The sequence below is a fragment of the Erythrobacter sp. MTPC3 genome, assembly GCF_042854385.1.
Lineage (GTDB): Bacteria > Pseudomonadota > Alphaproteobacteria > Sphingomonadales > Sphingomonadaceae > Erythrobacter.
This window is the reverse complement of record NZ_BTGP01000004.1, coordinates 169,282-225,917: the sequence shown is the minus strand read 5'-3', so window position 1 is coordinate 225,917 and position 56,636 is coordinate 169,282. Positions and strand designations below refer to the sequence as shown.

General features: G+C 59.8%; 51 protein-coding genes, 4 tRNA genes, 1 other RNA gene, 1 pseudogene and 1 CRISPR repeat array (2 of these 58 only partly in view). Of the genes and pseudogenes, 29 read left to right on the top strand and 28 right to left on the bottom strand.

All coding sequences use genetic code 11. From position 1 onward, the window contains the following. Positions 1-188: a CRISPR direct-repeat array (repeat unit 36 nt; unit sequence GTCCTACCATCGGCAAATCGGTAGGGAAACCACGGC); it reaches 640 nt to the left of the window's first position. A gap of 269 nt (positions 189-457) precedes the next feature. The 3 genes from ACGHU1_RS07725 (at position 458) to ACGHU1_RS07715 (ending at position 1,289) form a co-directional block, all read left to right on the top strand. Further along, positions 458-673, top strand: coding sequence for a helix-turn-helix transcriptional regulator (locus tag ACGHU1_RS07725; RefSeq protein WP_390585338.1), 216 nt, complete (start codon positions 458-460; stop codon positions 671-673). Continuing rightward, the gene (locus tag ACGHU1_RS07720) at positions 670-867 is read left to right on the top strand and encodes a helix-turn-helix domain-containing protein (RefSeq protein ID WP_390585336.1); all 198 of its coding nucleotides are present in this window, start codon (positions 670-672) and stop codon (positions 865-867) included. Before ACGHU1_RS07725 ends, ACGHU1_RS07720 begins: the two co-directional genes overlap by 4 nt. A 77-nt stretch (positions 868-944) precedes the next feature. Beyond that, positions 945-1,289, top strand: coding sequence for a DUF6118 family protein (locus ACGHU1_RS07715; RefSeq protein ID WP_390585334.1), 345 nt, complete (start codon positions 945-947; stop codon positions 1,287-1,289). A 362-nt stretch (positions 1,290-1,651) separates the two neighbouring features. On the opposite strand, the pseudogene ACGHU1_RS07710 reads toward ACGHU1_RS07715, so the two are convergent. From ACGHU1_RS07710 to ACGHU1_RS07695, 4 genes and pseudogenes are all read right to left on the bottom strand, one after another. After that, positions 1,652-2,433 (bottom strand): annotated as a pseudogene (locus ACGHU1_RS07710) (IS5 family transposase). A gap of 199 nt (positions 2,434-2,632) precedes the next feature. Continuing rightward, positions 2,633-3,295, bottom strand: coding sequence for a hypothetical protein (locus ACGHU1_RS07705; protein ID WP_390585332.1), 663 nt, complete (start codon positions 3,293-3,295; stop codon positions 2,633-2,635). Between the two features lie 169 nt (positions 3,296-3,464). Further along, positions 3,465-4,688, bottom strand: a complete 1,224-nt coding sequence (locus tag ACGHU1_RS07700) for a tyrosine-type recombinase/integrase (RefSeq protein WP_390585330.1) — start codon at positions 4,686-4,688, stop codon at positions 3,465-3,467. Positions 4,689-4,884: 196 nt separating this feature from the next. After that, positions 4,885-4,970, bottom strand: a tRNA-Tyr gene (locus ACGHU1_RS07695). A gap of 165 nt (positions 4,971-5,135) precedes the next feature. Here ACGHU1_RS07695 and ACGHU1_RS07690 point away from each other — a divergent pair. Continuing rightward, on the top strand, positions 5,136-5,924 hold the full coding sequence (locus tag ACGHU1_RS07690; protein WP_390585328.1) for a TrmH family RNA methyltransferase: 789 nt from the start codon (positions 5,136-5,138) through the stop codon (positions 5,922-5,924). Positions 5,925-5,952: 28 nt separating this feature from the next. Then, positions 5,953-6,840, top strand: coding sequence for a hypothetical protein (locus tag ACGHU1_RS07685; RefSeq protein WP_390585326.1), 888 nt, complete (start codon positions 5,953-5,955; stop codon positions 6,838-6,840). A 107-nt stretch (positions 6,841-6,947) separates the two neighbouring features. Here the strand turns inward: ACGHU1_RS07685 and ACGHU1_RS07680 are convergent, their stop codons facing one another. The 7 genes from ACGHU1_RS07680 to hrpB all read right to left on the bottom strand — a co-directional run bounded on the left by ACGHU1_RS07680 (position 6,948) and on the right by hrpB (position 15,198). After that, positions 6,948-7,250, bottom strand: a complete 303-nt coding sequence (locus ACGHU1_RS07680) for an HU family DNA-binding protein (RefSeq protein WP_390585323.1) — start codon at positions 7,248-7,250, stop codon at positions 6,948-6,950. Between the two features lie 248 nt (positions 7,251-7,498). Continuing rightward, a complete protein-coding gene (gene lon / locus ACGHU1_RS07675; RefSeq protein WP_390585321.1) occupies positions 7,499-9,901 on the bottom strand; it encodes an endopeptidase La in 2,403 nt (800 codons plus the stop codon). A 169-nt stretch (positions 9,902-10,070) separates the two neighbouring features. Next, the gene (locus ACGHU1_RS07670; protein ID WP_390585319.1) at positions 10,071-10,415 is read right to left on the bottom strand and encodes a YbaB/EbfC family nucleoid-associated protein; all 345 of its coding nucleotides are present in this window, start codon (positions 10,413-10,415) and stop codon (positions 10,071-10,073) included. A 12-nt stretch (positions 10,416-10,427) separates the two neighbouring features. After that, entirely contained in the window at positions 10,428-12,284 is a 1,857-nt protein-coding gene (locus ACGHU1_RS07665) for a DNA polymerase III subunit gamma/tau (RefSeq protein ID WP_390585316.1), read from the bottom strand. Between the two features lie 58 nt (positions 12,285-12,342). Then, positions 12,343-12,437, bottom strand: an RNA gene (ffs, locus tag ACGHU1_RS07660) — signal recognition particle sRNA small type. Between the two features lie 34 nt (positions 12,438-12,471). Beyond that, positions 12,472-12,750 (bottom strand): ETC complex I subunit, encoded by a 279-nt coding sequence (locus ACGHU1_RS07655; protein ID WP_390585314.1) that lies wholly within the window; start codon positions 12,748-12,750, stop codon positions 12,472-12,474. A 21-nt stretch (positions 12,751-12,771) separates the two neighbouring features. Continuing rightward, entirely contained in the window at positions 12,772-15,198 is a 2,427-nt protein-coding gene (hrpB, locus tag ACGHU1_RS07650; RefSeq protein WP_390585312.1) for an ATP-dependent helicase HrpB, read from the bottom strand. Positions 15,199-15,403: 205 nt separating this feature from the next. Here hrpB and ACGHU1_RS07645 point away from each other — a divergent pair, with 205 nt between their 5' ends. Further along, on the top strand, positions 15,404-16,213 hold the full coding sequence (locus tag ACGHU1_RS07645; protein WP_390585310.1) for a hypothetical protein: 810 nt from the start codon (positions 15,404-15,406) through the stop codon (positions 16,211-16,213). Positions 16,214-16,276: 63 nt separating this feature from the next. On the opposite strand, the gene ACGHU1_RS07640 is transcribed toward ACGHU1_RS07645, so the two are convergent. Continuing rightward, positions 16,277-17,287, bottom strand: coding sequence for a polyprenyl synthetase family protein (locus tag ACGHU1_RS07640; protein WP_390585308.1), 1,011 nt, complete (start codon positions 17,285-17,287; stop codon positions 16,277-16,279). Between the two features lie 65 nt (positions 17,288-17,352). On the opposite strand from ACGHU1_RS07640, the gene ACGHU1_RS07635 reads away from it, so the two are divergent. Further along, the gene (locus ACGHU1_RS07635; protein ID WP_390585565.1) at positions 17,353-17,661 is read left to right on the top strand and encodes a chorismate mutase; all 309 of its coding nucleotides are present in this window, start codon (positions 17,353-17,355) and stop codon (positions 17,659-17,661) included. 38 nt (positions 17,662-17,699) lie between these two features. Here ACGHU1_RS07635 and ACGHU1_RS07630 read toward each other — a convergent pair whose 3' ends face one another. From ACGHU1_RS07630 to ACGHU1_RS07615, 4 genes are all read right to left on the bottom strand, one after another. Further along, the gene (locus ACGHU1_RS07630) at positions 17,700-19,196 is read right to left on the bottom strand and encodes a sensor histidine kinase (protein ID WP_390585306.1); all 1,497 of its coding nucleotides are present in this window, start codon (positions 19,194-19,196) and stop codon (positions 17,700-17,702) included. Then, positions 19,147-19,824: a response regulator transcription factor gene (locus tag ACGHU1_RS07625; protein WP_390585304.1), complete on the bottom strand. Its 678-nt coding sequence runs from the start codon at positions 19,822-19,824 to the stop codon at positions 19,147-19,149. Before ACGHU1_RS07625 ends, ACGHU1_RS07630 begins: the two co-directional genes overlap by 50 nt. A 126-nt stretch (positions 19,825-19,950) precedes the next feature. Continuing rightward, positions 19,951-20,271 (bottom strand): hypothetical protein, encoded by a 321-nt coding sequence (locus ACGHU1_RS07620; RefSeq protein WP_390585302.1) that lies wholly within the window; start codon positions 20,269-20,271, stop codon positions 19,951-19,953. A 75-nt stretch (positions 20,272-20,346) separates the two neighbouring features. Next, positions 20,347-21,087 (bottom strand): SIMPL domain-containing protein, encoded by a 741-nt coding sequence (locus tag ACGHU1_RS07615; protein ID WP_390585299.1) that lies wholly within the window; start codon positions 21,085-21,087, stop codon positions 20,347-20,349. 116 nt (positions 21,088-21,203) lie between these two features. Here ACGHU1_RS07615 and ACGHU1_RS07610 point away from each other — a divergent pair, with 116 nt between their 5' ends. Further along, entirely contained in the window at positions 21,204-22,778 is a 1,575-nt protein-coding gene (locus tag ACGHU1_RS07610) for an amidohydrolase family protein (protein ID WP_390585296.1), read from the top strand. A gap of 48 nt (positions 22,779-22,826) precedes the next feature. After that, entirely contained in the window at positions 22,827-24,635 is a 1,809-nt protein-coding gene (locus ACGHU1_RS07605) for an ABC-F family ATP-binding cassette domain-containing protein (RefSeq protein ID WP_390585293.1), read from the top strand. Between the two features lie 123 nt (positions 24,636-24,758). Here ACGHU1_RS07605 and ACGHU1_RS07600 read toward each other — a convergent pair whose 3' ends face one another. Further along, complete coding sequence (locus ACGHU1_RS07600; protein WP_390585291.1) at positions 24,759-25,229, bottom strand: DUF6456 domain-containing protein; 471 nt, start codon at positions 25,227-25,229, stop codon at positions 24,759-24,761. A 105-nt stretch (positions 25,230-25,334) separates the two neighbouring features. Here ACGHU1_RS07600 and ACGHU1_RS07595 point away from each other — a divergent pair, with 105 nt between their 5' ends. After that, a complete protein-coding gene (locus ACGHU1_RS07595) occupies positions 25,335-25,916 on the top strand; it encodes a helix-turn-helix domain-containing protein (RefSeq protein WP_390585288.1) in 582 nt (193 codons plus the stop codon). Positions 25,917-25,997: 81 nt separating this feature from the next. Further along, complete coding sequence (locus ACGHU1_RS07590) at positions 25,998-27,188, top strand: glycosyltransferase (protein WP_390585286.1); 1,191 nt, start codon at positions 25,998-26,000, stop codon at positions 27,186-27,188. Positions 27,189-27,193: 5 nt separating this feature from the next. Here ACGHU1_RS07590 and secF read toward each other — a convergent pair whose 3' ends face one another. The 3 genes from secF to yajC are packed head-to-tail and all read right to left on the bottom strand — an operon-like array spanning position 27,194 to position 30,171. Then, positions 27,194-28,171, bottom strand: a complete 978-nt coding sequence (gene secF / locus ACGHU1_RS07585; protein ID WP_390585284.1) for a protein translocase subunit SecF — start codon at positions 28,169-28,171, stop codon at positions 27,194-27,196. Between the two features lie 14 nt (positions 28,172-28,185). Continuing rightward, positions 28,186-29,787, bottom strand: a complete 1,602-nt coding sequence (gene secD, locus ACGHU1_RS07580; protein ID WP_390585282.1) for a protein translocase subunit SecD — start codon at positions 29,785-29,787, stop codon at positions 28,186-28,188. A gap of 57 nt (positions 29,788-29,844) precedes the next feature. Beyond that, positions 29,845-30,171 carry a preprotein translocase subunit YajC gene (gene yajC / locus ACGHU1_RS07575; RefSeq protein ID WP_390585279.1) on the bottom strand — a complete coding sequence of 109 codons (327 nt, stop codon included), beginning with the start codon at positions 30,169-30,171 and terminating at the stop codon, positions 29,845-29,847. Positions 30,172-30,411: 240 nt separating this feature from the next. On the opposite strand from yajC, the gene ACGHU1_RS07570 reads away from it, so the two are divergent. The 7 genes from ACGHU1_RS07570 (at position 30,412) to accC (ending at position 36,602) form a co-directional block, all read left to right on the top strand. Continuing rightward, positions 30,412-30,488, top strand: a tRNA-Pro gene (locus ACGHU1_RS07570). Between the two features lie 67 nt (positions 30,489-30,555). Beyond that, positions 30,556-32,733 (top strand): TonB-dependent receptor plug domain-containing protein, encoded by a 2,178-nt coding sequence (locus ACGHU1_RS07565; protein WP_390585277.1) that lies wholly within the window; start codon positions 30,556-30,558, stop codon positions 32,731-32,733. A 53-nt stretch (positions 32,734-32,786) separates the two neighbouring features. Then, positions 32,787-33,680 (top strand): HpcH/HpaI aldolase/citrate lyase family protein, encoded by an 894-nt coding sequence (locus tag ACGHU1_RS07560; RefSeq protein WP_390585275.1) that lies wholly within the window; start codon positions 32,787-32,789, stop codon positions 33,678-33,680. A gap of 72 nt (positions 33,681-33,752) precedes the next feature. Further along, entirely contained in the window at positions 33,753-34,166 is a 414-nt protein-coding gene (locus ACGHU1_RS07555; protein ID WP_390585273.1) for a holin family protein, read from the top strand. Between the two features lie 49 nt (positions 34,167-34,215). Further along, on the top strand, positions 34,216-34,656 hold the full coding sequence (locus ACGHU1_RS07550; RefSeq protein ID WP_390585271.1) for a type II 3-dehydroquinate dehydratase: 441 nt from the start codon (positions 34,216-34,218) through the stop codon (positions 34,654-34,656). 133 nt (positions 34,657-34,789) lie between these two features. Continuing rightward, complete coding sequence (gene accB, locus ACGHU1_RS07545) at positions 34,790-35,242, top strand: acetyl-CoA carboxylase biotin carboxyl carrier protein (protein ID WP_390585269.1); 453 nt, start codon at positions 34,790-34,792, stop codon at positions 35,240-35,242. A gap of 10 nt (positions 35,243-35,252) precedes the next feature. Next, the gene (accC, locus tag ACGHU1_RS07540) at positions 35,253-36,602 is read left to right on the top strand and encodes an acetyl-CoA carboxylase biotin carboxylase subunit (RefSeq protein WP_390585267.1); all 1,350 of its coding nucleotides are present in this window, start codon (positions 35,253-35,255) and stop codon (positions 36,600-36,602) included. A gap of 8 nt (positions 36,603-36,610) precedes the next feature. Here accC and ACGHU1_RS07535 read toward each other — a convergent pair whose 3' ends face one another. Together ACGHU1_RS07535 and ACGHU1_RS07530 are read right to left on the bottom strand one after the other, a co-directional pair. Continuing rightward, the gene (locus tag ACGHU1_RS07535; RefSeq protein WP_390585264.1) at positions 36,611-37,345 is read right to left on the bottom strand and encodes a hypothetical protein; all 735 of its coding nucleotides are present in this window, start codon (positions 37,343-37,345) and stop codon (positions 36,611-36,613) included. Between the two features lie 116 nt (positions 37,346-37,461). Further along, positions 37,462-37,722, bottom strand: coding sequence for a hypothetical protein (locus tag ACGHU1_RS07530; RefSeq protein WP_390585262.1), 261 nt, complete (start codon positions 37,720-37,722; stop codon positions 37,462-37,464). 421 nt (positions 37,723-38,143) lie between these two features. On the opposite strand from ACGHU1_RS07530, the gene ACGHU1_RS07525 reads away from it, so the two are divergent. Then, positions 38,144-39,451 carry an NAD(P)/FAD-dependent oxidoreductase gene (locus ACGHU1_RS07525; protein ID WP_390585562.1) on the top strand — a complete coding sequence of 436 codons (1,308 nt, stop codon included), beginning with the start codon at positions 38,144-38,146 and terminating at the stop codon, positions 39,449-39,451. Between the two features lie 79 nt (positions 39,452-39,530). Here the strand turns inward: ACGHU1_RS07525 and ACGHU1_RS07520 are convergent, their stop codons facing one another. Next, positions 39,531-39,992, bottom strand: coding sequence for an Lrp/AsnC family transcriptional regulator (locus tag ACGHU1_RS07520; RefSeq protein WP_390585260.1), 462 nt, complete (start codon positions 39,990-39,992; stop codon positions 39,531-39,533). Between the two features lie 249 nt (positions 39,993-40,241). Here ACGHU1_RS07520 and ACGHU1_RS07515 point away from each other — a divergent pair, with 249 nt between their 5' ends. The 4 genes from ACGHU1_RS07515 to ACGHU1_RS07500 all read left to right on the top strand — a co-directional run bounded on the left by ACGHU1_RS07515 (position 40,242) and on the right by ACGHU1_RS07500 (position 43,411). Continuing rightward, positions 40,242-42,029 carry a sensor histidine kinase gene (locus ACGHU1_RS07515; protein ID WP_390585257.1) on the top strand — a complete coding sequence of 596 codons (1,788 nt, stop codon included), beginning with the start codon at positions 40,242-40,244 and terminating at the stop codon, positions 42,027-42,029. Positions 42,030-42,120: 91 nt separating this feature from the next. Beyond that, positions 42,121-43,134, top strand: coding sequence for a polysaccharide deacetylase family protein (locus tag ACGHU1_RS07510; RefSeq protein ID WP_390585254.1), 1,014 nt, complete (start codon positions 42,121-42,123; stop codon positions 43,132-43,134). An 85-nt stretch (positions 43,135-43,219) separates the two neighbouring features. Then, a tRNA-Ile gene (locus tag ACGHU1_RS07505) sits at positions 43,220-43,295 on the top strand. A gap of 39 nt (positions 43,296-43,334) precedes the next feature. Further along, positions 43,335-43,411: transfer RNA gene (locus ACGHU1_RS07500), tRNA-Pro, on the top strand. Positions 43,412-43,482: 71 nt separating this feature from the next. Here the strand turns inward: ACGHU1_RS07500 and ACGHU1_RS07495 are convergent. After that, positions 43,483-43,881, bottom strand: a complete 399-nt coding sequence (locus ACGHU1_RS07495; RefSeq protein WP_390585251.1) for a DUF421 domain-containing protein — start codon at positions 43,879-43,881, stop codon at positions 43,483-43,485. 168 nt (positions 43,882-44,049) lie between these two features. Next, on the bottom strand, positions 44,050-45,501 hold the full coding sequence (locus tag ACGHU1_RS07490) for a M28 family peptidase (RefSeq protein ID WP_390585248.1): 1,452 nt from the start codon (positions 45,499-45,501) through the stop codon (positions 44,050-44,052). Positions 45,502-45,617: 116 nt separating this feature from the next. On the opposite strand from ACGHU1_RS07490, the gene ettA reads away from it, so the two are divergent. After that, positions 45,618-47,297, top strand: a complete 1,680-nt coding sequence (gene ettA, locus ACGHU1_RS07485) for an energy-dependent translational throttle protein EttA (protein WP_390585246.1) — start codon at positions 45,618-45,620, stop codon at positions 47,295-47,297. A gap of 25 nt (positions 47,298-47,322) precedes the next feature. Here the strand turns inward: ettA and ACGHU1_RS07480 are convergent, their stop codons facing one another. Beyond that, a complete protein-coding gene (locus ACGHU1_RS07480) occupies positions 47,323-47,907 on the bottom strand; it encodes a pyridoxamine 5'-phosphate oxidase family protein (RefSeq protein ID WP_390585244.1) in 585 nt (194 codons plus the stop codon). A 187-nt stretch (positions 47,908-48,094) separates the two neighbouring features. On the opposite strand from ACGHU1_RS07480, the gene ACGHU1_RS07475 reads away from it, so the two are divergent. Both ACGHU1_RS07475 and ACGHU1_RS07470 read left to right on the top strand, forming a co-directional pair. Continuing rightward, complete coding sequence (locus tag ACGHU1_RS07475; protein ID WP_390585242.1) at positions 48,095-49,087, top strand: RcnB family protein; 993 nt, start codon at positions 48,095-48,097, stop codon at positions 49,085-49,087. Between the two features lie 169 nt (positions 49,088-49,256). Continuing rightward, positions 49,257-49,925, top strand: coding sequence for a prolyl hydroxylase family protein (locus tag ACGHU1_RS07470; protein WP_390585241.1), 669 nt, complete (start codon positions 49,257-49,259; stop codon positions 49,923-49,925). A 33-nt stretch (positions 49,926-49,958) separates the two neighbouring features. Here the strand turns inward: ACGHU1_RS07470 and ACGHU1_RS07465 are convergent, their stop codons facing one another. Beyond that, positions 49,959-51,578 (bottom strand): lysine--tRNA ligase, encoded by a 1,620-nt coding sequence (locus ACGHU1_RS07465; protein ID WP_390585560.1) that lies wholly within the window; start codon positions 51,576-51,578, stop codon positions 49,959-49,961. A 299-nt stretch (positions 51,579-51,877) separates the two neighbouring features. On the opposite strand from ACGHU1_RS07465, the gene ACGHU1_RS07460 reads away from it, so the two are divergent. Continuing rightward, entirely contained in the window at positions 51,878-52,246 is a 369-nt protein-coding gene (locus ACGHU1_RS07460; protein ID WP_390585239.1) for a hypothetical protein, read from the top strand. A gap of 29 nt (positions 52,247-52,275) precedes the next feature. After that, entirely contained in the window at positions 52,276-53,364 is a 1,089-nt protein-coding gene (locus ACGHU1_RS07455) for a transporter (protein ID WP_390585237.1), read from the top strand. A gap of 97 nt (positions 53,365-53,461) precedes the next feature. Here ACGHU1_RS07455 and ACGHU1_RS07450 read toward each other — a convergent pair whose 3' ends face one another. After that, the gene (locus ACGHU1_RS07450) at positions 53,462-53,881 is read right to left on the bottom strand and encodes a nuclear transport factor 2 family protein (RefSeq protein ID WP_390585235.1); all 420 of its coding nucleotides are present in this window, start codon (positions 53,879-53,881) and stop codon (positions 53,462-53,464) included. A gap of 134 nt (positions 53,882-54,015) precedes the next feature. Between ACGHU1_RS07450 and ACGHU1_RS07445 the strand changes: the two genes are divergently transcribed. Beyond that, positions 54,016-56,636, top strand: the 5' portion of a protein-coding gene (locus ACGHU1_RS07445; protein ID WP_390585557.1) for an ATP-dependent DNA helicase. Its footprint extends 145 nt past the window's final position; only the first 2,621 of its 2,766 coding nucleotides appear in the window; it begins with the start codon at positions 54,016-54,018; its stop codon lies beyond the right edge, outside the window.

The following is a 56,636-nucleotide window of genomic DNA, read 5'->3' as shown; positions in this document are numbered from 1 at the left end:
TTGGCAGCGGTGATATGGAAGTCCTACCATCGGCAAATCGGTAGGGAAACCACGGCCCATGCCGCCGCTTCGCTTATGTCACCGCCGTCCTACCATCGGCAAATCGGTAGGGAAACCACGGCGGCGACTTGCACAGCCAGTTCGTCCGTCGCGTCCTACCATCGGCAAATCGGTAGGGAAACCACGGCCAAAAGCACCCTACAAGAGGACATGAAATGCCCTCTTGTAGGGTGCTCGGCGCAGGGCGCCGATGCTTCCAAATGGGGGCCGTCCCCTGCCATGGCCCAATCACCGGAACGGACGATCAAGATCGAGGGATGAGCAAAGACTTTTTCGCCTTTTCGTACGTATCTGCACCCTACAGCACTACGATGCACCGTTCCCCCTTGCCGGTCGCCGATGGCATTCCGATGCTGCCCTCCATCGCATCACAATGTCTCGCACGACGGAGTTCCCCATGTCCGCTTCAGACCGCATTATCCGCATGAGGACCGTGCTCGACCGCACCGGCCTCAGCCGCTCCACCCTCTACCGCAAGATGGCGGAAGGCAGCTTTCCCCGCTCAGTCAAACTCGGGGAACATTCCGCCGGGTGGCATGAATCCGCAATCAACGAATGGATTGCCGATCCCGCTGCATGGCGAGAGGACCAAGCCTTAGGCAGAAAACCATGAATCACCACCAATATACCTCCGATACGATTTGCGTGAAGATCAATGATGCGGCGCAAATGATTGGTGTTGGTCGGACCAAGCTCTATGAGCTGATCGCGGCTGGCGAAGTCGAAACGGTAAAGTTTGGCAAATCCACTCGCGTTGTAACCGCCAGCTTGCATGATCTCATCCGGCGGCAACGCTCTCCGAAATAGCCTAGGACCGGATATTGGCTTACGCCTTTCCCTGCTTGGCGGGCGTTTTCCCGAGATAGTCGGCTCGCCGCAATTGAATGGCATATCCGCACCGAGGCCGAGCAGAAGCGCCAACGCTGGCGTTTTGCAGGCTTAGGGCTGCTGCCGGTATCCTGCTCTGGTCGATCCTGCCCGGCACCATCGCCCGCACTATGCCCGAATCTTGGCATTGGCCCGAACGGATGGCTCGCAAGGTGGTAGGTGAACCGACCATTTTGGAAGCGGGCATACGGTTGATCCGGTCGCGGAACCCCAAAGCTTGGGAAGAACTTGCAGCAGCGCAAGGTATTCTGAGCGAGAACCGCGAAGCCTTGGCGCGCTGTAACGACAGGGCGAGGAAAGCTGAAAAGTCAGTTAACTGTGCAATCGACATTAAGCCCTGACGCTCTTACGTCGCCGTTGCCCATACAAAGCCTGACAACCAAGTTGATCCACATGCTAGGGCCGTAGAAGAAACTACCTGCTGCGAACCTTCAATTGCGAGACTTCGTTGGCACAAAAGCGAAATCGGCGCTCAGTGACCCCTCGTACTCCCAACCTATCGGCACAGCAAATGACATACTCTTTCCCTCAGAGTGAAGGCCGTGCCCCTTGCGAGGCCCCTCGAACAGCCAACAAGCCCCAACTTTCTCGCCGCTCTCCCCGAACGGTATTCTGCCGAACTCAAGCCAATCACAGGGTACGGAAATGCCCCGCTGTTGATCAATCACTGCCACATCGGTGGCTCGCCCCTCATCGAGAAAAACTAGGCCGTGTTGACAAAAGACTTCAGCCATAGGCGAGTGGCGGCGAGGTTTAGGAAGCTCTCGAAGGACAGGACGGTCTTGTCGTAGCGGGTGGCGATACGGCGCTGTTGCTTGAGCTTACCGAACATGCGCTCGACGCGGTTGCGGTCCCGGTAGCGACGATAGTCGGGATGCTCGGGCACCTTGCGGTTCGAGCGGGGCGGGATGATCGGCAGTATGCCCCGGATCAGCAGGCTCTCGCGGAAGCGGTCGCCATCATATCCCTTGTCTGCCAGCAGCGCCTTGGGTGCGGCGACCGGGATCTCCATCAGCGGCTCAGCAGCGGTGTAATCGGAGGCCTCACCACCAGTCAGGATGAAGCCGAGAGGCAGTCCCTGATTGTCGCAGCGGGCATGGATTTTGCTCGTAAAGCCGCCGCGTGATCGACCAAGAGCGTTCGCACAAGCCCCCCTTTTCCGCCCACTGCCGAGACGTGGCCGCGAACGCTGGTGCTGTCGATCATGTGCTGCCAGTCGTCGGTCAGCCCCAGCTCGACCAGCGTTTGAAGCAGGGCATCCCACACGCCTTGTTCGGCCCAGCGCCGGAACCGGACATAGACCGAGTTCCACTTGCCGTAGCGCTCGTGCATGTCGCGCCAGGGGCAGCCTACCCTCAATACGTGGAGCATGCCGTTGAGGAAGCGTCGGTTATCGCCCGCCGGTCGCGCCCAGCGTCCCCGCTCAGGCGGCAGCAGCGGCCCGATCAGTTCCCACTCCGCATCCGACAAGTCTCCGCGACCCATGACTGCTCCTCAAAAAGCAGTCTTGAATCAGAAGTCGGAGTGATTGGGAATCCCTTTTGTCAACACGGCCTAGGATACTTTTCCGCTACCCTATCGAGACGCACAATGACTGAGATGCCTTCGACCAATACTGCCACTTGCTACCTCTTACATCGATCAGGGCGCAGACCTTCGCGAGCAACCCATAAAATGCGAGCTTTTACTTGAGATTTAGCCAGACATCGTGCCACTCGTACCTCGGTCGCTCTGAAAGCCAGTTTATCCATTCGCTCGGACCGCGAAGAAAGTTTTTCCGCCGTTCAAGAGGGAGGATCAACAAGGGTAGGCTGGCGATCAGGACTGCTGCAAACAAAAGGGCTTGCAAACACGGGCGGATGATCCTCCACGCACCTCGACGTATTTTTTCGAAGAGCGGCTGAATAGCGGAATTCAAATACATAGCATTCTGAATTTCTTCGAGGATTTCCATCCTCTCGTTCGATGACCTTTTGAAGGCTTCCATTAACGCCAACTGCTTTGCCATTGTCTTTTTGTCTGTCTCCGAAACCTCGTTGCCCTCAAAAAGGGGCATCGAAAGAAGCCCACTAACTTCCGCTTGCGAAAAGCTCGGCGTCCCGACACCAGGCTGAAAATTCGCTAATAGAAGCGCTCCTGCTGCAAAAACCTCAACCTCGCGCTTGCTCGGATTTGTGGCAATTTCGATGAGATAAGCGTGCAAGATGACATCTTTGTCATACAAGAGCTCAGAGACATCGAAGACTCCGGGGCCGTGTTCCTCTAGGTGATCAGAGACCGAGAAAATCACCTTTCTTCGGAAATTGAAGTTTTTTCGGACGAGATCGATGTCTGTGTCAGGCATCATTGTAGAACCCTCCCTAAAAAATGCCGTACTCAACAGACCTCGGAATCCATTGTTATGGCTCGGGCGTCCTTCGTTGGGTGCTGCGTCCATCGCATGTTAGATCAACGGCCTTACTGAAATGAAAATTTCGAAATTTCATGGCATCAATTGCTCACGATATGCCCGAATATCATCCGTCGCCAACACCTTCCGGCTCACCTGAGCTGCCAGAAGCGTTCACACCAGCACAATACCTCCCCCACGCCTCCATCAGCTTTACCCGCGCGCCCGGATTATCCGGCGTGCCCAAATATGTCGTACGGCGATAGGCGGCCTGCACAGCATCCGGCGTCTTGTGCGCCAGCGCCGCTTCGACGACCGCATTGGGGAAGCCTTCGTTTGCCGCCCAGTCGGTAAAGCTGGAGCGGAAACCGTGGACGTGGAAAGGCTCCTGCATGTCGCGCATGACCTTCAGCAGCGTCATGTTGGACATGGCTTTGCCTGTCATGCCGGGAAAGACCACTTCGGCCCCCTCAAGCCGCATTGCATCGGCCTTCACGAGCACTGCCAAAGCGGCCTCTGACAGCGGCACGATGTGCGCCCTGCTGCGTTTCATGTGTTCAGCTGGGATTGTCCAAAGGCGCTGGTCCAGATCGAATTCGTCCCATTTCGCGAGCCGTACTTCCTGCGAGCGAACGCCAGTCAGAATGAGAAGGTCGAGCGCGAGACGCGAATAGGATGGCTTGCGCCGCAGGGCGGTCAGGAATGAAGGGACCGCCACATATGGCATCGCTTTGCGGTTTGCCGGTTTCTTAATCTGTCGCGGCAACCCTCGCCCCGCTTTCAGGCTGCTATTGCCCGATGGAGCCTCCGTGGAGCGCCATCCCTTTGCATGGGAGTAATCGAGCACAGCGCAAATCCGGTTGCGGACCTGGCGGGCTGTTTCAGGGATTTCTTGCCAGATCGGCGTGAGCACCCCAATGATATCGGCAGCGGTGATTCCGCCGGTCGTCATGTCGCCCAGCTTTGGGAAAGCATAGTTCTCCAGACTGGCAAGCCACTGGCGACCGTAGACATCGCTCTTCCAGCCTGCCTCGTTCTCCGAATGATACTGGGTGGCGGCTTCGCGGAAGGTGACCTTGGCGGCTTCCTCGTCCTTGCGCTCGGTCAGCACGTCGCGCTTCTCGACCTTTACCGCCTTGCGGAGATCGGCAGCTTTCGCCCGCGCCTCGGCCAGCGTCACCAGCTTCGGACTACCCAGTCCGATATCCTGACGCTTCCCGTCGCGCTGGATTCTCAGGAGCCAATAAGCTCCTCCTCTTTTGTCGACTCTGAGGACCAATCCGTCGCCATCCTGATAGGTGCCCGGATTCGCCAAAGCGGCCTTGACCGCAATCGCCGTGAGTTTGCCCATAGGTTACTCCCACATCTTTGCCGCCTTTGTGGGAGAACCCAAGTGTGGGAGAAAGCCACTTTACTCCCACATCTCTCCCACACTACGCCCCGGCTGCAAGCAAACGGAAGCGGTCGAGTACGGACGATGTAGAGCAGAATACCCTTGATTTTCTGCGATTTCTAGGGCTTTTCGGGGATGTTCTGAGAAAGGGCGGTGGTGGACAGGGCTGGATTCGAACCAGCGTACGCTTGCGCGGGCAGATTTACAGTCTGCTGCCTTTAACCACTCGGCCACCTGTCCACACCATGCCATGCAGGGATAAATCGCTGCTTTGCAGTGAATCGCGCACCAGCCGAAATCGGCAAGTGCGCTGCCGAGAGGCGCCCCTTTGGCGAAGCGGCGCTTGCCTGTCAATGGGGCGGCTGGCAGGGGGGCAGGCGAAAGCACGAATATACGGGAGCATACATGGCCAAGGGTGATCGAAAACGCGCATTAAGAGGCCGCGCGGGACGTATGAAAGGCGGACGCGGTTCGGGCCGCGGCTCTGCTGGCGCTGTCCGGTTGTGGGGCCGCCACCCGGTCGAAGCTGCGCTGAAAAACCCGAATCGCCAGCACCGCAAGCTGTGGGCAACCCGCGAAGGCATCGAAACGCTGGACGGAGAGCTGCCCGCGGATTTCCCGGTCGAATATGCCGAAGCCATCGACCTTGGCCGGTTGGTCGCAAAGGACGCTCCGCATCAAGGTCTGGTGCTGGAGTGTGAACCGCTGGACACCGTGTTTCTCGACGATTTTGCAAAAGGTGATCCCTCGCAGCCGGTCGTCGTGCTCGATCAGGTGACCGATCCGCACAATGTCGGCGCAATCCTGCGCTCGGCGGCGGCATTCGGAGCGGCGTGTATCGTCACACAGGATCGCCATGCCCCTCCCGAAGGGGGCGTGCTGGGCAAAGCAGCATCCGGTGCGCTGGAGACCGTGCCGTGGGTTCGGGTCGTCAATCTGGCCCGCGCGCTCGATGAACTCGCCGATGCGGGTTATTGGCGGATCGGCATGGCTGGCGAAGCTGAAACGATCCTCTCCGATGCCTTGCCAGAGGGGCCGGTCGCCATCGTACTTGGAGCCGAAGGCGAAGGTATGCGGCACAACATTGCGCAGCATTGCGATGCGCTGGCGAAGCTGCCAATCTCTTCAGTGATCGAAAGCCTCAATGTTTCTAATGCCGCGGCAATATCGCTTTACGCTGCGGCGACCCGATAATCCGGCATCACGGGGGGAGCCTGCCGCTATGAACAAACCGATTTCCATCCGCCTATCCGCCGCGGGCCTTTTGGCGGGGCTTTTCCTACTGTTATCCGGCTGTTTCATCACACCAGGGAAATTCACATCCGAACTCGTCCTGAGCGATGATGAAACCTTCGCGTTCTCTTACGAAGGCGAGATATTCTTCCTCGGCCTCTCCAGCCTCGCCCAGATGCAGGCCAATGCCGAGGAATTTTCGCCAGAGGAATGTTACGACGAAGAAACCTTCGAAACCCGCGATTGCACAGAAGCGGAGCTGGAACAGCAACGCGCCGATTGGGACGCAGGCGCAGATGCGCGCGCTGCGGAAGCCAAACAGCAGGCCGAACAGATGGCCGCGATGACCGGGGGGATCGATCCAAACGATCCCGAAGCGACCGCCGAATTGACCAGAATGCTATTGCGTCAGAACGGCTGGAACCGGGTCGAGGCAAAGGGTGACGGCGTGTTTGACGTTAGCTTCTCGGTCACCGGCAAGATTACCCATGATTTCATGTTTCCTGTGATCGAGGAAATTCCAACTACAAGCCCGTTTGTCCAGATGTTTATCCGAAACGATAACGTCGTGCGCATCAACGCTCCCGGCTTTGCAGCACAGGGCGGTGACAACTCGGCTGCGGGAATGATGGGCGGGATGCTGGGCGGAATGGCAGGAATTGCCGCGATGGGCGGGGAGGACGCTAGCGAAAATCCGATGGCCAATCTTCCGCAGGTCGAGGGGACTTTCACCGTTCGGTCCGAAGGGCAGATGCGCATCCTTGCCAACAACACAGATGAGGGGCCGATGAGCGCCGCGACCGGAGAGGTGCTGAGCTGGGACATTTCGCCGCGCACGGCGGCCGCCCCGACGGCTTTGATCGCAGTCGGGCGCTAAGTTCGCAGCCGAAAAGGTCCTCATATAAAAACCCCGCCGGGCGGATTGCCGGGCGGGGTTTTTAAAACAGCGGTCATGGCCGCTGCCACAACTCAAAAAAACGCGTCTTAGTTTACCGCGTCTTTCAGACCTTTGCCGGCCTTGAATTTCGGCTGGTTCGAAGCCTTGATCGTCATAGGTTCGCCGGTCCGGGGGTTGCGACCGGTAGAAGCCTTGCGACGAGCGACTGAGAACGTGCCAAAACCGACCAAGCGCACTTCATCGCCGCTCGACAGGGACTTTGTAATAGCATCGAACACGCCTTCGACGGCGCCTGCTGCATCACTTTTTGAAAGACCACTGGTTTCGGCAACTGCGCTAATCAGATCGTTTTTGTTCATTTCTGTAACCCCCTCGTATTTTGCGAACACCTTGCGAATTTTGTTTCGATGAATCGCTTCCTCGAAAGCGCGTAGGTTGAGCGATTTTTCGAAGCTGTGTCAAAGGCAAATAGCGCGGAAAAGCGGGCTTTTTCAGGCTTGGGGCACCCATTTGCGACAAAGCGAAGGTCTTGGCCGCCCGTCGCCGGGCGGCCGAGCCTTCTCAATGCGATCAAATTTTGGTGTTCACAGCATCCGATTCGCGGCGGCTCCTGCTGCTTACCTGAGCTGACTTGAGATCAGTGCGCCGTTGTCCCCGCAGTGCCGCTGCCCGCTGGCGAAGCTGCACTCGGCTGAGAGGCCAGATCGTCGGCTTCCGTCCATTCGATGGGCGCTGGCATATCCGTTAGAGCATGTTCCAGCACGACATCGACGTGATCGACAGGAATGATCTCTAGCCCTTCCTTCACGTTCTGCGGAATCTCGGCGAGATCCTTCACATTCTCTTCGGGAATGAGGACGGTCTTGATCCCTCCTCGCAGCGCCGCGAGCAGTTTTTCCTTCAGCCCGCCAATTGCCAGCACCCGGCCACGCAAAGTGACCTCGCCGGTCATCGCGATATCGGGCCGGACTGGAACGCCGGTCAACGTCGAGACGATCGACGTGACCATGCCAACGCCTGCGCTAGGTCCGTCTTTCGGAACCGCACCTTCGGGCAGGTGAATGTGGACATTCTTACGCTGGAACAGCGATGGCTTGATCCCGTAGGCAGGCGCACGCGCCTTCACGAAACTGAATGCCGCCGCGATGCTTTCATTCATCACTTCGCCAAGCTTACCGGTCGTCTTCACCTCGCCCTTGCCCGGCGTCGTGACGCTTTCGATGGTAAGCAATTCGCCGCCCACCGAAGTCCACGCCAAACCGGTCACAGCGCCGACCTGCGCCTCGTCTTCGCCCATGCCGTGCTTGAATTTGCGAACACCGGCAAAATCGCCAAGGTTTTCCGGCGTGATCCGCACGCTTTCGGTTTCCTTTTCGAGGATTTTGCGCAGGCTCTTGCGCGCAAGCCGGGCGATTTCGCGTTCCAGCGTCCGAACGCCGGATTCGCGCGTGTAATACCGGATCAGGTCGCGCAGACCCTCTTCGGTCAGTTCAAATTCGCCTTCTTTCAGGCCGTGCTGTTCGATTTGTTTGTCGATCAAGTGACCTTTGGCGATTTCGACCTTCTCGTCTTCGGTGTATCCTTCGAGACGGATGATCTCCATCCGGTCCAGCAATGGCTGAGGCAAATCTAGACTGTTCGCTGTCGTGACGAACATGATGTCCGACAGGTTCAGATCGAGTTCGAGGTAGTGATCCTGAAACTTGTCGTTCTGCTCAGGGTCCAGCACTTCTAGCAGCGCCGATGCGGGATCGCCCCGGAAATCCTGACCCAGCTTGTCAATCTCGTCGAGCAGGAAGAGCGGGTTGCTGGTCCCGGCTTTTTTAAGATTGCTAACAATCTTGCCCGGCATCGATCCGATATAGGTGCGCCGGTGGCCGCGAATTTCAGCCTCGTCCCGCACACCGCCAAGTGACTGGCGCACAAATTCGCGGCCCGTCGCCTTTGCAATGGATTTGCCGAGCGAGGTTTTACCCACACCGGGAGGCCCGACAAGGCAAAGGATCGGACCTTTAAGCTTGTTCGTCCGCGCCTGCACTGCGAGGTATTCGATGATGCGGTCCTTGACCTTTTCCAGACCGTAGTGGTCGGCATCCAGAATTTCCTGCGCCGCCTTGATGTCTTTCTTGACCCGCGATTTCTTGCCCCATGGCAGGCCGAGCAAAATATCGAGGTAATTGCGCACGACCGTCGCCTCGGCGCTCATCGGCTGCATGCCTTTCAGCTTTTTCAGCTCGGCATTGGCTTTGGCCTTGGCTTCCTTGGGAAGCTTGGTCTGCTCGATTTTTTCGGTGAGTTCGGCAATTTCATCGCCTTCCTCGCCATCGGCCCCGCCAAGCTCGCTCTGGATCGCTTTAAGCTGTTCGTTGAGATAATATTCGCGCTGGGTTTTCTCCATCTGGCGCTTCACGCGCCCGCGAATTTTGCGTTCAACCTGAAGGACCGAAAGCTCGCCTTCCATAAACGACATTACGAGTTCGAGCCGTTTAAGTGGGTTGGTTTCCGTCAGTAGTGATTGCTTGTCCGAAACCTTGGCATTGATGGCTGCCGCGATCGTGTCGCCCAGCTGGCCTGCATCATCGACTTCGCCAAGTTCAACGGTGGATTCGTCGCCCAATTTTTTGTTCAGCTTCGCATATTCGCCGAATTGCTCTGTCACTTGCCGCATCAGCGCGGTGACTTCATTGCCAGCGACGGTTTCCGGTTCAACCAGATCAACCTCAGCGAGGACGTAACCGTCTTCACCGCGAAGCCCGGCGAGTTTCGCGCGGTGCGCGCCCTCCACCATGACGCGGACCGTGCCATCGGGCAGCTTCAGCATCTGAAGCACCTGCGCCACTACGCCGAAATCGTACAGATCATCGCCCTCTGGATCGTCGCATCCCGGATCAAGCTGGGCGAGCAGGAAGATATCCTTGCTGGCCTCCATCGCGGCTTCGAGAGCGGCGACCGATTTGTCGCGGCCAACGAAAAGCGGCACGACCATTCCGGGGAAAACCACAATATCGCGCAAGGGAAGGAGAGGAAATTGCTGTGTCATAGATTTTTGTCCAAGCGGCCATTGGGGCGCGCCTTTGCAAAGGAATATGGGTAGCACGCGTCCCGCCCGCAACTCCCGAGTTCCGGAAGCTGTGGACGCCCATCGCGCGCATCAGTTCTTTAGCGAAAGCCCATCCTTGAAAGAGGGGCGATCAGGCAGCCGAGCGGTTTTAGCCGCCCATGCCCGGCAGGTTGAAACCCGCGGGCAGGCCCATGCCGCCCTGCATCTGCTTCATTTCTTCTGCAGAAACCCGATCAGCCTTGTCACGCGCATCGTTGAAAGCGGCGGTCACCAGGTCTTCGACCATGTGTTTTTCTTCCAGCTTCATCAGGCTGTCGTCGATTGCCACGCCAAGGATGCGCCCTTTTGCAGTGGCGCGCACTTTTACAAGACCGCCGCCTGCTGCTCCCTCAACCTCGATATTATCCAGCTTGACCTGCATGTCGTTCATCTGGGTCTGTATCGATTCAGCGGCTTTCTGTGCCGCCTGCATCATTTCTTCCATCGATTTCATCGGGGTGCTCCATCAGTTCCATTTGTCGCCGGCGGCTCGTGCCACTTGAGTGTCTGTCTCGACCAGCTCGGCATCGGGGAATGCTTCCAATGTGGCCTTCACTAGCGGGCTCGACAAGACCCGGTCGCGATCAGATTTCGCCTTGGCTTCGGATTGTTCACGCAAACTTAGCTGTGCATCGCCTGTGCCTTTTTCTACCAGCCACCTCTTGCCGGTCAGCTTTAGCAGCGCGTCGCGGATATCTGGCGAAGGATCGTCGGCAAAACTGTCAGCCTGCTCGAAAACAAGCTTTTCCGGCGAGAGTTCGATCACACGTATACGGTCGCGCATCATCTGCGCAACACGCAGCTGTCCGGCATTGTCGACACGGTCGACCAGCTCCTCCCAATCAAGCGACCCGCCCGAAGACAGCGCAGTTTGCGCTGCGTGTTCGAACCCCGCGACCGCGGTGCCGGTTTCGCCAGCCGGGGCCGGAGCGCGGTTTGCAAGTTCTTCGATGCGTTTCGCCAGCTTACCCGGATCGGGAAGCTCCGCCGCGTGCAAGACGCGAAGCAGCGCCATTTGTAGTGTAACCAGCGGATCGGGCGCCTGTCGCACCTCCTCATGACCTTTAAGCAAAAGCTGCCACAGGCGGTGCAATTCGCCCGCGCCAAGCTTAAGCGCAAATTCCGCCAATGCCGCGCGCTCTTCTTCGCTGGGCGCATCGGGTTCGCTGCCGGAAACCTGCGCGACGGTGATTTTGTGCGTCAAATCCATCAATGCGCGCATCAGGGCGAGCGGCTCCACGCCGAGAGCATATTGTTCATCGATGGCTGCAAGCAGCGCCTTTGCATCCCCTTCAAGAAGGTGGGTCAGCAGGCTGCGCTGTGCGCTTTTGTCCGCCAGCCCCAGCATATCCCGCACGCGGAGCGCCGTTACCTTGCTATCGGAATCAAGATCGGCATGGGCGATCGCCTGATCCAGAATCGACAGTCCGTCTCGCACCGAACCCTCGGCTGCGGCGGCGATAATTCGCAGCGCCTCTTCCTCCGCCTCGACACCTTCTTTTGCGCATATATTGCCAAAGTGGCTGGCGAGCAGATCGGACGGGATGCGGCGCAGATCGAAACGCTGGGTCCGGCTGAGCACGGTGACCGGTAGCTTTTCAACCTCGGTGGTCGCGAACAGGAATTTCACATGCGCAGGCGGCTCCTCCAGCGTTTTCAGCAGCGCGTTGAACGCGTTGCGTGACAGCATGTGAACTTCGTCGATGATATAGATTTTATACCGTGCAGAAACCGCGGCATACCGCACCTGCTCGATAATATCGCGGACATCATCGACCCCAGTGTGAGAGGCGGCGTCCATTTCGATCACGTCAATGTGGCGCCCTTCGGCAATTGCCGTGCATGGCTCACACACGCCGCAGGGATCGATGGTGGGTCCGCCCTCCCCGTCTGGCCCGACACAGTTCAGTGCTTTTGCGATCAGGCGTGCGGTCGATGTTTTGCCGACCCCGCGAACACCCGTCATCAAAAATGCGTGCGCCAGCCGGTCACGCTCAATCGCATTGGCGAGCGTGCGCACCATCGGTTCCTGACCGATCAACTCCGAGAATGTCTGTGGGCGGTATTTGCGGGCGAGAACGCGGTAGGGTTGATTTGCCTGATCAGCGCCCGGCGGAGCCTTTGGCGACGCGGGCGGTGCGGTTTCCTCAGAGTTTTCCACCGAGACAGTTTCAGGCGCAGGATCATTTTGCGGCGCTGGTTCAGACGCCGGTTCCGGGGCCGGATCGCCGAACATGGAATTTTGCCCGGCAGCCTCCAATTCAGCGGCGGTGGGCGAATTCTCTTGCTCGCTATCGGGCAGGTCTGGATCGGAATCAGTCACACGCGCAGGCTAGGCGCTTGCGAGACATTTGTCATCGCGGTGATTGATAGAAAAGCTGGAAAAAGGAGCCGAGCGACCCGCCGCAATTCACCTGGGCTGCTTCCTTCCGGACCTGACCCGGTGAGCGAACGCAAACGTCCACCCGACTCCCGAACCGGCATATGGCGACGCGGGACGGAAAAAGCAATTACCGAAAATTGTCGGCGTAGGCTTGCAGCTTCAACGTTTTAGGCGGGGTGGAGTGCACACGTGCGGTGATGCCGTATTTTTCAGCATACGCTTTCGCCGCATCTTTCGACGGAAAGTTCAGCTTTACCTGCGCCTGCGTGTCGCCGCTGCCAGTCCAACCCATCAGCGGGTCGGGCTTGCGCGCCTCGGATTGCTCGAATTCGAGCACCCAGGTATCGGTCTTGGCCTTGCCCGATTGCATCGCGCTTTTGGGTTGCTGATAGATTCGTGCAGTCATGTTGCACCCGATAATCCAAACTCAGCTGCGATTGAAGGCGTTTTTCGTTTTCAGGCTCGGCTTTTCCGTCCACGGCTGATCCGGCCAGCGATGCTTGGGATAGCGGCCTTTCATATCCTTCGCGACATCAGCCCAGCTACCCCTCCAGAAACCCGGCAAGTCTCTGGTCGACTGGATCGGTCTTCCGGCAGGACTGGTCAGTTTAAGCAAAAGCGGGACGCGTCCGATCATCGGCTGCGTGTCGAGCCCGAAAAGCGCTTGGACCCGAACCTCTACACTGGGCGCATCGTCGCCTGCATAATCGATGGGATGGCGCGTTCCTGCGGGAGAGGCAAAGTGTGTCGGCGCTTCCGCTTCGAATTTCTGCCGCGTGTTCCAATCGAGCCGCGCGAGCGCCGCGTCAGCAAACCTTTGCGGCGAAACCGAAAGATCGCGTCGCCCTGTCAGCAGCGGCGTCAACCACAAATCAGCATCCTCGCGCAGAGCGCCTTCGCCAAGAGCATCGACACCTGTAAATTGCGCGCGGGCAAGAAAGCCAGCCGGGAAAAGTTCCCCCAACCTATCCAGAGCTTTATCCACAAGGAATGCGGCCATTGCGTCCGCATCGGGCTGCGGGTCTGGCCCGCGTGACAGCGTGATCGCCCCCAGCCGCCTTTCCCACCGCGCCTCGGCACGGTCTGCATCGGTGTTCCAGCTGAGGATAGAACGTTCTTCGACCCGGTCTGCAAAGATAATTTCAATCCGGCGCGCCGGAATTTCAATCCCGGCGGTGATCCGCGCGCCTTTCGCCTGCCCTTGCGCATCGGCAATGACGATCCATTCGGCAGAGGCAAGCGGCGATGCCGGGTCCAGCTGAAATCCGCGACCGCCAGCCGTAATCCACTGCTCGCCGCTCTTGTCACGCCGCCTGGCCACGAAGTCAGGTCTGGCGATCGCAAGGCATTCTGCGGCATCATGGGCGGCGCTCTTTGTCCCAAGGTCCGCCTTTGCGGCTGCCCTCGCCCACCCGGCAGCGATCTGCGCCGCGCTTTGCGCCCTGCGCGAACGATCGTTCTTCCAGCCGTTCAGCCGCTGCGCCAGATCTTCGCTGCGCCCGCCAAGCCCTCGCTCCTGAACCAGCATGATCAAACGCGCCGCCTCTTCTGCGCATCCTGCCAATGCTCCGTGCAGCACGGCTGCGGCCTGATCGGGCGACATCGGCATCGACGCGATGTCATCACCCCACGCGGTGATCCGGCCAGTATCGTCCAGCGCGCCAAGGGCGGTGAGACTGGCGTGCGCAGCCGCAATTGAGGCGGCAGGCGGTGCATCCAACCACGGCATATCCGAAGGGTTCACAGCCCCCCACTTCGCCAGCTTCAGCACGAGCGGCGCGAGATCGGCGATATCGATTTCCGGCGGCGAGAATGCCGGCCTGCCGCCATGTCCGCCCTCTTCCCACAGCCGATAGGCGATGCCCGGTCCCTGCCGTGCAGCGCGCCCTGCCCTTTGTGTGGCCGCAGCCTGACTGGCACGGCGAGTCACCAGATGCGTAGTTCCGGCGGCGCGGTCATGTTCTGCATACCGCGCAAGGCCGCTATCGACGACGACCGAAACTCCGTCCAGGGTAAGGGAGGTTTCCGCGATAGCCGTCGCCAGCACGATCCTGCGCCGTCCTCCGGGGTCTTTACGAATTGCCTCGCGCTGGGAAGCCGGATCGACCTGCCCGTGCAGGGCAAGGATCGGCGTTTCGGGCAGCTTTGGCTCCAGCCGTTCGCGGGCGCGTTCAATCTCTCGCATTCCGGGAAGGAAGGCTAGGATATCGCCCTCCTGCTCTTTCCATGCGGTCATTATTCCGCGCGCGACCTGATCTTCAACCGAAGCCGTCCCATCGCTGCCCAGCCAGCGCAGCTCAAGCGGGTAACTGCGCCCCTCGCTTTCAATAACAGCCGCGTCCTCGCCCAGCAGGCGCGCAAACCGGGTGCCGTCAATCGTCGCCGACATGACAAGCACCCGCAGGTCTTCGCGCAGCACCGACCGGGTTTCCAGCGCCAGTGTTAATCCCAGATCGCTGTCGAGGTGGCGTTCGTGCGCTTCATCAAACAGCACTGCAGAAACGCCGGGCAGTTCAGGGTCATCCACCAACCGGTTGACGAGGATCGCTTCGGTGACGACCAGAATGCGGGTGGCCGATGACACCTTGCTATCAAGCCGCGTCATGTAACCGGCGGTCTGGCCCGGTTTCTCGCCCAGCATCTGCGCCATACGTTCAGCAGCGGCGCGGGCGGCGACCCGGCGCGGGGAGGTGATGATGATCGTCCCGTCGCACCAGCTTTCTTCGAGCAATGCAGGGGCGACAGCGGTCGTCTTGCCCGCGCCGGGAGGAGCGATCAGCACCCCCGCCCCCGATTCGGAAAGCGCGGTGCGAATTTCGGGCAATACATCGCTGATTGGCAGGCGGTCAGACACGGCATTCTCTTCGCACAAGCTTGCCGCGGAGGCATCCCCAAATGCGCAAGTCTTTCACTTCGCTTGGCAATCCTGAAAACCGGGGTGATGGCTTGGTCAAACCCGGCAATTGCTGATAGCTTCCATCTCGGGGTCGCAGTTGCACGACACGCCTTTTGACATCGCAATAGCGGTGGAGGCAGGCTGAAACTGATTGGGGAAATTCATGAAAACTATGATGACGGCTTTTGCCGCAATGACACTCGCCGTGGGCGTGACCGCATGCAGCGAAGCTGCCGATACCGAAGCAGAAGCACCCGCGACAACAACCGGGCTGGCTGGCACGTGGAAAGCCAATATCGATTCTGCGGAATTCGAAAATTCGAACAACAATTATCTGATCGCTGATGGCCAATACACCTGCAACAGCTGCCTGCCGCCATTTTCCATCGCGGCAGACGGTGAATGGCAGACAGTCGACCGCCCCGGCGTCGACGCGATCAAAGTCACTGTGGTTGATGATATGACGATCGAGTCCGCATCCCGCCTTGGTGAGAAAGAGCTTGGCAAATCGGTCTGGACCGTCGGCGAAGGCGGTGACACCATGACCATCAACTGGACCAATATGGACGGCGATGAAATGGTTGAAGGTTCAACCAATTACTCCCTTGCGGCAGCTGGACCCGATGGTGCCCACGCGGCATCTGGCGAATGGGCCGTAAGCGATCTGGGTGAAATGAGCGATGCCGGACTGTTGTTCAGCTATGCAATCGACGGCGATACCATCACCAGCACCGGGAACAGCGGCGGCTACACAGCAGTCCTGGGCGGTGAAGCGGTTGTGCCTGAGGGCGACGAGACAGGCGGCATGATCGCGGTCGAAAAAACGGGAGACAACACCTACCGTGAAACATACACGCGCGACGGGGAAGTCATCAACGTGCTCGACATGACGGTCGATGGAGCAACGCTTTCAGCTGTCGGTACCGATCCGCGTGACGGCAGCGTAATACGGTGGACTGCAACCCGCCAGTAAGCGCGGCACATTGTGAAACGATCAGGCCCCGGCTTCACCCAGCGAAGTCGGGGTTTGGTTTGATCAGTATCCGCGCGCGACTGCGAATTGCGCCGCTTCTGCCATCGCATTGCGCGCCGCGCTTTCCGGGAAAATCGAAATCGCATCGATTGCGCGCTGCGCGTAATGGCGCGCTTTCTGCCGGGTGTCCTCGACCGCGTTATGATTGTCGATCAGCGTGATAGCGTGAGCCAGATCATCGTCTGAGGTTCGGTGGCCCGAGATTGCGGCTTTCCAGAACTTGCGCTCTTCTTCTGACCCGCGCGCATGGGCCAGAATGACCGGCAGCGTCATTTTGCCTTCGCGGAAATCGTCGCCCTGATCCTTGCCCATTTCGGCGGCATCGGAATCGTAATCGATCGCGTCATCGACAAGCTGGAAAGCCACGCCAAGGTTGCGCCCGTAATCTTCGAGAGCACGCTCCTGCTCTTCACCGCATTCAGCGACCACAGCGCTGATCTGGCTTGCCGCGGCGAAAAGTGCCGCTGTTTTTGCGCCGATGATGTGAAGGTAGCGCTCCTCGCTCGTTTCGATCTGGCGCTGCGCCGTCAATTGCGACACTTCACCCTCGGCAATGACGGCGCTGGCGTTGCTGAGGATTTTCAGCACCCGCAGCGACCCATCCTCGGTCATCAATTCAAAAGCGCGGCTGAACAGGAAATCGCCAACCAAAACCGTCGCCGGATTGCCGAAAATGATATTCGCAGCCGCTTTTCCGCGGCGCAATTCGCTGCCGTCCACGACATCGTCATGCAGCAGCGTCGCCGTGTGAATAAACTCAACCGCAGCCGCCAATTTGTGATGACGTGTGCCCTGATATCCGACCAGCTCTGCCCCGGCGAGCGTCAGCATTGGTCGCAGCCGTTTGCCGCCGCCGGAAATGAGATGCCCGGCGAGGCGCGGGATGAGCGGAATGTCGCTCTGCATCCGGTCCAGAATGACAGAATTGACCGAATTCATGCCGCTGGCAGTCAGCGACAACATCGGGTCGAGTGTGGGCCGCTTGCGCGGCAGGGGGACGACTTCAGCAGTCATGATTGCGGCTTTGGGGGAGCGTCATTCGCTTGGCAAGCGCAGAATTGCTGCTAGCCTTGCAAGTGATGTCCAATGAAATGCACCCTTCCACCGCTGACGACCCGCAGCTGGCTATCTATCGCAAAAGCATCGACAATATCGACGCTGCGATCATTCACATGCTGGCAGAACGGTTTCGTATCACGCAGGCTGTCGGCCGGTATAAGGCGAAGGTCACACTGCCGCCTGCCGATCCATCACGCGAAGCGCGCCAGATCGAACGGCTGAGGAAGCTGTCCGAAGAGGCCGACCTTGACCCTGAATTCAGCGAAAAGTTCCTGCGCTTCATCATCGACGAGGTGATCCGCCACCACGAACAGGCGCGCGGCGAATAGCGTAAAGCGGCGCGAGATGTCGGATCGCGGACCTGTAATCAGGCGCGCGGCAGGCGCAGCTCGACCAGCAATCCGCCCAGATCCTCGCTCTCCATCAGGGTGACATCGCCGCCGTAAATCTCCGCAACGTCACGCACGATGGCAAGGCCCAGACCGGTTCCAGGTTTGCCTGTATCCAGCCGCGCCCCGCGATCAAAAATCCGAGTGCGTTCGCTGTCGGGTATTCCCGCCCCGTCATCCTCGACCCAGATCAGGCAATCATCGCTGTCCGGCACGGCATCGACGGTCACAAACACGCTTCCGCCGCCATATTTGGCCGCGTTTTCGATCAGATTGCCGAGTATCTCGTCAAGATCCTGACGCTCAATCGAGACAACCGCTTTTTTGTTTCCGTCCAGGTCAAAGCGTGCATGTTCGTGGATGCGTGTGACCGCGCGCAAAACGCTTTCCACGCTCGGCCATACATCCGCGCGAGAGAGCCCCGCGGCGCGCCGTCCCACTGCGCGGGCACGGGCAAGATGGTGCTCGACATGGCGCTGCATCGTCTTCGTCTCGCGCCGCACAAGCTCTGACAGATTGGGATCATGCGCGGTCGCGGCGTTGGTCAGCACGGTCAGCGGTGTCTTGAGCGCGTGGGCCAGATTGCCGGCGTGCATCCGCGCCTCCTCCGCCTGTGTTTCGGAATGGGCGAGCAGTCCGTTCAGTTCCTCCACCAGGGGCTGAACCTCGCTCGGCAAAGGCTCGGTAATCCGGTTCTCGCCCGTCGAGCGCAGTTTGGAGATCGCCGCACGGACCCGGCGTAGCGGCGAGAGACCATAGCGGACCTGCAACAGTGCCATGACAATCAGGCCAAGCGCCAATGCCGCAAAACTCCAGATCAGGATCAGGCGCAGCTGCTGGATTTGAAAGTCGCGCTCTTCGGTCGCGCTCGCCACCGCAAAGGTCCAGCGGGTTTCACTGCCCGGCAGGATAACGCTGCGTTCCGCAATCCTCAGCGGTTCCCCTTCGAACTGGCTGGAATCGTAGAAATGCGCGTCATTGTCGAAATGATCGCCCTCCAGCTCAAGCGTGCGGTCCCAAAGGCTGCGCGATGGCCACGGTTCGTATTCGCCTCCGCTGATCTGCCAGTAAAGCCCGCTGTTAGGCTCCAGAAACCGCTGATCGCCCAGACGCAGGTTGAAATACACCTCGCCCAGCGGATCAATCTCTGCCGATGCGATCATCGCTGTCAGGATGTATTCGAGCTGATCATCGAAACTCTGTTCAATCTGGTTGGTCAGCGTCCGGTCAAGAGCAATGCCCCCGCCGATCAGCAGAACAGATATCCAGCCCGCCGCGATCAGCACCATCCGCCGTGCAAGACTGCCGCGGCGCGGCTGCCGCAATCGTTTCAGCGTGTCAGGCGCATCGCCGGCATCCGCAGCAGGCGCCGGGTCCGCATTGCCAGCCGTCCCGCCATCATGCGGAACGCCGGCCTGCGTGCCCTTACGCCCGAGGTGCGTCTGCGGGGTCGTCGAGGCTGTAACCGAGACCACGGATCGTAGTGATTACCTCTGCGCCTAGTTTCTTGCGGATACGGGTGACGAACACTTCGATCGTGTTCGAATCACGGTCGAAATCCTGATCGTAAATATGCTCGATCAGTTCGGTGCGGCTTACCACCTTGCCCTTGTGGTGCATGAGGTAGCTGAGCAGCTTGTATTCCTGCGCCGTCAGTTTGACCGGTTCCCCGTCCCGCGTGACCCGGCCCGAGCGCGTGTCGAGGCGAACACTACCTGCTGTCAACTCGGACGAGGTGTTACCCGAAGCCCGGCGGATAAGCGCACGGAGACGAGCGATAAGCTCTTCGGTCTGGAACGGCTTGGCAAGGTAATCATCGGCACCTGCATCAAGCCCTGCGACCTTATCCGACCAACTGTCGCGCGCGGTCAGCACCAGAACGGGAAAATCGCGTCCCTCTTTGCGCCACATGCCCAGCACGGAAAGCCCGTCAATCTCTGGCAGGCCAAGGTCGAGGATACACGCATCGTATTCCTCTGTGCTGCCAAGAAAGTGACCATCTTCGCCGTCAGTGGACAGATCGACGGCATAGCCATTCTGTTCCAACGTCGATTTCAATTGCTGACCAAGTGTAGGTTCGTCTTCGACAATCAGGATGCGCATAGTCCACCAGAATTCGCTAAATTAATTGCCAAACTCGTGCGCTCTTGCACGGGGCACGTCAAGCTGACGGCACCGTCTGTGCCGCTAGCTGTCCACCAATGAATGGCGAGTTGCAACGGTTCCAAGTCAGCGTGAGCGATTGATGATGCGGCCGGTGCGCGCGTCGACATCGACATATGTCACCCGGCCATCGCGGATAAATTTAAGCCGGTAGGCGCGCGCAGTCGCGTCATAGGCAGGGCCGAGATACTCTGCGCCGCGCATTTGCGGCAAAACGCGCTTTTCAATCTCGCGCAGCGAAAGCTGGTTGCCCGCCCGCATTTCCTTACGCGCCTCACCCTGATCGGTGCGCGACTGTTCCTGCGCGCCAATCGCCGCCGCACTTGTGGGTGCAGCGCCAATAGCGGCCAGCGCGAGTGCGGCGAGAAGAAGGGGAGGAGCTTTCATAAGTCGGCTCTTGCACTACGGTTTGCGCGTTGAACAGGCCGTGAATGGCGTATGCGGGCGCAGTTCAGCGGCAAATCAGTCGCTTTCACCAGAATTGACCATTTCGTATTTGATCGTGAGGCTGACACCGGTGCTGACCTGTCCCGGCTGAACTGGGGCGCTGGCGGGCGCGCCTGTCTCCATGATCGCATCGCGCGCAACCATTTGCTGCATGGGCCTGCTGTTCGCGATTGCCTCACTGATGGAAAGCACCTGCACGCCGTCATACCCCAGCATCAAGGCATAGGCACCGGCCCGCGCCTGCGCCCGCTCGACCGCGCGGCTGCGCGCTTCATCCTTGGCCGCCGCGTCATCTTCGATAGCGAAAACCGGCCCGCTAAGATCGGTTGCGCCTGCCGTGACCAGCGCATCCAGTATCTCGCCCGTTTCATCAATCTCCCGCAGCTTCACGCTGACCCGGTTCGACACCTGATAGCCCCGAAAAACCTGCGTTTGAGTGTTGCGCTCGTAATCGTATCGCGGATTCAGATTGATCCCGGTCGTCTGGATATCCTGTTCATCCACGCCAAGCGATTTCAATCGTTCGATGACGGTCCGCATCTGGGCAGAGTTTTGCCGCAGCGCCTCGACCGCTGTGCGCGCCTCTGTGCTGACGCCGGCCCCGATGGTCACAATATCCGGGGCAGCGGTGACGCTTTCGAAGACCGACAATTCAATAACCGGGCCATCGGCCTCAATTTCGACCGTTGCGGCTGCGGCGGGCGATGCGGCCATCGCGGCGATTGCCAGTGCGGCGGGAAAAATCAATGATTTCATCAAACTGTCCTCCTGATGCTTTCCATCACACTAGCATCATTTAAGCGGAATGAACGGCGCAATTTCAAAAAGTGCCGCGCCGCGCTATTGCTGCGGCGAAGAGGGGGAAATTTTCCATGATCAAACAAGCCTTGGTTGCGTCCGCAATCGCGTTTTGTGCGCCCGTTCTGGCGCAGGCCACCGCGCAGCCCGTGATGGAAGCGGTGCCGGACAGGCCCGGTGGCGAAGGCGAAGGACCGTATGAGACATTGCTCATTCGCGGTGCGACCATGATCGATGGAACAGGCGCCCCGCCCGAAGGTCCGGTGGACATCGTGGTAAAGGGCAACCGCATCGCCGCGATTGTGCGCGGCGGCGGTGCCCGCGTCGAGCCTGACCGCGTGATCGAGGCAGGCGGCATGTATGTTCTGCCCGGCTTTATCGACACGCACGGCCACCACGGCGACCCGGCGAAGGCTCCGCAGCCCTCTTATGGCTTTAAACTGTGGCTGGCCCACGGCGTTACCAGCGTGCGCGGCGTTGCGTTTCAGTGGGGACCGAACGATCCCTCCGTTAGCCAGAAATGCCGGAGCGAAGCCAACACGATCACAGCGCCGCGCCTGTTCGCCTATCAGGTGCCCGGGACCGTCTGGGGCAAAGGTCCGATAGACAGCCCCGAAAGGGGCCGCGAGTGGGTCCGCTGGGCCGCAGCCAATGGCTATGACGGGATCAAATTTTTCAACAATGAAAGCCCGGCAGAGCTGGCCGCGATCCTTGACGAGGCGGAAACGCAGGGCCTTGGCACGGTTGCGCATCTCGGCCAGCGGGGCGTTGCCGAGGTGAATGCGCGCAAGGCGGTGGAGCTTGGCCTTGACGGTGTAACGCACTTTTACGGGCATTTTGAAAGCCTGCTGGATGACAGTTCTTCGCCGCAATATCCGGCAGATTACAACTACCTCGATGAACAATCGCGCTTTGCGTGGGTGGCGAGACTGGCAGATCAGGTGGGCGAGCCGGGAAGCGAGGAGTGGGACAAATACATCCAGTTTCTGGTCGATAGCGGCGTCACCCTCAGCCCGACATTCAACATCTACTCCGCCAGCCGCGACGTGATGAAGGCACGCAATCTGGAATGGCATGACAAGTATACGCTGCCATCGCTCATGCGGTTCTACGCGCCCAGCCTTACCAATCACGGCAGCTATTACCACGACTGGAGCACCGAGGACGAAGTTGCCTGGCGCGCTTTTTACCGCAAGTGGTTCGACCTCACCCGCGAATTCAAGGATCGCGGCGGGCGTGTGACCGCCGGGTCCGATCCGGGTTTCATCTATCAGACCTGGGGCTTTGCCTATATTGGCGAGCTTGAAATGCTGCGCGAGGCGGGATTGACCCCGCTCGAAGTCATCCAGGCCGCAACAATCAACGGCGCGCGCGAAATCTACGACCCCAAGGGCATTGAGCCGCCGATGGGCTCGATCAGGATAGGCAAGCTCGCCGATCTGGTGATTGTGCCGGAAAACCCTCTGTCCAACCTTAAAGTGCTTTATGGCACCGGTCATACCCGGCTGAACCGGGATACAAACCAGCTTGAAACGGTCGGCGGAGTGCGCTGGACGATCAAGGACGGCATTGTCTTCGATGCGCCCGCTTTGCTGCAAGATGTGGCCGCCATGGTCGAGGCGCAGAAAGACGGCGCAGCGGGAGAATAGCCGCGCCACCTTGCGGGGAGTCCCTGCCTCGCCTACTTGGCGCGGCCTATGGCTCAACCACCAATCCTCTCGCTCGAAGGGCTCGGCCTGCAGCAGGGCGGCCGCTGGCTGTTCGGCGGTCCCGATGTCGAGCCGATTGATCTGCATGTCCTGCCGGGCGACCGGCTCGCGCTGATTGGGCGGAACGGAGCGGGCAAGACGACTTTGCTCAAAGTGATCGACGACCAGATCGAGATGGATCGCGGCATCCGCCGGGTGAAGCCGAACATGCGCATCGTCTTTCTCGAACAAGACCCTGATCTCAGCGGATTTGAGACATTGATGGACTTTGCTCTGTCGGGCGAAAATCCGCCTGCCGAATACGAAGTCGATGCGATTGCCGGGCAGTTGAAGATCGAGATGAACCGTGAAGCCGCCACCGCCAGCGGCGGCGAAAAACGCCGCTCGGCGATTGCGCGGGCGCTGGCTCAGGACCCCGATCTGCTCCTGCTCGATGAACCAACAAACCACCTCGATCTGTCCGCGATTGACTGGCTGGAGGATTGGCTGACGCGGTATAAAGGCGCGTTCATCACCATCAGCCATGACCGGACCTTTCTCAAACGCTTGACCCGCGCGACGCTTTGGCTGGACCGGGGCACCCTGCGCCGCAAGGAAGTCGGCTTTGGCGGGTATGAAGCCTGGGAAGAACAGGTTTATGCCGAAGAGGCGCGCGCCGCTGATAAACTCGATGCAAAGCTGAAGATCGAGGCGCATTGGCTGGAACGCGGCGTCACTGCCCGGCGAAAACGCAATCAGGGCCGGCTGGAAAAACTGCACAAGATGCGCGCATCCCGCGCAGCCATGATCAGCGACAGCGGCGCGGCAAAGCTTAAACTTGCCAGCGATGACGAGTTCAAATCGAAGTCCGTCATCGTCGCGGAAAACATCACCAAGAGTTACGGCGACCGCGCCATCATCAAACCTTTCTCGCTCCGCATCCAGAACGGCGACCGGATCGGCATCGTCGGCGCAAACGGCGCTGGCAAAACGACACTGCTCAAAATGCTGACCGGAGAGCTGGAGCCTGACAGCGGCACCATCACCCGCGCCCGCACGCTGACCGGGGTGATGATCGACCAGCAGCGCACATTGCTGAAACCCGGCGCCAGCGTGCGCGATATTCTGGCCGAGGGCGGCGACTGGATCGATGTGCGGGGATCGCGCAAACACGTGCAGGCTTATTTGAAAGACTTCCTGTTCGACCCGAAGATCGTCGATACCAAGGTTGGCATCCTGTCCGGCGGCGAGCGGTCGCGGCTCCTTCTGGCGCGTGAATTTGCCCGGACAGCCAATCTGCTCGTGCTCGATGAACCGACCAACGACCTTGACCTTGAAACGCTCGACCTGCTGCAGGAAGTGATCGCCGATTTCGACGGCACAGTCCTGATCGTGAGCCATGACCGCGACTTTCTCGACCGGACGGTAACGCTGACATTGGGCCTCGACGGGTCCGGTTCGGTCGATATCGTGGCTGGCGGATACGAGGATTGGGAGGCCAAGCGGGCAAAGCGCGTCGTCGGCAAATCGAAAGCTGCCCGCTCGCCGTCTCCTGCACCTGCAACCGCCGAACAGACTGCACGCAAATCGGACAAGCTTTCTTACAAGGACCAGCGCGATTACGAATTGCTCCCCTCCCGCATAGAGGAGCTGGAGACAGCCATCGCAAAGGGCGAGGCGATCCTTGCCGACCCCGATCTTTTCCAGAAAGACCCGCAGCGTTTCGCGACGATTTCCAAAGGCATCGAAAATGCGCGGACGGAAAAGGACGCTGCGGAAGAACGCTGGCTAATGATCGCCGAACAGGTCGAGGGCTGAAACGATCCGGCGGCCTGAACGCATGACACATTGTCCAACATGTCATGCATGTCCTACAGCACAAGATGCTGAAACCGCTCGTTTTTCTGATGTAGGACACGGGTGACAACTCTCCAACTCGCGTCAGGCGATCCGGTAGTAATCGGCGACCCGTTCGAGCGCGAATTTGAGCACCAGTTTGCCGCTTCGTGCAGGCCAGCCAAGGCTCTTTTCCGTTTCGGGAATGCCTTCGCCAGCGCAGACGACGCGCCACAGCACGTCCTCCAGCCCCTTCCCCGCCAGCGCCATCGCCCCGTCGAAGCGGGATTTTGCCGCGATCTGTTTTTCAGTGCCCGTCAGTCCCTGATCGCCGGTTGTTTTAACCATCACCGGATCCCAGCGCATCGTCACACTGAGGGATAGCTGGGCGCGTTCATAATCGCGGCGCAGCGCCTCGCCTGCGTCGAACAGTCGCCGGTCCAGATGGCCGCGTGCATGGAGCCATTCTATCGGGCTTTCCCCGGCATTCATGGTCACTGTCCGCCGCTTTCCCGTTGCGGGATCGCTGCGGTTCGGCCCTTCGCTCGTCAGTTCACGTTCCACCAGTTTGCGCATCGATTATCCCTTTCGTTCACCGTATTGGTAAGAATGCGCTTGCAATGGGCGTGGCTATGTAGGAAACAATAAATCACCTATTCGGTTCAAAAGTGAGATTGCTGCGTGATCAACCGCATTCGTGACATCCGCAAAGCCAAAGGGATGACCCTCGCCGATCTGGCGCTGGCGTGTCACCCGCCCACCACTGCACAAACCATCGGGCGACTGGAAACGGGGATGCGCAATCTGTCGATCAAATGGATGGACCGTATCGGCCACGCGCTGGACGTGGACCCGGAAAGCCTTGTCCGGTCCGACACCGCGCCCCAACCCAAAGTGGTCGCCCGGCTCGGCGCATCAGGGGCGGAGGCGCTGGAAACCCCGGCAGAGGCGGTGTTGCCATCCGATCTCGCATCGGGCACCGCACAAAAACCGCTGATGGTCGTGACCGTCACTGAAAGCGTCGGCGAGTTTCGTCCCGGCGATATGCTGTGGCTAAAAGAGCTTTTGCCCGATGACGCGGCAGAGGCCATTAACCGTGATTGCCTGGTCCCGCGCCCCGGCGCACGCTTTGCCTTTGGCCGCCTGATCGACCGGCGCGGCACGCTGGTGGGGATATTGCCGCCTGGTTCGGGTCTGAAACAGCAGGTGGTCGATAATCCGCCGTGGATCGCCGTCGCCGTCATGCTGGTGAGGCCATTATGAGCCGGACGCTTTAACCGTGTCTGTTGCCCAGCCATTATCGAGCGTTGGCGCACACAGACAAACGTAGGACTGGAACCCTGATTGAAGCACGTTCTCGCCATAAGCACCTTGTATCCGAACCCGGTTAATCCGCGTTTCGGAACATTTGTTGCGCGCTCATTAGAGGCGCTGGCAGCGCGCGGAGACTGGCGGGTTACGGTCATCAATCCAATCGGGATCCCGCCCGTTGCGGTTGGCCGGTACAAGGCGCTGTCGCAGCTGGATGACACGGCCCGCGAAAACGGCATCACAGTGCACCGCCCCCGCTTTACCCTCATCCCCAAAGTCGGCGCACGCCGCAATGCGGCCGCGATTGCAAAAGCGGTCCTCCCCCTCGCTCAAAGCATCGATGCCCGGCATCCCGTCGATATTGTCGATGCGCAGTTTTTCTTCCCCGATGGTCCCGCCGCTGCACAAATTGCAGCGGCATTGGACAAACCGTTATCGATCAAAGCGCGCGGCAGCGACATTACGTATTGGGGAAAGCAAGAAAGCGCCGCCGGTCAAATCCGCGAAGCAGCACAGGCGGCAACCGGACTGCTATCGGTAAGCGAGGCATTGAAGCAAGATATGGCCGAGATGGGCCTGCCCAAAGAAAAGATCACGGTGCATTACACCGGCCTTGACCGTGACCGGTTTCGCCCTCTCGATCACACGCAGCTGCGCAGCCAGATCACCAGCGCATTGGAATTCAAACTGCCCGACAACGCGCCGCTGCTGCTGTGCGTCGGCGCGCTGATAGAGCGTAAGGGGCAGGCATTCGTCATAGAGGCGCTGCCCGATATCCCCGGCGCGCGGCTGGTGCTGGTTGGCAAAGGCGAGGACGAGGACAAGCTGCGCAATCTGACGCGGGATAAAGGCGTGGCAGACAGGGTGCATTTCGCAGGTTCGATCGATCACGACCTGTTGCCGCTGCTGCTCTCGGCCGCCGATGTGATGGTGCTGCCGACCGCGAATGAGGGATTGGCTAATGCGTGGGTGGAATCGCTCGCCTGCGGCACACCGGTCGTCACCGGCGATGTGGGCGGCGCGCGAGAGGTCATCACCAGCGATGTTGCAGGGCGTTTGCTGCCCGATCTATCGGCAAGGTCTGTGGCAGACGCCGTTACAGCGGTGTTAAACGCCCCTCCCCGCCGGATAGATGTCGCTGCGTTTGCAGAACGGTTCAGCTGGGAAAACAACGCAGCGCAGCTTGCCAGCCATTACGACCGGCTGCTGACTGCTGCGGAGTAAGCGGATTAAACCTGCCCGCGGGCTTTCTTTTCTTGAATATCCGCCTCAGTCTCTTTCGGGACAAAACTGTCGGAATTGACGCCCAGCCAGATCAGGATCGGCGCGGCGAGATAGACGCTCGAATACGTGCCGATGAACAGGCCTGCGGTGATCGCAAAGACCAGTCCGAACAGGCTCGCCGGGCCAAACAGCAACAGCGGCAACAGCGCCACCAGCAGCGTCAGCGATGTCATGACCGTGCGCGCCAGCGTTTCGTTGACCGACAGATCGAGCAATTCGGGCAGCGGCATCTTGCGATACTTTTTCAGGTTTTCGCGGATGCGGTCGTAAACGACAATCGTATCGTTCAGTGAGTAACCGATGATCGCGAGAATGGCCGCGATGATCTGGAGCGAGAATTCCAGCTGGAATATCGCAAACATACCGAGCGTCAGCGATACGTCATGGAACAGCGCGAACAGCGCGCCCACGCCGAACTGCCATTCGAAGCGGATCCAGATATACATCGCAACGCCCAGCATCGCGAGTGCGAGCGCGAGCACGGCATCCTGACGAAATTCGCCCGCAACCTTGCCTGAAACCGTGTTGTTGCCGTCTGTGCGGACCTCGTCATACTCGCTCTGGATCAGGGCGATGACTTCATTGCCGATTTCGGTGGCGGCGCCGGGCGTGTTTTCCACCTCGGCAGGCAGCGGAACACGGATCGACACCACATTGGGCGCGCCGAATTCCTGCACGACAGGGGTGCCGTAACCCAGCCCGCCGACCAGATCGCGCAATTCGGAAACGGGTGCCTGCTGGGTTTGCTCAAAAGTCAGTTGCACTTCCTGACCGCCGGCAAAATCGACGCCGTAATTGAGGCCCTGCGTCAGCACCGCAGCCCAGCTGGCGATGACCAGCAACATGCTGACGATGAAGAACGGGACACGCAGTTTCAGAAATTTGATGTTGGTGTCAGCGGGAACGAGTTTGAGCAGTTTCATGTTTCAGCCCCTCCTCAAACGTTGATGTCGCTAGGACGTTTGGCACGCAGCCAACCGGCGACCCACATGCGGGTCAATGTCACAGCGGTGAAGACGGACGTGAACAGGCCTGCGACCAGCACCACGGCAAACCCTTTCACCGGGCCTGAGCCGAACAGGAACAACAGCACCCCTGCAATGAAGTTCGTGATGTTGGCATCGTAAATCGCGCGGGTTGCCTCTTTATAACCGTTCTCGACCGCAGCGATAACGCGCCGCCCGCGTTTACGCTCTTCTCTGATGCGCTCATTGATCAGCACGTTGGCATCCACCGCCGCACCGATGGTTAGGACGAACCCGGCAATGCCCGGCAGTGTAAGGGTCGCGTTGAGCACCCCGGCCATGATTCCGATCAGGATGAGGACGTTGAACACCAGCGCAATTGTCGCATACACACCAAACCGGCCATAGGTTGCGATCATCAGGGCGATCACGGCAAAACTGCCGATAAGCATGGCGAGCATGCCGCGCTCGATCGAATCCGCGCCAAGCTCTGCGCTGACCGTGCGCTCCTCGATGACGGTAAGCGGAACAGGCAACGCGCCCGACCGCAGCGAGATTGCAAGGTTGTTCGCGCTTTCGGCGGTAAAACTGCCCGAAATCTGTGCCGCGCCGCCCAGGATAGGCTCGCGGAATGACGGTGTGGAAAGCACTTCCCCGTCGAGGATGATCGCAAACCTCTTGCCCACGTTCTGGGTTGAAAGCTGGGCAAACCGCTGACCGCCCTGCTGGTCGAACTGGATATTGACCACGTTTTCGTTCGTATCGGGACTGATGCCCGATTGCGCGCCTGTCAGGCTGTCACCGCGAATACCGCCAAGCCGTTTGACCGCGACCGATTGCCCTTCAAAATCGCTGCCTTCAGCATAAGGGAAAATCTGGCTTCCCGGAGGGGCGATGCCCGCCTGCACATTGGTGATGAGCGCGTTGTCATCGACCATCTTGAATTCCAGCTGGGCCGTTTGGCCGAGCAGTTCTTTCAATGCCTCGGGATCTTCAAGACCCGGCACTTGCACCACGATCCGCGTGTCGCCCTGCCGGATGATTGTGGGTTCACGCGTTCCAAGCTCGTCGATACGGCGGCGCACAACCTCGGTCGCGCTTTCCATCGCATCGTTCACCGCGCTGTCGGTCCCGCTATCGGTCGGGATCAGGACCATGCGCTGCGTATCGATCACTTCAAGGTCCCATTCGCGCACAAGGTCCTGTCCCTGCATGACAGGTTCAAGGATGCCGCGCGCCCGGTCGATATCGCTGACTTCATTGAGCATGAAGGACAGCCGCCCGTCAGCGGTCGAAACATCGCCGATGCGGATGCGCGGTTCGGCATTGCGCATCGCTGCGCGCACCGTTTCTTCCATGTTCTCCAGCCGCTGCGCCGCGACTTCATTCGGGTCAGCTTCGAGCAGTAGGTGAGAACCGCCGGCAAGGTCGAGGCCAAGATTGACTGTCGGCTGCGGCAAAGCGTCGGGCCATTCGACCGACGCGGCGCTGAAAAGCGAAGGCAACGCCATCGCTGCCGCTGCAAGGGTCAGACCCCAGAGCCATATCTTCTTCCAAAGGGGAAAATCAAGCATTGCCGCTATATCTCAGTCGTGATCCGGGAGGGTCGTTCGCTGCCGCCTGTCAGGCGATCAGTCGTTGGCCGCGCTGCCGCCGGGCGGGATGATGTCGCCAATGGTGTGCTTCACCACTTTGACGCGAGTATCCTTGGCGATGTCGACCTCTACATAGGTGTCATCGACTTTGGCAATTTTTCCGACGAGGCCGCCCTGCGTGACGACCTGATCGCCTTTTTTCAGACCGCTGATTTTCGCCTGATGCTCTTTTGTCCGCTTCATCTGCGGGCGGATGATGAGAAACCAGAAAATCACCACCATGCCGATGATCGGCAGCCAGTTGATCCATGCTGGCGGCGCTTCGCCTGCGGCGGCGCCTGCTGCGGCTAGAATTTCAAACATGTGTTATCGAACCCATCTAAACATCTGCGGTCAATCGCGGATGGTTTGTCATCGCTCCGTCCATGCCGGGCGAAGCCTCCCCATTCGCTACAAGTGGGCGCGGTTAGCAGCATTGCAAGCGCCTCGCAATCAAGCCTGCGCATCCCCGGCGAACCTTTTGCCGGAAATCATCGCGCCGCGTGGTGCAATCGCGCTTGCATGGCGGCATCCATCGCCGTATAGGCCGCGCCTCCACTGGGACGGGACGTAGCGCAGCCTGGTAGCGCATCACACTGGGGGTGTGGGGGTCGCTGGTTCGAATCCAGTCGTCCCGACCAGTGGAAGTTTGTCGAAAACCCTCGTTGATTGCGCACCGCGCACTTGCAGGACGACAACATTCGTTCAATGCGCAGCATCAACCTTGCGCCGGACGAAAGCTTTCAATCGCACATGACCCATAGAGCCTCCCTTCTGACGAGTGCTGCCATCACGCTCGTCGCGGTATCTTCTTCTGCACAGGCGATGGGAGATGATGTGTCTATTTCCGCGGCAGAGGAAACTGGCGCAGAGGAAGCGGCTGCCGCGCAGGAAGGGTCTTCGCAAACCGATTCCGCTCGCACCCGCCGCGTGTTCCTGCCCGAGGATTTCGAACGGTTCGCCCCCAGAAGCGCGCTCGACATGGCGCAGCAGATACCCGGCTTTTCCATCCAGTCGGATGACGGCAATCGCGGGCTGGGTCAGGCAAACACGAATGTGATCGTCAACGGACAGCGAATCTCTGGCAAGACCAACGGCCCGATAGAGGCGCTACAGCGTATTCCCGCCGAGGAAGTCGTCAGGCTGGAAATTGTCGATGGGGCCAGCCTAGATATTGGCGGCCTGACCGGGCAGGTGCTGAATGTCATCACCCGATCCACCGGAGGGATTGCTGGGCAGTTCAGGTATTCGGCGGAATGGCGCAGTTTCGGCGTCCCGTTCCGCTGGGGAGATGGGCAGGTATCGCTGGCGGGCGGCGGTGAAAATTCCGAATGGACGCTTAGCCTTGAAAACGATTCCGGCAGGCGCGGCAATGAAGGTGTCGAACAGGTGTTCGACGCGGCCGGCCAGCTGATCGACGTGCGCGACGAAAAATCGAACTTCAATTCCGACCGGATAACGTTGTCGGGGTCTTATGCTCGCACCGCCAACGACGGCAATATCCTGAACCTGACGGGCGCGGTTGAAGGGTACATTTTCAGGCAGACCGAAACATCGGAGCGCATCAGCCCGGTTGATCCGGTGGACAGGTCACGCCTGTTCACATCGCGCGACGATGAATTCAATTACGAAATCGGCGCCGATTACAGTTTTGGCCTCGGCAGCGGCGTGTTTAAACTGATCGCATACAACAGATACGAAGACAGCCCGACGGTTTCGCGCGTCATCACCCTGTTCGCGGATGACAGCGCGCCCGAAGGCTCCGTTTTTGCGCGCGATGCCGATGAAGGCGAAACGATCCTGCGCGGCGAATACACCTTTGGCGGCCTGGGCGGCGATCTGCAATTCGCGCTGGAAGGGGCGCAGAACTTCCTCGATATCGAATCCGATCTTCAGGTTCGCGGCGATGACGGCACGCTGGAACCCTTCCCCTTCACCGGTTCCAGCGCCCGCGTTGATGAAGACCGCGTGGAAGCGAGCGCAACCTATAGCAGGGCGCTGGCCGACAATTTACAGATGCAAATATCGCTGGGCGGCGAATATTCAAAAATCAGCCAAAGCGGGCCGCTGGGCCAGACGCGCAGCTTTTACCGGCCCAAGGGGTTCGCCGCGCTGGATTGGAAAGCGACCGATACGCTGAACCTTTCGGGCCGGATCGAACGCGAGGTCGGCCAGCTCAATTTCTTTGACTTCATCGCGACGGCCAACCTCGATCAGGACCGGGTCGACGTGACCAACGCCAATCTCGTCCCGCCGCAAAGCTGGCTGTTCGAGATAGAGGCAACACAAAGCCTTGGCGCGCTGGGATCGCTCAACCTGCGGGCGTTTCACGAAGAGATCAGCGATATCGTCGATCAGGTTCCAATTCCCGGAGGCGGGCAGGCACCGGGCAACATCGACGCTGCAACCATATCGGGCCTGTCCGGGGAATTGACGCTGCTCTTCGATAGCATCGGCGCGCGCGGCCTGCGGCTCGATGCGGACGCATCGATTACTCAGAGCGAAGTGATCGACCCGCTCACCGGGATTGCGCGCGAAATTTCGGACAACGATTATTACGATTACTCGGTCGAGCTGCGGCAGGATTTCTTCGGCACCCCGTGGGCTGTCGGCGCGGTTTACCGGCAGGACGAAGACCGACCCAGCCTGCGTCTCGACGAATTTTCCGTGCGACTTGAACGGCCCGGTTTTGCCCGCGTATTTGTGGAGCACAAGGACGTGTTTGGAATGACCGCCCGGTTCCGGGTAGGCAACCTCCTCTCGCAGGAAGACACTTTCGACCGGACGATCTTCCTTGATCGTGCCGCCGGGCTCGTCGATTTCAGCGAACAACGCCGCCGCAAGTTCGGCACGATCTATTCATTCGATATCGAAGGTTCGTTCTGACGGTTGCGCATCGTTTCGGTTTCGGCATATCGCCGCAGCCGAGAGGATTGACGATGACCGACAGCAAAACCGCCCTGCCCCCTATGCGATCATGGCTGTTCGCGCCCGGCGACAGCGAAAAGAAGATGGCAAAGGCCATCGCGAGCGAGGCGGACATTGCGCTGCTCGACCTCGAAGATTCGGTCACGCCGGAGAACAAGGGCGCGGCGCGCGCATTGGTGGCCGATGCCATCGCCGCTGCGCCTGCGGAAGCAAACGTCTGGGTGCGGATCAATCCGCTCTCGACCGGCTGGACCGCTGACGATCTGGACGCGATCATCGGCAAACGCGCGCCCGGCGGTGTCTTCCTGCCCAAAGCCGAAGGCGGCCACGATGTGGCGACCCTCGACACGATGTTGACCGAGCGGGAAAAAGCCTGCGGAATCGAGCAGGGATCAATCAAGGTCGCGGCGCTCGTCACCGAAACGGCTGCGGCGATGTTTACCACCGGCACCTATGACGGCGCGCCGCGACTGGTCGCCATGAGCTGGGGCGCCGAAGACCTGTCCAGCGAACTCGGCGCGCAGCAACAGCGCGGGCCGGACGGCGAATACACCCACGTTTTCGAAATGGCGCGCAGCCTGTGCCTGCTGGGCGCAGTGAAAGCGCGCGTCGCTCCGATTGAAACAGTGCAGCCGGAGTTTCGCGACCTCGATAAACTGAGCGAGCGCGCCCGCCGTGTCAGGGCGCAGGGGTTTCGCGGGATGCTGGCCATTCATCCTGCGCAAGTGGCCCCGATCAACGAAGCCTTTACGCCGAGCGCCGAAGAGATCGCACATGCGCGGGCCGTGGTGCAGTCTTTCGCCGACAATCCGGGCGCGGGTGCAGTTTCAATGAACGGCAACATGCTGGACCGCCCGCACCTCGCGCTGGCCGAGCGGCTGCTCGCTGAGGCGGGAAGAACCTGATACGAACTTCGTATTTTCCTACAATAACCCATTTGGTTATACGGCGCGACTCATTCCACAGGAGCGCGATCTATGGCCATTCTCGAATCTCTCATCGGACCCATCACCTCGATCATCGACAAGGTGATCCCTGACAAGGAAGCCCGCGCCAAGGCCAAGCTGGAACTGCTCAAACTCGAAGGCACGCAGGAGATGAGCCTGATCGAAGCGCGGCTGCAAGCCATCGTCGCCGAGGCCAATTCGCAAGATCCATGGACGAGCAGGGCGCGGCCCAGTTTCCTGTATGTCATGTATGCCATCATCCTGTGGGCGCTGCCGATGGGTATCCTTGCCGCATTCAGCCCCTCCACCGCAGATGAGATTGCGCGCGGTATGAACGCGTATCTCAATGGCCTGCCCGAACCGCTCTACGCGCTGTTTGGCACAGGCTATCTCGGCTACACCGCTGCGCGTCAGTGGGGTAAGGTCAAAGGCGTAGAACGGTAAGCACGATCACGGCTTCCTATCGGGGTTGGCAGGCGCTAACCCCGACAGGATGAGCAACACAGTTTACGTCCTCAACGGTCCCAATCTCAACCTCCTGGGCCTGCGCGAGCCGGACATTTACGGTACGCAGACGCTCGATGATATTGCAGGGATGCTGGAAGACCGCGCCCGCGATCTGGGCCTTGCGATCGACATGCGCCAGACCAATCACGAAGGGATGCTCGTCGATTGGCTGCATGAGGCGCAGGCGCAGGGGGCGCGTGCGGTGCTGCTTAATGCCGCTGCCTACACGCACACCTCGATTGCCCTGCTCGACGCGATAAAAGCGATCGCGACCCCGGTGATCGAGGTGCACCTGTCCGATCCCAAGACCCGCGAAGAATTCCGGCATATCAGCTATATCGGGCAGGCGGCTGCGAAAACCGTCGAAGGGCACGGCGCCGACTCGTACCGGATCGCATTGGAAGCCGTAGCGTCGGGCGAGGTTTAGAAAACCGCGCGCATTTCGGTGACATCGGTGCATTGCCACTTGCCAGCCGCAATTGGCGTCAATAGTCACGCATGAAACTAGACAAGGGGTACGCATGGCTACCAGTAAGCCGGCCGCCGGAAAAAATTCCGGCATGAACATAGAATCCAAGCTCGTCCGCGAACTCGCGGAATTGTTGAACGAGACGGGTCTTACAGAAATCGAAGTCGAAGATGACGGGCGCAAGATCCGCGTTTCGCGCGGCGGCGTTGCGGCTGCTGCTCCAGCGCCGGTTGCCGCTGCACCGCTGGCTGTACCCGCTGCTGCCCCCGGTACGGCTCCTTCGCCGGAAGCTGTGCCTGCCGCTGACGCTGCGGACGCGATGAAATCGCCGATGGTGGGAACTGTCTATCTCGCCCCGGAACCGGGCGCTGCGAATTTCGTCAAGGTCGGCGACAAGGTGGGCGAAGGCGACACCTTGCTGATTGTCGAGGCGATGAAGGTGATGAACCCGATCGCCGCCGACCGGTCCGGCACGGTCAAATCGATCCTTGTCGATAACGGCCAGCCGGTCGAATTCGACCAGCCACTCGTCGTCATCGCGTAAGCGAGCAGATATGAGCATTACCCGCATCCTGATCGCCAATCGCGGCGAAATCGCTTTGCGCATCCACCGCGCAGCGCATGAAATGGGCATTGAGACGGTCGCCGTGCACTCCACTGCGGATGCCGATGCGATGCATGTCCGGTTGGCCGATCACGCGGTCTGCATCGGGCCGCCATCTGCCACCGACAGCTATCTAAACATGGCCAACATTATTTCGGCCGCGGAGGTTGCGCAATGCGACGCGATCCACCCCGGCTATGGCTTCCTGTCGGAAAACGCGAAATTCGCCGAGATCGTTGAGGCGCATGACATCGCCTGGATCGGGCCAAAGCCTGAGCATATCCGAACCATGGGCGATAAGGTTCAGGCAAAGAAAACCGCTGGCGAACTGGGCCTGCCGCTGGTCCCCGGATCGGACGGCGCGGTTTCCGACCCTGAAGAGGGCAAGAAGATCGCCGCCGAAATCGGGTATCCGGTGATCATCAAGGCCGCATCGGGCGGCGGCGGACGCGGCATGAAAGTCTGCGAAAGCGAAGACAAGCTCGCCAGCCTGATGCAAGCCGCCGGTAATGAAGCGAAGTCGGCTTTCGGCGATGCCACCGTCTACATCGAGAAATATCTCGGCAATCCGCGCCATATCGAATTTCAGGTGTTCGGCGATGGCAATGGCAAGGCGATCCATCTGGGTGAGCGCGATTGCTCGCTCCAGCGCCGCCATCAGAAGGTGCTCGAAGAAGCGCCCTCCCCCGTCATCTCGCACGAAGAGCGCATGAGGATGGGCGAGGTCTGTTCAAAAGCGATGCGCGATATGGCCTATCGCGGTGCGGGCACGATTGAATTTCTGTGGGAAAATGGCGAGTTCTATTTCATCGAAATGAACACGCGCCTGCAGGTCGAACATCCGGTAACCGAAGCGATCACCGGCGTTGACCTTGTCCGGGAACAGATCCGCATCGCCGCTGGAAAGCCGTTGTCCGTAACACAGGACGAGCTGGAGTTTCGCGGCCACGCCATCGAGTGCCGGATCAACGCCGAAGACCCCTTCACCTTTGCCCCGTCACCGGGCGAAGTGACGTATTACCATGCCGCTGGCGGCCTGCATGTCCGGGTCGATTCCGGCCTGTATGCCGGATACCGCATTCCGCCCTATTACGATTCCATGATCGCAAAGCTGATCGTCTATGGCCGCACCCGCGAAGGATGCATCATGCGCCTGCGCCGCGCGCTGGAAGAAATGGTGGTCGAAGGCGTGAAAACGAACATCCCCCTGCATCAGGAATTGCTGCGTCAGGATGATGTGCTGCACGGCGATTATTCGATCAAATGGCTCGAGGACTGGCTGGAAAAACGCGAAACCTAGCAGCGGGTTCAGAATTCTTGTTCGAAGGCGAGCGCAGCCGAAACGCCTTGGCGCTCACCAAATTGTTGCGCGGCCAGCCATCCCTTTATCGGACCAAACGCCGAATTTTGCGTGCCGAAAATGGAAAGCGCGGTCGATGTGCCCCAACTATCGAAGGGGTACTGCGTTCGAGAAATCATCACGCCGATCTGGTCACCATCACGCAAACGACGCGAAAACCCGGCCTGAGAATGCCAGGTGTGCCGAGTAGCGAAGCGATCACTCTGAATGAATTCGCGCCTTTGATCGACCCAGTAAAAAGTGTCCTCGTGCGAGTACAACAGACCCGCTTCAAAACTGCCGATTTCTGAATAGTAATCGCGAAAGACGCGTTCTGTGGCAAAGGTGAGACCCGCAGTGGCCGACACCCAGAGTCCGTCCGCGATGCTTTCATATCGGGAAAGTGAAACTTCCAAGCGTTCCAATTGAGACGATCTGAAATGGTCCTGACCGAACTCATTTAGAAAACCGCCGGTTGGCAGGTCATTATGCGGCGCAAAGCCAAATTCGTCGCTTGTATGCGTTTCGACCGTCGCCTCTAACCGCCAATTGGCGATTGTCGCCTCAATATTTACCTCGGCGACTTCGCTGATGCGCGGATCAAGCTCGCTATAGAGTCCCATCTCGCTGTTTGTATCTACGGCGACCGATTGCCCGTAGGACGGGACCGAAAAAGCCATCGCGGCAATCGCGCCAGCGCTCACAACATCTCTTCGCCAGACGGGCATGGCGTTCTCTCCCAAGCGTTCAGATACTCCTGCATAAATTCGCGGCGTAACAAGCGATGCGGAGTGACGCACAGGTCACTCCGCCAGCTTGTTCAGTCGGGAACCTTGGGCGTATCGGGCACCCATCCATCTGGCTTCGTTTTGGGATCGACATTGGGGGTTGGCGTGTCGACTTTTGGTGCATCGGTGTCAGGCACACGCGGGGTGTCCGGAATAAAACCGTCGGGCTTTTTCTTTACGTCCTTCCCTTTTTCTACCGGAGAAACCGGTAACTTTGGAGCGTCTTGAGCCGTTGCACTCGTGCTCATCGCCAGAAATGCGCCGGCTACTGCAATCGAAAGTATTGACTTCATCGTTCTCCTCCTTTTAACGATTTGTTAACCATATCATTCACCGCGCTAACTCATTGATTGCGCATAAGAGTTAATCCCAAATAGCTCACAGGCAGCTGATCTATCCTGACCGCGTTGGATTTGTAGGAATTCAACCTAGACCGCTGGATTTATTGCATTTTGGTCTGAAGTAAGAGCTTGGGACGTGCTGATACTTCGGCTGCAAGCCAGATAAGAACTGCTTGTGTATTCACAGGTATGAAGTCAGCATCCTTTTCGGGGCACAAGCTGAGTGAAAGCGCGTTGAATGGTTATGGAACACAGCTCCTTTCTCGAAACCGATCCGGACAAAGCTTCGTCCGCCGTCAGGCTGGACGATGACGCGGATGCGGCGCGGGACACGGCAGAGCCGGCTACAGAAAAGCGGATCGAAGATAGATCAATGCGCAAAACCCAGATCGTCGTAGTAGGCGGCGGCGCTGGCGGGTTGGAGCTGGTGCGCAAACTCGGCGCGAAATTCGGGCGCAAACATCACGACATTATTCTGGTGGACCGCAACCTCAGCCATATCTGGAAGCCGCTTTTGCATGAAGTTGCCGCCGGATCGCTTGACGCAAACCTCGATGAGGTTGGCTACCGCGGGCATTGTTATAGATGGGGCTACCGCTTTTTTCAGGGCCGCCTTGACGGGATCGACCGCGATGCCCGCACGATCAGCCTCGCGCCGATGTATGACAAGGACGGGACCGAGGTCATCGCCGGCCACACGATCCGTTATGATTATCTGGTCCTGGCAGTTGGATCGATCTCCAACGATTTCGGCGTGCCCGGTGTGAAAGAGCACTGCATCTACCTCGATTCGCGCGATCAGGCCGACAAGTTTCGGACCAGGCTTCTCAATCACTGCCTGCGCGTCAGCCGGGCCATGATGGCAAATCCGGACGCGGACGAGCAGGTGAAGATCGCCATCGTCGGTGCGGGAGCCACCGGGGTAGAATTGGCGGCCGAATTATACAACGCAGCCGGCGCGCTGCGGCATTACGGGCTGGAGGTGTTCGACGAAAGCCGCCTCAACGTCACCCTGCTGGAGGCGGGGCCGCGCATACTGCCCGCTTTGCCCGAACGCCTATCGGACGCGGCGCGGCACGAGCTCACCGAGCTTGGCGTAAAAGTGAAAACCGATACGCAGGTGATTGAGGCGCGTCCGCGCGTTTTGCAGACCAGCTCTGGCGAGACCATCGAAGCCGACCTCATCGTCTGGGCTGCAGGGGTAAAAGGGGCCGAATTCCTCAGCGAGCTTGGCCTGCAAACCAATCCGCGCAACCAGATCAAGGTGCGCGAAACGATGCAAACGCTGGATGATGACCGCATTTTCGCACTCGGCGACTGCGCATCCTACATTCCCGAAGGCGAGCAAGCCCCCATCCCGCCGCGCGCGCAGGCAGCGCACCAGATGGCCGGAACGGTGTATGACAACATCGTGCGGTCAATTAAGGGTAAGCGGCTGAAAACCTTTGTCTATCGTGACAAGGGATCGCTGATCTCACTCAGCCGGTTTTCTACCGTGGGCAGCCTGATGGGCAACCTTGTCGGCGGCAGCCTCGCTGTTGAAGGGCGGATCGCGCGTTTCATCTACACCTCGCTTTACGGACTGCATCTGCTCGGCATCCATGGCTGGATGAAGGGGGTGTTCCTGATGTTGATCGGACGGGTGAACCGCATCGTCAGACCCCGGCTAAAGCTGCATTGAAGCAGGCGGCGCTGCGAGCGCCCCTCAATCGAAGGCAAAATGAGCCGCGCGGGCACTGGCCCAACGCCGCCTTTCCCACTTAAAGCGGGACGCCGGGCACCTGTTTAGAGGTGCGGATGGTCAACGACGTTTTCACGCTTTCGACATTGGGTGCAGGCGTCAGCTTTCCGGTCAGGAATTCCTGAAAGCTCTGCAAATCCTGACTCACGATCTTGAGGATAAAATCAATCTCGCCATTCAGCATATGACATTCGCGCACCTCCGCGAGGCCAGCCATGTGGTCTTCGAATTCGCGCAGCGCGCTTTCTGCCTGACTTTTAAGGCTGACCATCGCAAAAACGGTGATGGCGAAACCCAGTTTTGATGGGTCGAGATCGGCATGATAGCCGCGTATGACGCCGTCTTCTTCCAACCCGCGCACCCGGCGCAGACAGGGCGGCGCGGTCAATCCGACGCGCTGTGCCAGCTCCACATTGGTGACGCGGCCCTCTGCCTGAAGCTCGGAAAGCAGGCGCTTGTCGATATCGTCAAGATTGGCCATTGTTACCCAGTTCCCCAATGCGACAGCAGCGCCGCTCGATCCAGCGCCGCAATGGAATGATCATTTAAGCGTAAGAACATGCCTGCAAGCATGCGTGCAACGCTAATATTATTAGGTTTGCCAGCAATTGTCCCGCTTTGCAACGCAGTGTGACTGTTCGCGTTTAACATTTATCTCATGGTGTAAGCGTCATCATGGAATCCGAGTGCCCAAATCATTGCGCGCATCGTTTACATAATTGGAGCTTTGATGTTTTTTGACGACCGCCTTGCTACTGTGCTGCGCCAACGCGCCGCGAGCGAGGCTGGCGCGCGCACACAGTTCAGGCAATTGCTCGACATCCTCGGCAACCGTAAATTCGCCTCGCAGGATGATCGCAGCCACAGCATGGTCGCGGCGGCATGGCTGCGCCTTCAAAAACTCGCCGAGGATATTCCGGCCCGCAACCGTGCTGAGATGATCCGCGAGGCCGGATGGCGGTTTCGCAACCCCGATCTTGCCGCGCATCTGGCGGAGCAGGAACCGGACGTCGCATCCGCTGCGCTGAACCGCGTCCAGCTTTCCGCAGAGGAATGGTCCAGCCTGATCCCGCGCCTGCCGGTGCGTGCGCGCGGGTTTTTGCGGCTGCGGCGCGATCTGCCGCTCGATACAGAGGCTTTGCTCGAAAGGTTGGGCGTGCATGACCGCGGGCTGCCGCGCCCTGAAATTCGAGATAAAGCCCTAGCCGCAGAGCCGGCAATCGCGCAGCCGGACGTATCGCTCGTGTCACAGGCCACGCAGCCTGACCTATCGACCGGCGATACAGAGCCGCCACGCAGAGACACGCCCCAGCCGGCGCGCGCGATGGATGCCGCTGATAGCGGGCGCAGCGAAATCTCCGCTTTGGTCGAACGAATAGCGCAGTTCCGCCGCACGCGCGATCTGACGCCGACCGACACGGACCGCTCCCCGCGCCTGCCGCTGGGCGAAGTCACCCAGCCGGTTGAGCGGCGCAGCACGGCATTCGGGTTTTCCGCAGACGCATCGGGCCGAATCAATTGGGCGGAAAGCGAAGTCGCCCCGATGGTTGTCGGCACACGGTTGGTGCGCCCGCCCGTGCTGGGCGAAGCGGACGGCGAAAGCGTGCTGGAGCGCGCATTCAGCAGGCGGCAACCGATTTCCCAGGCGGCATTCGAGATCGAAGGGGCGGGCGACATTGCCGGACGCTGGATCGTGGATGCCCAGCCCTCTTTTACCAAGGATGGAAATTTCTCCGGTTATCTAGGCCGGTTCAGGCGGCTGGGCGGCGGCGGCCGCGATGCCAATTCGCCTGCCGCACGCGAAGCGGACCGCATCCGGCAATTGCTGCACGAATTGCGCACGCCGGTGACAGCGGTTCAGGGGTATGCGGAGGTGATCCAGCAGCAATTGTTCGGCCCTGCCCCGCATGAATATCGCGCTCTGGCTGCAGCGATTGCATCGGATGCAGCACGTATCCTAGCCGGATTTGAAGAGCTGGACCGGCTCGCCAAGCTGGAAACGGGCGCAATCGAGACAGAGGCGGGCGCGACCGACCTCACCGCGCTTGCACAGCAGGTGACAAACCAGATCGGCCAAGTGCTGCGCGCCCGGATGGCGGGGATCGATTTCGATGCAGAGGCGGCGGGCGACGTGCCGATCATGCTGCATCCCGATGATGCCGAGGCGCTAATATGGCGATTGCTGGCGACACTGGGCGGCCTGTGCGCCTCGGGTGAAATGCTGGGCGCCGAAATAACGGTTGAGGGCGAACGGGCGCTGCTTACCTGCGACCTGCCGACTCAGCTGATTGAAGAAGACGACATTTTCGCAGCCGAGGCAAAGCCGGTTGGCAACGCGATCAATTCGGGAATTTTCGGCGCCGGATTTTCGTTAAGGCTGGCCCGCGCCGAGGCCGAGGCCGCTGGTGGCCATCTGGCGGTGAGCGACGAGGATGTGACGCTGTGCCTGCCGCTCTTGACCGGAGAGGACGCCCTGCCTAGCCCTGATAATGTGGATCAAGCCGGCGCGCGGGCCTGACACCCAAATCCGCCAATGCGCGGACCGCAATCGCTAGAAAGCCGGTTCGCCCGACATATGGCGGCCAGATATATCCGGGAGGGCGTTTGCGATGGCACAGGGCTCTATTCTTGATCCAGCGCCGCCGGGCGGAATGGCCGATCTGGGCGAAGATTTCGGCCGGCGGGTTCTGCTGACCGTCGATACGGAAGAAGAATTCGACTGGAACGGCCCCTTCACACGCGACAGGCACGGCCTGACCCACGTGCCCGTCATCGCCGATTTCCAGCAATTGTGCGAGAATCTGGGCGCTCTCCCGGTTTATCTGTGCGATTGGCCCATTCTCAACGATTCCGCAGCGACCGCCATCATCTCCGACGCTGTAAACCGCGGCGCGGCAGAGGCAGGCATCCAGCTTCATTCATGGGTCACTCCGCCCTTTGAAGAGGAGCTGGGCGCACGCAATTCCTTCGCCGGGAACCTTCCACCTGAACTTGAGGCGGCAAAGCTGAACGCGCTGTGCGAGGCTTATGAAAACGCCTTCGGAAAGCGGCCGCTTGCCTTTCGCAGTGGTCGATACGGCCTGGGTCCGCAAAGCGTGGCGATGCTGAAAAAGGCAGGCATCCGGATTGACCTATCCGTGCGTCCCCTTTTCGATTACAGCGCAGAGAAAGGGCCGGATTACTCCGATCATCCAGTGCGTCCCTATTGGGCAAACGCAGACCGCAGCGTGCTGGAGCTGCCATTGACGAGCGTTTACGGCGGAATTGCCCGCCAGTTCGGCAAGTCGCTGCGAAAGGCGTCGGGCGCGATGCCGATGGTCAATTCCGCGCTGTCACGGCTATCGCTGCTAGAACGGATTCCGCTCACGCCCGAAGGTGTGACCAGTGATGAGGCAAGGACTGCCATCGACCTTGCGCTGGATGACGGGCTGTCGCTGCTCGTGATGTCGCTGCACAGCCCCTCTCTCGCCCCGGGGAACACGCCTTATGTCCGCACTGCGCAAGACCTCGAAACGCTGCAAGCATGGATGCGCGATATCTATGCCCATCTCGACCGGCGCGGGATCAGGTCAACGACGACGCAGGCGGTTTTCTCGGCAGTAAATGGACAAATCGAAAAATAAGCGCGGCTTGGTGCTTGTGAATCGTGAATTGCCGCTGTAGGGGGCCGTTCTCGTTCGCGCCGCAAAGCGACGCTGAGGACTTTGTGGGCCTGTAGCTCAGCGGTTAGAGCTGGCCGCTCATAACGGCTAGGTCGCGGGTTCGAATCCTGCCGGGCCCACCAAGGCCTCTTGCAGGGCACGCGGACGAGTGAAATGAATGTCGGGGAGTGGCGCAGCCAGGTAGCGCACCTGTTTTGGGTACAGGGGGTCGGAGGTTCGAATCCTCTCTCCCCGACCATCATTTCAACGAATTAGGCATTTCAACAATTTGGGCATTTCCGGGGTCCGAGAACCCTGACCCGCCACGCCTCAATCGGTTTGCACCTGCTCGATCAGCTGTTCACTCAATCTGTCACCGTGCAGGACTGACACGTCCCCGGTCGTCTCCAGCACGACCGCCCGCACCTCTGAAAAATCGAGCACATTCGCCTCGCGCAGCTTTGCGATCAGATCGCTTTTAGTAACGCGCGTTTTCGTGAGCGCATCGTGCAGAATCTCACCGTCCCGCATCAACATGACCGGTTCGTTCTGGGCAAAATCCTGAAACGCATCGGACGATTTGCGCAGGCGGGCTGACATGGCCTGAGCGAAAACTATGGCTCCCATCGCGATTGATGCCTGAAAAAAACCCGCCCAATCGGTCGCCTGGGCAGCCCCCGCCAATACGCTGCCAAGCGCAACCGTTGCAACGAAATCGAAATTCGTCATCTTGGACAAGGTCCTCAGGCCGTTGATACGGATGATTATAGTTATCCATATTAGCGCGATGGCACCAAGGATCAGGCCGCGAAGGACCACATCAAATTCTGTTTGCGAAACGAAAATAGCTGCTCTCCCTTTTCCAACAGAACGCACGTGGCGGGCGAAAGGTGCCGGTTATTCTTCCATGATTGCAGGCGCGCTCGGGATCGGGCCGCCGGTCTGGATCGAAGTCGGCTCATTTGCGAGAATGCCGACCACCTGCGTCCACACGGCGACGTTCTGACGCAGTTGCACCGGATCAATCTTGTCCAGCGTATCATCCGGCGTGTGGTGGAGATCGAAATAGCGCGTGCCGTCCTGTTGCAGGTCAATAATCGCGCCGCCCTGATCGCGAACGATGTTAAGGTCTGCTCCGCCGCTTGCCCGAATGGCCGAATTGGCGACCCCGAACCGTGCAACCGCCTGCGCGATCCGCGCGTGAAGATCGGCGTTCGTCTCACGGAAATTGCTTTCAAAGCGCCAGACACGGTCCGCACCGAAATCGCTTTCCAGACCTACGGCAATTTTTTCGTCGATATGCGCCAGTGAATAGGCGCTCGATCCGAACAGCCCGACTTCTTCGGCACCTGCAAAAAGCACGCGAATGGTGCGAAGCGGCTGGCCTGTTTTCTGCACATTCAGCGCCGCAGCTGCAATGATTCCACAACCCGCACCATCATCGAAAGCACCCGGCGCATTCCACCAGCTGTCGAGATGACAGGCAAGCAAGACAGGCGGCAGATATGGATTGCTGCCGACGATCTCGCCAACGACATTGCCGCTAATGGTTGTGCCGAGATCTTCCGGTGTCAGCGTCAATTTCATCGTGATCGGCCGGCCATCGGCGCGTTCGAACATCCGTTCGAGGTTCGCTGCATCCGGCAGCGACAACGCGCCAGCGGGAGTTGGCACAGCGCGGCCCACATCGGTGGATCCATCGGCGCGGCGGAATGTAGTGCCCCCGACATGCGGATTGCGGTGATAATCCGTGCCGACCGATTTGATGACCGTGGCGACCGCGCCTTTCTGTTTGGCAATGCCTGCGCCGACCCAGCGCGCTGGTCCTGCAAATCCGTATTGCGAGCCGTCCTGCGTGGGCGTCATCGAATGCGAGATATACGCGATCTTGCCCGTCAGGCTGCCTTCTGGCGCGGCCCGCAGCGCATCAACGTTATCAAACAGAACCACCTCTGCGGTGATGCCATCAGGCCCGGTAGAGGCACTTCCGCCAAGCGGCTGGATCACGAATGGCTGCGGAAACGGGCTCACGATTTCAGCGCGGTGAATTTCGCCTGGCACCCACGTTTCCATCTCGAACGGTTCATCGGCTACATTCTGAAAACCGTGGGCAGTAAGCCACTGCATCGCCCAATTGCGCCCGCGCGTTTCCGCCTCGGTCCCCGCCTGACGCGGCCCCACTTCGGTTGTGACACCTTCGACAAAATCCCAGGCGTACGTATCGGCAGTCAACGCTTTATCCGCCGCAGCCTCCAGCGTGGTCGGTGTATCATGCGATCCGTGTCCGTCGGCGGCAAGCGGCGCGGAGAGGCAAAGGATGGCGGCGGAGAGAAAGAGTGCTTTTTTCATAAGTTTGGCTGCTATCGCCGCTGCCGGTCCAAGTCCAGCTTGCCCTCCCCGTGTCTGCGCCCTATTTGCAGTGCCAAGCAATCCATGCACTTTTCTGATCTACAAGGACGACCCCGATGGCCGCGCAATACGCCTATGTCATGAAGAACATGACGAAAACTTTCCCCGGCGCCCCGAAGCCGGTGCTGAGCAACATCAGCCTGCAATTCTACCAAGGCGCGAAAATCGGCATCGTCGGCCCCAATGGCGCAGGCAAATCGACCCTGATCAAGATCATGGCCGGGATCGATACGGATATCACGGGCGAGGCATGGGCCGGCGAGAACATAACCGTCGGTTACCTCCCGCAGGAACCGCAGCTGGATGAAAGCAAAACGGTTCTGGAAAACGTTCGCGAAGGCGCTGGCGAAACCGCCACCATGGTCGAACGGTTCAACGCGATCTCTGCCGAAATGGGCGATCCGCAGGACGACACCGATTTCGATGCGCTGATGGAAGAAATGGGCGTGCTTCAGGAAAAGATCGACGCGGTCGATGGCTGGACTCTCGACAACCAGCTCGAAATTGCGATGGAGGCACTGCGCTGCCCGCCCTCCGATGCGGCAGTCACGAACCTTTCCGGCGGTGAGAAACGCCGCGTCGCGCTGACCCGGTTGCTGATCCAGAAACCGGGCATCTTGCTGCTGGACGAACCGACCAACCACCTTGACGCAGAATCGGTCGAATGGCTGGAAAACCATCTCAAGGAATATGCCGGCGCCGTGCTGATGATTACGCACGATCGCTACTTCCTGGACAATGTTGTCGAATGGATTCTGGAGCTGGATCGCGGCTCTTACTACCCATACGAGGGCAATTATTCGACCTACCTTGAGAAGAAGGCAAAGCGGCTCGAGCAGGAAAGCCGCGAGGAAAGCGGGCGTCAAAAGGCGCTGTCGCGCGAGCTGGAATGGATCAAGCAGACACCGGCGGCGCGTCAGACGAAATCAAAGGCGCGTATTCGCAAGTTTGAACAGCTTCAGGATGCGCAGGGCGACCGCAAGCCGGGCAAGGCGCAGATCGTTATTCAGGTTCCCGAACGCCTTGGCAGCAAGGTGATCGAGGCGAACAATATCTCGAAAGCATACGGCGATAAACTGCTGTTCGAAAACCTGTCCTTCAAACTGCCGCCCGGCGGCATCGTTGGCGTGATCGGTCCGAACGGCGCGGGCAAATCAACGCTGTTCAAGATGATCACCGGGCAGGAAACCCCCGACACCGGCACCATCGAAATCGGCGACACTGTCCACCTTGGATACGTCGATCAGAGCCGCGATGACCTGACGCCGACCAACAATGTCTGGGAGGAAATCTCCGACGGGCTTGATTACATGCAGGTCAATGGTCACGACACCTCGACCCGCGCCTATGTCGGCGCGTTCAATTTCAAGGGCGGCGACCAGCAAAAGAATGTCGGCAAGCTTTCCGGTGGTGAGCGTAACCGCGTGCACATGGCCAAGATGCTGAAGCAGGGCGGAAACGTGTTGCTGCTGGACGAACCGACCAACGATCTCGACGTGGAAACGCTGGGCGCGCTGGAAGAGGCGATTGAGAACTTCGCTGGCTGCGCCGTGGTTATCTCGCACGACCGTTTCTTCCTGGACCGTCTGGCGACCCACATCCTCGCATTTGAAGGCAACAGCCATGTCGAATGGTTCGAGGGAAATTTCGAATCGTACGAGGAAGACAAGCGCCGCCGTCTGGGCGATGCGGCGGACCGTCCGACGCGTCTCGCTTATAAAAAGCTGACGCGCTGATACCTGCAAACAGGGTGGCGACCGCTTACGGCGTCACCCAATTGCCGCTCCAATCACTCCCGTCGCCGCGAGCGAATTGCGCGCGCTGATGGCCGCTATTGGCGAGGTAAAGCCAGTCGATCTGCTGCAGTTCGATCAGCAGAACCGCGAAATTCTCCCGCGCAGGGGCGATTTGTTCGTCGGTGGGCTGGATGCCCTCCGCCCAGTCCGGCAGTCCCGACGTTGGCGCAACCGACGCGCTACCGGGACCATCGCCCAGATAACAGCGCCGGGCGAAATTGGTCGCATCATTCCACGCCGCGTCTGCAACCGGACCGCTTTGTTCGATCCGTCCGATACCCTTTGCACGGATCTGGATTTTCGCACCCTTGTCATACAGCAGCACCGCCATTTGCGGATCGGCTGCGATCACCTTCGCCTTTGGCGCGCGCGCATCGGTGTGGAAACGCAGCGTCCAGGTGCTTCGGTCGAAGTCCCGCAGGACCATCACCCGCGCATCGACATCGCTGGTGACCACGACTGGCGAATGCATCGGCACTTTGCGATCCTTTGCCCCGCGGATCAAACGGTCGGCAACGTCGCGGCGCACATCATCTAGGGTGGTGAACATCGTGCTCAATTGGTCCTTTGAGTGGGGCAATCAAGCCTGTTAATAAAAACATCGGCGAACATTAACAAAAGCCTGCATGAGTGGTTAAGGGTCACGACAGCGACTCGCCGGTAGAAGCTTCGTATCAAGTCGTAACGTTAAGTATCAAATAGCCGTTTGTGGTGGGGCGGTAACACAGGAGGCACTCTTGAACGTAACCCTATTATTAAAGGGAAGTGCGCTGTCGGCCCTCGCTTTTGCGCTGGCTTTGGTAGCTCCGCCCGAAGAAGCCATGGCAGCGACCAATGCGGTCGAAGCCGAAGCTGAACAACCCGAAAGCCGAAGCGAACGCCGCGCAGAACGCCGCAGCGAACGCCGCAGCACCCGTCAGAACAACCGCGGACAGCAGCGCGAGGCGCGGCAGAACAATCGCGGCCAGCGCAGCGATGCGCGGCAAAACAATCGCGGCGAGCGGCAGGAAACGGGTCAACGCAATCGCGGAGAGCGTCAGCAAACCCGCCAGAACAATCGCGGGCAGCGCCAACAGGCTGCAGAAAACCGTGGTCAGCGTCAGCAGGTTCGCGAGGACCGCAACTTCCGCAACCAGGCGCAGCAGCGCCGTTCGGATCGTGCAGTTGAACGCCGGGCAGAACGGCGCGTTGATCGCCGCAATGATCGGCGCGTAGAACGTCAGGTTGATCGGCGCGTAGAGCGTCAGGTTGACCGCCGCGTGGAACGCCGCAACGAACGCCGCGTCGATCGGGCTCGTAATCAGGGGTTCCGCAATGGTGTACGGTCCGAGAGGCGCCGTGACGCCCGTGAAGATCGCAGGGATTATCGCCGTGACACACGCCGGGCATATAACCGGGCCTACCGCAATGGTAATTACCGCAAATGGAACCGCACCTGGCGTCAGAACCGCCGGTACAATTGGAACAACTACCGGTATTCAAACCGCAGCCTGTTCCGTCTTGGCCGGTATTACGCGCCGTTCCGCGGTCACCGTTACAACCGGATCAATATAGGGTTCTACCTCGATAACCTGTTCTTCTCGTCGAGGTATTACATCAACGATCCGTGGCGTTATCGTCTGCCGGAGGTGTACGGTCCATATCGCTGGGTCCGCTATTATGACGACGTAATGCTGGTGGATATCTACACAGGCGAAGTGGTCGACGTGATCTACGATTTCTTCTGGTAATTCACACCCTCTTCTCATCTTATCGATGAGGCACAGACCCCCGCTGGAGCAATCCGGCGGGGGTTTTTCTTTGCAACAGGCAACCGTCACGGAGCAAACCTCGCGCGCTGCCATTCAGCAAAAGTTCGGTTTTGACCTTGCATCCTCAACCCGACTAACGGTGGACATCATGACCAAGACCAAAGCGATTCCCGATCAGGCCGGGCTGAAACGTCTCGGCAAAAGCGTGCGGGAGCGGCTGGACGCCGATCCGGGCGCCTACCGGATCGAGACGGACAAGGCCGATATGTATGCGATCGGCGACTTTCTCAGCGCATCGGAATGCGAGCGGCTGTGCGTGATGATTGATCTGATCGCGCGGCCATCCTCCCTGCACGAAATCGGGTATGAAAGCAGCTTTCGCACCTCTTATTCGGGCGATCTTGATCCCACCGACAGTTTCGTCATGGGCATATCGCGCCGGATCGACGATCTGCTTGGCATGAACCCTATCGTGGGGGAGGCGATCCAGGGGCAGCGGTATCTGGAAGGGCAACAGTTCAAACCTCACAATGACTGGTTCTACACCTCCGAAAAATACTGGGAGCATGAACGCAAACGCGGCGGCCAGCGCAGTTGGACCGCGATGGCCTATCTCAATGAAGTGGGCGCTGGCGGCGGCACGCATTTCACCGAGATCGGCATCAATGTTGAGCCGAAACCCGGCGTCCTGCTGGTGTGGAACAACGCCACCCCGGACGGCATCCCGAACGAGGCGACGATGCACGCTGGAACCCCGGTCCTGAAAGGCAGCAAATACGTCATTACCAAGTGGTATCGCACCCGGAAGTGGACGTAGGAAAGCGCAATTCGGGCGTTCAGGCCCGCGCGCCTATGCTCTAGCCAGCGCCTCTGCGATCAGTTTGCGGCTCGGCTCCAGCCCGTAGAGCGTAATGAAACTGCCCATGCGCGGCCCCTGCTCACTGCCCAGCAGCGTTTCATACAGCGCCCGGAACCAGTCGCGCAGGTTTTCAAATCCGAACTCCTCGCGCTTTCCGATTTCGTAGACCATAGTCTGCAAATCTTCTGCCGTGATGCCCGGTTCGACAGAGGCCAGCGCAGCGTCCAACGCCTGCAAGGCCGCGATCTCTCCGCCCACAGGCGCACGCTTGTTCAAAGTCGGAGCGACGAATACGCGGTTGTAATTGATCGCCTTTTCAACCAGCAGATCAAGCTCGGGGTGCGCAGCGGGATCGGCGTTCTCGATATAATTGTCGAGGTATGACCAGACCGCATCCTTGCTTGCCCCGGCCCCCAGCACGCCCACCAGATTGAGCAGCAGGCTGAACGGCACCGGCAGGCTGTCGCCAGCACCCGGAGCGTCCGCGCCCACTTCGCTCTCATTCGCGCGCAGCATGTGCCACGCCGCATTGCCAAGCTGCTTGTCCAGCGGCTGTTCGGTCAGCCGTTCGCGGAATTGCCAGTAATCGTCGATTGCCTTGGGAATGACGCCGGCATGCAATTGCTTGGCGCTTTTCGGGTTGGCGAAGATGTAAAAGCCAAGGCTGTCCTTGGTCCCGTATTCCAGCCATTCGTCGATCGAAAGGCCGTTGCCTTTCGACTTGGAGATTTTCTCACCCTTGGAATCGAGGAACAGCTCGTAAATCAGCCCCTCCGGCTTATTCCCGCCGAGCACGCGCGCGATCTTGCCCGATTGCACGCCGCTATCGGTCAGATCCTTGCCATACATTTCATAATCCACGCCCAGCGCGACCCAGCGCATCGCCCAGTCAACCTTCCACTGGCATTTGGACTGGCCGCCCAGCGCACTTTGTTCGATCACGCTGCCGTCTTCATCGGTGAAGCGAATCGTGCCCGCCGCTGCATCGACCACTTCGATGGGCACCTGAAGCACCGCGCCGGTTGATGGACTGACCGGCATGACCGGAGAATATGTTTGGCGGCGCTCTTCGCCCAATGTCGGCAGCATGATGTCCATGATGGCATCGAAATGCGTGAGGACACCGCGCAGCGCATCGTCAAACTCGCCGGAATTGTAACGGTCCGATGAACTTACAAATTCATAATCGAAGCCGAAACTGTCGAGGAATTCGCGCAGCATCGCATTGTTGTGCGCGGCAAAACTGTCAAACGGCGTGTTGAACGGATTGGGGATGCGCGATAGTGGCTTTCCCAGATGCTCGGTCAGCATATCCTGCTGCGGCACGTTGTCGGGCACTTTGCGCAGGCCGTCCATATCATCGGAAAACGCGACCAGCCGCGTCGGCGCGCCGCCGGTCAGCGTTTCATAGGCGCGGCGCACCCATGTCGTGCGCAGCACCTCCTGAAAAGTGCCGATATGCGGCAGGCCCGACGGACCATAGCCGGTTTCAAACAGCACCGGCGCATCGCCCGGTTTTCCGCCGCGCAGCCGCTTTGCGAGGCGTTGTGCCTCCTGAAATGGCCATGCCTTGGATGAACGGGCTGCGTCTGTGAGTGCTGTTTCTGTCATAGTCCGGCGGCTTTTATGGAAGGCTGGCAATGTTGCAAGCGCGAAGGTTTGGCGGCGCATGGCCGATTTGTAGGACGTGCATGACAGATCGGGCAAAGTGTCATGCAGGTCATACAGGGTGTTCTGCTGTGTTTTCAGAGTGATACGAATGTAGGCATCGGGTGACATTTCTCCAACTTATGACCGCAATGATCGGCGCGCCATTTGGGTCCGCCATAGCCGGGTCGGGTCATGTAGGACAGCGGTCAGGTCTCCGCATTTTGCTTGTTCGGCTCTCGCCGCACGCTAAACAGACGGACATGGATCGGCGCAGACGGCCCGTATTTCTCACCTTGATGCTGCTGGCGATTGCCGTCCGCAGCGTAGTTGGCGCGCCGTGCTGTCTGGATATGGCGCGGGCCGCTCCGCTCGCTGCCGAAACGTCCATGCCAGACCATGCCCATCACTCCGCATCGGCGGCTGAGGGCGGTAGTCATGACAATCATTCAGGTAACAATGCCGCCAATCCGTGCTGCTCTGCCTGCGGTCCGACGCTTCCGCCCGAAACACCTTCAATCGGCGGAATTATCGCGCCGCGTGAAATGCCACAGCCTGCGCCCATCCGCGCGCTGGCAACCCGTCCGCCCTATCCCGCATACGAAGCGACTGGCCCGCCGATCCTGATCTGAACAGCACTTTCAGATTTCAGGAGAATACAATGACTACGCTTTACAGGGCGGGCAGTATGCTCGCACTCGCTGGCGCGCTGTGCGCCGCTGCTCCCGCTATGGCTGATGAAGGTCACGATGATAGCAAATCCGGCGTCGATGCGCTGGACCATGCGCCCATCGGTGTGATGGGCGATCACCGCCATGCAAAGGGCGAATGGATGATAAGCTACCGGCTGATGCATATGGACATGGCCGGTATCCAGATCGGCACCGACAGCGTGACGCCGGAACAGGTTGCGACCACCGTGCCCAATCGCTTTTTCGGAGAGACTGGTCAGCCGCCGACGCTGCGGATCGTGCCGACATCGATGCGGATGGACATGCATATGGCGGGCATGATGTATGGGCTATCCGATCAGGTCACGCTGATGGTGATGGGCAATTACATCACCAAAGAGATGGACCACATCACCTTTCAAGGCGGTGCCGGAACAACGCAGCTTGGCAATTTCCGCACCCGCACCGCTGACCTTGGCGATACCAAGGTGGGCGCGCTTATCGGTCTGACTGACAATGTCCACATCAATGCGGGTATATCGGTCCCGACCGGCACCATCACCGAAGAGGCTGAAATCCTCACACCGATGGGCGCGGCACCGACCGTGCGCACGCCCTATCCGATGCAGATCGGGTCGGGCACGTGGGATCTGGAGCCGGGCATTACCTACCGCGCGCAATCGGAAAAGTTCGGCTGGGGCGCGCAGGTAAAGGGCGTTATCCGGATCGGCGAAAACGATGCCGATTACTCACTCGGCGATAAAGCGATGGCCACGGCATGGTTCGCCGCATCGCTGGCACCGTCCGTCGCCCTTTCAGCCCGCGTTCAGGCGGAAATGATAGGGCGTGTGGACGGCATTGATCCGGCCATCATCGGTCCGGTTCAAACTGCCAACCCCGATTTTCAAGGTGGAGAAAGCGTGACCGCATTCGGCGGCGTGAATTACGCTGCGACCGGCGGTGCGCTGAAAGGATGGCGTTTGGGCGTCGAAGCTGGCCTGCCACTGGTGCAGGACCTCAACGGCCCGCAAATGCCAACCGATTACACCGTGACGGTCGGGGTTCAGAAAAGCTTTTAAAAGCTTGCCCTGAGACTTCGGTCCGCAGGGTCGCAGGAGAGGGGTGGTGTAGGCCGTGCAGACCTGTGCTGCCCCTCTTTACGCTGCCTCTAAGCCATCAATACGCGGTCAAGGAGGCGATCTTTCCGCCCTTTACCTGATACTCCGAATAGGAGCAGCAAACCTCAGTGCCATCGGCGAACGTGTAGGCTACTGATAGGTAGACATTGCCGCCGCTCATACCGCTATCGTCGATGCGAATGCCGGGCGCGCCGGGGCCGAAATTGAGCGCATACATCTGTTTGATCTGCGCGCGTCCTACTGCCGTCATGCCGTTGGCGGTGACCACTGCGTCCGGCGCGAAGGTCGCCACAAACCGGTCGAGATTGCCCGATCTATAGGCATCGACATGGGCCTGCACCGCCCTGATGCTGGCGGCATCCGCCGCATTTTCCTGAGCCATGGCCATCGGTGCCGACACCGCCGCTGGCACGGCGGCGACGAAAGCCGCCGCTGCAAGTGCAATTCTGAACTGCATAAAAACCCCCACATCCGGTTTTTTCGAGCATATCTCGTCCAAACTATCCGCCCCAATCGTTTACTTTTCGTTCTCGTTTGCGCATTCCTACCGAAGTGAACGCCCCCTCCTCTCCCTCCTTTGAACCTCTTCCCCTGCCCGCGCTCCATGCGAACCATGGCGGCAACTGGCTGCGATCTCCCACCGGAGAAACGGGCGCGGTGTCAAAAGGCGACGCCATCATGGCGGCATCGGACACGCCGGTGCTGATCCTGAATGCGCCGCTGGTCGCGAGCAGGCTCGGCTATCCCGATCTTTCGGGGCTGGACCTGCTGGAATTGTTCGCCTTCGTTCACCCTGCGCGGTTCTGCGTGCCGACGCCGCGCGGGCTGGCGCAGGCGCTGGAGATTGAAGAGCCTGCGGGCGATGAGGACGTGCCCAAATTCCTGCAATTGGCGGCGGGCGCGCTCGTCGCTGCGTGCGAGAACCCCGACTGGTTTGAACGGCAGGGCGCATGGAGCGTGCTGCAATCAATGGAGCGGCTGCGCTGGCCGTGGGCGCAGGTTATCAAACCGCATGTCGCGCGGCCTGAAAAGGCGGAGAAATGGCTGTTCGCTACCCTGCCCGAATGGGAGGAAACGCCCGAACGCGGCGCTCCTCGGCAGGTTGAACTGCCGGTGGACGATGTGCTCGCCCAGCTTGATCACCTGACAGGCGAGGCTGCCGAAAAACGCGAAGGACAGCGTGCCTATTCGGCGGACACTGCGCGCATCTTTGCCCCGCGTGACAAACAGGAATTGCCGCATATGGCTCTGGCGCAGGCCGGGACCGGGATTGGCAAGACGCTCGGCTATCTCGCCCCGTCATCGCTGTGGGCGGCGGCTTCGGGCGGGACTGTGTGGGTGTCGACCTTTACCAAGAACCTGCAGCGCCAATTGCGCAGTGAAAGCCGCCGAGCATGGCCCGTCAAACGCCCCGATGGCACCCCGCCCGTCGTCGTGCGCAAGGGGCGCGAGAATTATCTTTGCCTGCTCAATCTGGAGGACGCGCTGCAAGGCGGCTTTGCCGGTCGCCCCGCTATTCTGGCGCAGCTGGTGGCGCGCTGGGCCGCCTTTACCCGCGATGGCGACATGATCGGCGGCGATCTGCCCGGTTGGCTCGGCACGCTGTTTCGCAAACGCGGAATCGCAGCCCTCACCGATCAGCGCGGCGAGTGCATCTATGCCGGATGCCCGCACTACCGCAAATGCTTCATCGAACGCGCCGCGCGTGACAGTGCGCAGGCCGATCTGGTGATTGCCAACCATGCGCTCGTCATGGTCAACGCGGCGCGCGGGCGCGATCATGCCCAGCGCCCCACCCGCCTGATCTTTGATGAGGGGCACCACGTTTTCGAAGCAGCGGATTCGACCTTTGCCGCGACGCTCTCGGGGCAGGAAGCCATTGAGCTGCGCCGCTGGATCATGGGGCCGGAGCGCAAGAACCGGGGCCGGCGTCGGGGACTAGCCGCGCGCCTCGCCGATGTTGCAAGCTATGACGATGCCGGCGGAGAAGCGATTGAGGATGCGTGTGAGGCGGGCGCGGCGCTACCCGGTGAGGGATGGCTGCAACGCCTTGTCGAGGGCGAACCATCGGGCGAGATTGAACAGCTGCTCGCCGCAGTCCGCACGGCGACCTATGCCCGCGATGAAAGCGTCAATGGATCAAAGGGCCAGGAGGCAGGCTACGGCATCGAGACAGAGGCATCCGGCCTGCCCGGCGAAGTGATCGAGGCCGCTGGCGCCGCTGCCGAGGCGCTCGCCGCGATCCGCATACCATTGATCCGGCTGGGCGGACGGCTGGAGGCGATCATGGCCGATCCGCCGGACTGGCTCGACGGACAAGGGCGCGCGCGGATCGAGGGGGCGCGGTTCTCGCTTCAGTGGCGGGTCGATCTGATCGCCGCGTGGGAAGCTTTGCTGGCCCGGCTCGGCGGACCTGCCGATCCTGAGTTCGTCGACTGGCTGGCCGTCGATCGCAGCGATGCGCGCGAGTTCGATGTCGCGATCCACCGCCGCTGGCTCGACCCGATGAAGCCGTTTGCGCGCACCGTGCTGGAACCGGCGCACGGCGTGATGCTGACCAGCGCCACGCTGACCGACCGGATCGGATCGCAGGCGGGCGACCCGTGGGAATCGGCCATAGACCGGTCCGGCGCGGCGCATATCGAAAGCCAGCCGCTGCTGTCGGCCGCGCAAAGCCCGTTCGATTACGCCGCGCGCGCCGAAGTGCTGATCATCACCGACGTCAAAAAGGGCGATCTTCCGGGATTGGCGGGCGCGTATGCCCGGCTGATCGAGGCGAGCAAGGGCGGCGTGCTGGGCCTGTTCACCGCAATCCGCCGGATGCGCGCGGTGCATGGCCGCATTGCAGACCGGCTCGCACGCGAAGGCCTGCCGATCTATGCCCAGCACGTCGATCCCATCGACACCGGAACGCTGGTCGATATTTTTCGCGATGATCCCCATGCCAGCCTGCTTGGCACAGATGCCCTGCGTGACGGGGTGGACGTGCCAGGCCGCAGCCTGCGCTGCGTCGTGCTGGAGGCAGTGCCGTGGCCGCGGCCCGATATCCTGCACAAGGCGCGACGGGCTGCGTCGGGTTCAGGCAGCCAGTATGACGACCGCATCATCCGCGCACGGATCGCGCAGGCATTCGGGCGGCTGATCCGTAACAAGGATGATACCGGCCATTTCGTCGTCCTGTCCGCCGCATTTCCGAGCCGTCTGTTAAGCGC

Excerpts from the sequence above, each read along its gene's own strand:
- ACGHU1_RS07725 (WP_390585338.1), top strand. The coding sequence starts at position 458 with ATGTCCGCTTCAGACCGCATTATCCGCATGAGGACCGTGCTCGACCGC.
- ACGHU1_RS07720 (WP_390585336.1), top strand. The coding sequence starts at position 670 with ATGAATCACCACCAATATACCTCCGATACGATTTGCGTGAAGATCAAT.
- ACGHU1_RS07715 (WP_390585334.1), top strand. The coding sequence starts at position 945 with ATGGCATATCCGCACCGAGGCCGAGCAGAAGCGCCAACGCTGGCGTTT.
- ACGHU1_RS07705 (WP_390585332.1), bottom strand. The coding sequence starts at position 3,295 with ATGATGCCTGACACAGACATCGATCTCGTCCGAAAAAACTTCAATTTC.
- ACGHU1_RS07700 (WP_390585330.1), bottom strand. The coding sequence starts at position 4,688 with ATGGGCAAACTCACGGCGATTGCGGTCAAGGCCGCTTTGGCGAATCCG.
- ACGHU1_RS07690 (WP_390585328.1), top strand. The coding sequence starts at position 5,136 with ATGGCCAAGGGTGATCGAAAACGCGCATTAAGAGGCCGCGCGGGACGT.
- ACGHU1_RS07685 (WP_390585326.1), top strand. The coding sequence starts at position 5,953 with ATGAACAAACCGATTTCCATCCGCCTATCCGCCGCGGGCCTTTTGGCG.
- lon (WP_390585321.1), bottom strand. The coding sequence starts at position 9,901 with ATGACACAGCAATTTCCTCTCCTTCCCTTGCGCGATATTGTGGTTTTC.
- ACGHU1_RS07670 (WP_390585319.1), bottom strand. The coding sequence starts at position 10,415 with ATGAAATCGATGGAAGAAATGATGCAGGCGGCACAGAAAGCCGCTGAA.
- ACGHU1_RS07655 (WP_390585314.1), bottom strand. The coding sequence starts at position 12,750 with ATGACTGCACGAATCTATCAGCAACCCAAAAGCGCGATGCAATCGGGC.
- ACGHU1_RS07645 (WP_390585310.1), top strand. The coding sequence starts at position 15,404 with ATGAAAACTATGATGACGGCTTTTGCCGCAATGACACTCGCCGTGGGC.
- ACGHU1_RS07640 (WP_390585308.1), bottom strand. The coding sequence starts at position 17,287 with ATGACTGCTGAAGTCGTCCCCCTGCCGCGCAAGCGGCCCACACTCGAC.
- ACGHU1_RS07635 (WP_390585565.1), top strand. The coding sequence starts at position 17,353 with ATGTCCAATGAAATGCACCCTTCCACCGCTGACGACCCGCAGCTGGCT.
- ACGHU1_RS07625 (WP_390585304.1), bottom strand. The coding sequence starts at position 19,824 with ATGCGCATCCTGATTGTCGAAGACGAACCTACACTTGGTCAGCAATTG.
- ACGHU1_RS07620 (WP_390585302.1), bottom strand. The coding sequence starts at position 20,271 with ATGAAAGCTCCTCCCCTTCTTCTCGCCGCACTCGCGCTGGCCGCTATT.
- ACGHU1_RS07615 (WP_390585299.1), bottom strand. The coding sequence starts at position 21,087 with ATGAAATCATTGATTTTTCCCGCCGCACTGGCAATCGCCGCGATGGCC.
- ACGHU1_RS07610 (WP_390585296.1), top strand. The coding sequence starts at position 21,204 with ATGATCAAACAAGCCTTGGTTGCGTCCGCAATCGCGTTTTGTGCGCCC.
- ACGHU1_RS07605 (WP_390585293.1), top strand. The coding sequence starts at position 22,827 with ATGGCTCAACCACCAATCCTCTCGCTCGAAGGGCTCGGCCTGCAGCAG.
- ACGHU1_RS07600 (WP_390585291.1), bottom strand. The coding sequence starts at position 25,229 with ATGCGCAAACTGGTGGAACGTGAACTGACGAGCGAAGGGCCGAACCGC.
- secF (WP_390585284.1), bottom strand. The coding sequence starts at position 28,171 with ATGAAACTGCTCAAACTCGTTCCCGCTGACACCAACATCAAATTTCTG.
- secD (WP_390585282.1), bottom strand. The coding sequence starts at position 29,787 with ATGCTTGATTTTCCCCTTTGGAAGAAGATATGGCTCTGGGGTCTGACC.
- yajC (WP_390585279.1), bottom strand. The coding sequence starts at position 30,171 with ATGTTTGAAATTCTAGCCGCAGCAGGCGCCGCCGCAGGCGAAGCGCCG.
- ACGHU1_RS07565 (WP_390585277.1), top strand. The coding sequence starts at position 30,556 with ATGCGCAGCATCAACCTTGCGCCGGACGAAAGCTTTCAATCGCACATG.
- ACGHU1_RS07560 (WP_390585275.1), top strand. The coding sequence starts at position 32,787 with ATGACCGACAGCAAAACCGCCCTGCCCCCTATGCGATCATGGCTGTTC.
- ACGHU1_RS07555 (WP_390585273.1), top strand. The coding sequence starts at position 33,753 with ATGGCCATTCTCGAATCTCTCATCGGACCCATCACCTCGATCATCGAC.
- ACGHU1_RS07550 (WP_390585271.1), top strand. The coding sequence starts at position 34,216 with ATGAGCAACACAGTTTACGTCCTCAACGGTCCCAATCTCAACCTCCTG.
- accB (WP_390585269.1), top strand. The coding sequence starts at position 34,790 with ATGAACATAGAATCCAAGCTCGTCCGCGAACTCGCGGAATTGTTGAAC.
- accC (WP_390585267.1), top strand. The coding sequence starts at position 35,253 with ATGAGCATTACCCGCATCCTGATCGCCAATCGCGGCGAAATCGCTTTG.
- ACGHU1_RS07530 (WP_390585262.1), bottom strand. The coding sequence starts at position 37,722 with ATGAAGTCAATACTTTCGATTGCAGTAGCCGGCGCATTTCTGGCGATG.
- ACGHU1_RS07525 (WP_390585562.1), top strand. The coding sequence starts at position 38,144 with ATGCGCAAAACCCAGATCGTCGTAGTAGGCGGCGGCGCTGGCGGGTTG.
- ACGHU1_RS07520 (WP_390585260.1), bottom strand. The coding sequence starts at position 39,992 with ATGGCCAATCTTGACGATATCGACAAGCGCCTGCTTTCCGAGCTTCAG.
- ACGHU1_RS07515 (WP_390585257.1), top strand. The coding sequence starts at position 40,242 with ATGTTTTTTGACGACCGCCTTGCTACTGTGCTGCGCCAACGCGCCGCG.
- ACGHU1_RS07510 (WP_390585254.1), top strand. The coding sequence starts at position 42,121 with ATGGCACAGGGCTCTATTCTTGATCCAGCGCCGCCGGGCGGAATGGCC.
- ACGHU1_RS07495 (WP_390585251.1), bottom strand. The coding sequence starts at position 43,881 with ATGACGAATTTCGATTTCGTTGCAACGGTTGCGCTTGGCAGCGTATTG.
- ACGHU1_RS07490 (WP_390585248.1), bottom strand. The coding sequence starts at position 45,501 with ATGAAAAAAGCACTCTTTCTCTCCGCCGCCATCCTTTGCCTCTCCGCG.
- ettA (WP_390585246.1), top strand. The coding sequence starts at position 45,618 with ATGGCCGCGCAATACGCCTATGTCATGAAGAACATGACGAAAACTTTC.
- ACGHU1_RS07480 (WP_390585244.1), bottom strand. The coding sequence starts at position 47,907 with ATGTTCACCACCCTAGATGATGTGCGCCGCGACGTTGCCGACCGTTTG.
- ACGHU1_RS07470 (WP_390585241.1), top strand. The coding sequence starts at position 49,257 with ATGACCAAGACCAAAGCGATTCCCGATCAGGCCGGGCTGAAACGTCTC.
- ACGHU1_RS07465 (WP_390585560.1), bottom strand. The coding sequence starts at position 51,578 with ATGACAGAAACAGCACTCACAGACGCAGCCCGTTCATCCAAGGCATGG.
- ACGHU1_RS07460 (WP_390585239.1), top strand. The coding sequence starts at position 51,878 with ATGGATCGGCGCAGACGGCCCGTATTTCTCACCTTGATGCTGCTGGCG.
- ACGHU1_RS07455 (WP_390585237.1), top strand. The coding sequence starts at position 52,276 with ATGACTACGCTTTACAGGGCGGGCAGTATGCTCGCACTCGCTGGCGCG.
- ACGHU1_RS07450 (WP_390585235.1), bottom strand. The coding sequence starts at position 53,881 with ATGCAGTTCAGAATTGCACTTGCAGCGGCGGCTTTCGTCGCCGCCGTG.